The organism is Streptomyces sp. NPDC038213 (assembly GCF_055600495.1).
Genome location: NZ_JBVJYM010000010.1, coordinates 1 through 55,176, shown reverse-complemented (window position 1 = coordinate 55,176; position 55,176 = coordinate 1). Strand labels below are relative to the sequence as shown.

The following is a 55,176-nucleotide window of genomic DNA, read 5'->3' as shown; positions in this document are numbered from 1 at the left end:
TCGGGGATGCGGAAGGGCTTCATACAGCCTCCGCACACGATCGGGGCCTGCGCCAGGACCGAGGGGACCACGCGCACGTTGCGCCCGCAGTCGCAGACGGCCTTGACGCGGACGCCGCCGCCCGAGGAGCCGTGCCGGGCGGCCGGTCCGCGGAAGGTGCGCTTGGTGTCGGCGGCGGTCGCGACCGTGTGCGCCTTCAGGGCGCGCTGGAGGCGCTCCATGGTGGGGCGGTAGCGGCGCTTGGCCTCCGGGGTGAGGGCGACCAGCGAGAAGCCGCTGCTGGCGTGCGGCTCGTCGGAGTGGTCGAGGCCCATCTCCTCGGCGATCGCGAGGAATCTGCGGTTGTGGTAGCGGCCGGCGCGGGAGGTGTCCCGGACGCCGCGGGCGGCGGCGATGCCGTGGACTGCCTCGTGCAGCAGCCGTTCGAAGGAGAGCTCCGCGCCACACGCGGACGAGGACTCCCCGATCAATGACTCGGGCGCGGCAAGGTCGGGCAGCTCGGCGTGGTACCGCTGAATGTCGGCCCACGCCTGTGCCAGCTCTGCGGCGAGTACAGGTGGTGTCGTGCTCACGTCGTGACAACGAGCCGGGGGGCCCGGGTGTTCCGATTCCGGGCCATTCCAAATTTTTTGCACGTACCAGTCAGTTCACACTGATGCATGCCGACGAGGGCGCGTGCGCATAACTCCGGAGGAGTCGGTACGTACAGGAGATCCCCCGGACTCCGCCCGGGGGATCTCCTCGCGTCACTTCAGTCGACGGCCGTCACACCGGTCCCGCCGCAGGCGGCCCGTCAGTACGAGCGCGCCACGATGGCCAGGGTGCCGGGGGCGTCGTCCGCCTCGGGCACCGAGCCGTCCTCGGCCACCAGGCAGCGCACGGTCACGGCCTGCTCACCGAGCTTGGCCTCGCCCTCGGGGCCCAGCTTGTCCCAGGCGATCCGCGCCCAGCCGCCGGCGATCGCGGCCTCGGCGGCCTCCTCGATCGTCGCGACGTCGCTGGTGCGGGACTCGCGGCGCTCGCGGGACTCGCGCAGCAGCTGCGCCTGGTCCTCGTCGAGCACCTTGGGCAGCAGGTCGGCCAGGGAGTCGATCTGCACCGGCTCCTTGCCGCCCGGGATCCGGCGGGCCAGCATCGCGGTGCCGGCCTCCAGGTCGCGGGGGCCGATCTCGATGCGGACCGGAACGCCCTTGAGCTCCCAGTCCACGGCGCGGCGGCCGAAGGGGGTGTCCACGCGGTCGTCCACGTGCACGCGGATCCCGGCCGCCTTCAGGCGGTCGCCCAGCTCGCGGACCTTCGCCACGGCCTCGTCGCCCTTGATCGCCATGACGACGACCTGGACGTGGGCCAGGCGCGGCGGGACGCGCAGGCCGTTGTCGTCGCCGTGGGACATGATCAGGCCGCCGACCATGCGGGTGGAGACGCCCCAGGAGGTCTGCCAGACCATCTCCTGCCTGCCCTCCTTGGACAGGTAGGAGGTGTTGAAGGCCTTGGCGAAATTGGTGCCGAGCTCGTGGCTCGTGCCCATCTGCAGGGCCTTGCCGTCGCCCATCATGCCCTCGAGGGTGAGGGTGTTGATGGCCCCGGCGAAGCGCTCCTTGGCGGTCTTGCGGCCGAGCACGACGTCGATGCCGAGCACGTTGGTCATGAAGTCGCCGTAGACGTGCCGGTGGATGTGCGCGGCGTAGTCGCGGGCGTCCTCGTACGTGGCGTGGGCCGTGTGGCCCTCCTGCCAGAGGAACTCGCTCGTACGGAGGAACACGCGCGGGCGCATCTCCCAGCGGACCACGTTGGCCCACTGGTTGATGAGGAGGGGCAGGTCCCGGTAGCTCTGCACCCACTTCGAGAAGTAGTCGTTGATGATCGTCTCGGAGGTGGGGCGGACGACGACGGGCTCTTCGAGCTCCTTGCCGCCGCCGTGCGTGACGACGGCGAGCTCGGGGGCGAAGCCCTCGACGTGCTCGGCCTCCCTCGTCAGGTACGACTGCGGGATGAACAGCGGGAAGTACGCGTTCTGGGCGCCCGCGTCCTTGATGCGCGCGTCCATCTCCTGCTGCATCCGCTCCCACAGGCCGTAGCCGTACGGTCGGATGACCATCGTGCCGCGCACCGGGCCGTTGTCGGCCAGCTCGGCCTTGTTGATCAGATCCTGGTACCAGCGGGGGAAGTCCTCCGCCTGGGGGGTGAGAACGGGAGCCTTTGCCATGGCGCGAATGGTACGGCGCCGGGCGGGCCGAGCGTGAATCGGGTCCGGCGCTCCTCTGGACGCGGGGCCCGATCGGCAGTTCTCTGGCAACGGGGGCAAGGAGGACAGGAGCGCTTTTCCATGATGACGACGCTCGCCGCCCGGGACTGGGCGGAGATCCAGGAGCGGATGCTCGTACCGCTGTACGAGGCGGTGTACGACCGCCTCGGCGTGGGCCCCGGCACGCGGCTGCTGGGGCTGGACTGCGGGGCCGGGCTGGCCCTGCTGCTGGGGGCGGCGCGGGGTGCGCGGGTCGAGGGGGCCGAGGCGGATCCGGGGCGGCTGGCCCTGGCCCGCGAGCGGCTGCTCGACGTGGCCCTGGCACCGCCGGGACCGGGAGGTCCCCCGTACGACGTACTGGCCGCCTTCTCTCCGGACGCGCCTCCGGACGCGGGCGCGCTCGGGCGGCTGCTGCCGCTGGTGCGGCGGGGCGGGGCGGTGGTGCTGACGGGCTGGGGGCCGCCGGAGCGCTGCGCGACGCTGACGGCGCTCGGGCCGGAGTGGCGGCCGCCGCCGCACTGCTCCCCGTCCGGGCTGGAGGACCTGGCGGCCTCGGCGGGGCTGCGCCCGGACGGCTCGGGGCGGGTGTTCTGCCCGTTCGGGTACGCCGGGATGGACAGCGCGGTGCGCGGACTGCTGTCGACGGGGCGTTACGCGGCGGCCGGGCCGGACGCGTTCGGGCCGTGCCCGGCCGAGTCGGGGCAGGCGCAGCAGGCCGAGAAGGAGCTGACGGAGGCGCTGCTGCCGTACGAGCGGGAGGACGGCACGGTGTGGCTGCCGAACGTCTTCCGGTACGTCGTCGGCCGCGTGCCGTAGGCCGTCCCTCCCGGATCCCGGCGGGCCCGGGAACGGCGGAGGGCCCCCGCCGGGGCGGGGGCCCTCCTTCCGGTGCGGACTGCAGCCTGTCGGCTACTTCATGAACTTCTTGAACTCGTCCGGCAGCTCGAAGTCGTCGCCGGGAGCACCGCCCGGCAGCCCGAAGGCGCCGCCGGGGGGCAGGGCCGGGGCGCCGCCCTGCTCCTTGCGGGCGGCGGCCGCGGCCTCGTCCGCCTTGCGCTTCATCGGGTTGCCGCTCTTGCGCTTGCCCTTGGCCTGCTTGATCTGCTTCTTCTGCCGGCCGGGGCCGCCGCCCATGCCCGGGATGCCGGGCATACCGGGCATCCCGCCGCCCTGGGCCATGCGGGACATCATCTTGCGGGCCTCGAAGAACCGCTCGACCAGGCTCTTGACGGCGCTGACCTCGACGCCGGAGCCCTTGGCGATGCGGGCGCGGCGGGAGCCGTTGATGATCGTGGGGTCCTGGCGCTCGGCCGGGGTCATCGACTTGATGATGGCGGCGGTGCGGTCGACGTCCCGCTCGTCGATGTTGTTGATCTGGTCCTTGATCTGGCCCATGCCCGGCAGCATGCCGAGCAGCTTGGAGATGGAGCCCATCTTGCGGACCTGCTCCATCTGGGCCAGGAAGTCGTCGAGCGTGAACTCCTTGGGGCCCTTGGCGAGCTTGGCCGCCATCTTCTCGGCCTCGGCCTGCGAGAAGGTCTTCTCGGCCTGCTCGATCAGGGTGAGCATGTCGCCCATGTCGAGGATCCGGCCGGCCATGCGGTCCGGGTGGAAGGCGTCGAACTCGTCGAGCTTCTCGCCGTTCGAGGCGAACATGATCTGCTTGCCGGTGACGTGCGCGATGGAGAGCGCGGCGCCGCCGCGGGCGTCGCCGTCGAGCTTGGAGAGCACGACGCCGTCGAAGCCGACGCCGTCGCGGAAGGCCTCGGCGGTGTTGACCGCGTCCTGGCCGATCATGGCGTCGACGACGAAGAGGATCTCGTCGGGGCTGACGGCGTCGCGGATGTCCGCGGCCTGCTGCATCAGCTCGGCGTCGATGCCGAGGCGGCCGGCGGTGTCGACGATGACGATGTCGTACTGCTTCGTACGGGCGTACTCGACGGAGTCCTTGGCGACCTGGACCGGGTCGCCGACCCCGTTGCCCGGCTGGGGGGCGTACACGCCGACGCCCGCGCGCTCGGCGACGACCGAGAGCTGGTTGACGGCGTTGGGGCGCTGGAGGTCGCAGGCGACCAGCAGCGGGGCGTGGCCCTGGCCCTTGAGCCAGAGGCCGAGCTTTCCGGCGAGGGTGGTCTTACCGGCGCCCTGGAGGCCGGCGAGCATGATGACGGTCGGCGCGGTCTTGGCGAAGCGCAGGCGCCGGGTCTCGCCGCCGAGGATGCCGACGAGCTCGTCGTTGACGATCTTGAGGACCTGCTGGCCCGGGTTGAGGGCCTTGGAGACCTCCGCCCCCAGGGCGCGCTCCTTGACGTTCTTGATGAACGCGCGGACCACGGGGAGGGCGACATCGGCTTCGAGGAGCGCGATACGGATTTCCCGCGCGGCCGCGTCGATGTCGGCCTCGCTCAGGCGGCCCTTGCCGCGCAGGCTCTTGAAAGTCGAGGCAAGGCGGTCGGAAAGCGTATCGAACACGATGGTCGCGGTTCCTCAGGTCGGGGGCGTGTGGTCGCCCTCCAGGGTATCCGGCCCGGCCGACGGATAGGGCCCGGCCGCCCCATGGAGCGGCCGGGCCCCGCGCCGGTGCTCAGCCGAGGGCCCGCGCCACCGCCGCGGCCAGGTCCGCGGCGGTGTCCGGGGCGAGGGCCTTGCCGTCGGTGTCGGTGACGTAGAGGGAGTCGACGGCGTTGGCGCCGAGGGTGGAGACGTGGGCGCTGCGGACGCGTACGCCGGCGTCCTCCAGGGCCCGGCCGATGCGGTGCAGGAGGCCGACGGCGTCGGGGGCGCGCACCTCCAGGACGGTGGCCAGGGAGGAGACGTCGGGGACCACGGACACCCGGGGCGGCGGCGGGACCACCCCGCGCCGGCGGGGGTAGGCCGCCTCGCGCGCGGCCAGTTTCGCCGGTACGTCGAGGGAACCGTCCAGGGCCCGGACCAGGTCCGCGCGGAGCCGGGCGGCCTGGGGCAGCGAGCCGTACTCGGCGGCGACCCGCCAGCGCAGGACCAGCACCTCGCCCAGCGGGCCGGGGAGTTCGAGGGTGCGCAGGTCGGCGGCGCGGACGGTGAGCCGGTGCAGGGCGAGCACCCCGGCGGCGGCGGGCAGCACGCCGGGCTGGTCGGGTACGGCGACGATCAGCTCGACGCCGACCTCCCCGGCGCCGTCCTCCCCGCCGTCGGACCCGGTCCCGGACTCGGTCCCGGACTCGGTGCGGGCGTGCAGGGACAGGACGGGTTCGCCGGTGCGCAGGGCCTCGACGGCGAGCCGCTCCTGTTCGGCGGAGGGGGCGGGCGGGGCCTGCGGGGGTGCCGGGGCCCCGCCGAGGAGGGCGGCGGCCCGCCGGACCAGGTCGGCGACGAGGGAGCCGCGCCAGGCGCTCCACGCGGCGGGCCCGGTGGCGAGGGCGTCGGCCTCGGTGAGGGCGTGCAGGAGCTCCAGGGTGCCGGTGGAGCCCACGGCGTCGGCGACCGTGCGGACGGTGGCGGGGTCGTCGAGGTCGCGGCGGGTGGCGGTGTCGATGAGCAGGAGGTGGTGGCGCACGAGGGTGGCGAGGACGGCCGTGTCGGCGGGCTCGAAGCCCATCCGGGCGGCCGTGTCGCGGGCGATGGTCTCCCCGGCGACGGAGTGGTCGCCGGGCCAGCCCTTGCCGATGTCGTGGAGCAGGGCGGCGGTCAGGAGCAGGTCGGGGCGGCCGACGCGGCGGGTGAGGGCGGCGGCGCGGACGGCGGTCTCGACGAGGTGGCGGTCGACGGTCCAGGTGTGGACGGGGTTGCGCTGGGGGCGGCAGCGGACCCGCTCCCAGTCGGGCAGGAGGCGGGTGATGAGGCCCTCGGCCTCCATGGCCTCCCAGACGGCGACGGTGGGTTCGCCGGCGCCGAGCAGGGTGACGAGCTGTTCGCGGGCCTCGGCGGGCCAGGGCACGGGCAGCGGCCCGCCCTGGGCGGCGAGCCGGCGCACGGCGTGGGGGGAGACGGGCAGTCCGGCCTGGGCCGCGGCGGCGGCGAGGCGCAGCGGGAGGACGGGGTCGCGTTCGGGCCGGGCGGCCAGCGCGAGGACGGCCTCGCCGTCCTGTTCGACCACGCCCTCGGCGAGCGGGGCGCGTTCGGCGGGCACGGCCCGGGTGCCGAGCAGTCCGCGCAGCCGGGGGCGGGCCGAGCGGGCCCGCAGGACCCGGCCGACCTCGCGCCAGGTGACGTCCCCGGCGTACGCGACCACGCGGGCGGCCTCGTAGACCTGCCGCAGCAGGGCGTCGGCGTCGGGCAGGTCGAGGCCCTCGGCGACCTGGGCCTGCTCCTGGAGGGAGAGGCGGTCGCCGGCCCGGCCGGTGACGAGGTGGAGGGTGTCGCGGGTGTCGAGGAGGCGCCGGCGGGCCTGGGCGAGGCCTTCGCGGGGGGCGTCGGCGAGCCAGGAGGCGGCGACGGCGCGCAGGGCGGTGACGTCGCGCAGGCCGCCGCGGGCCTCCTTGAGGTCGGGTTCGAGGAGGAAGCGGAGCTCGCCCGCGCGCTCGGCGCGCTCGCGGCACATCGCGTGCAGTTCGGGGAGCCGGCGGGGGGCCTGGTTGCGCCAGTCGGCGAGGACGGAGGTGCGCAGTCCGGCGACCATGCCGCGGTCTCCGGCGACGGCGCGGGCGTCGAGGAGCCCGAGGTGGACCTTGAGGTCCTCGCCGGCGGTGCGGCGGGCTTCGGCGGGGGTGCGTACGGAGTGGTCGAGGGCGAGGCCCAGGTCCCAGACCGGGTACCAGAGGCGGTCGGCGAGCGCGGAGAGCGCGGCCGGGGCGGCCTTGCCGTCGTGGAGCAGCAGCAGGTCGAGGTCGCTGCGGGGGGAGAGTTCTGCGCGGCCGTAGCCGCCGGTGGCGACGAGGGCCGCGCCCCGTACGCCGGTCTCCCGGGCTGCGGCCGCGAACAGGGCGGCCAGCCAGCCGTCGGTGAGGGCGGCGAGGGCGGAACGCCGCGCGGGCCCGGACTGCGGCTCCTCCTGGAGGAGCCGCAGCCGGGCCGCGGCGTAGCCGCCGGGTGCCGGGCCGCTCGTGCCGGTGGTGTCTTCGACGCTCGTCACCCGGGGCTCCCGTGTCTCAGAGGGCTTCCGCGCCGCGTTCGCCGGTGCGGACGCGGACGACGGTGTCGACGGATACGCTCCACACCTTGCCGTCGCCGATCTTGCCGGTCTTGGCGGTCTTGACGATGACGTCCATGACGTCGGCGGCGTCCTCGTCGTCGGCCAGGACCTCGATGCGGATCTTGGGGACGAGGTCGACGGTGTACTCGGCGCCCCGGTAGACCTCGGTGTGGCCGCGCTGGCGCCCGTACCCGCTGGCCTCGGTGACCGTGAGCCCCTGGACCCCGAAGGCCTGGAGGGCCTCCTTGATCTCGTCCAGCTTGTGGGGCTTCACGATCGCGGTGATGAGCTTCATGCGTCCACCTTCTTGGCGTCCTTGGTCTGCGCGGCGGGGGCGTGGACGGCGCTGCTCCGGGTGGGGGCGCCGCCGCCGGCTCCGCTGAAGTCGTAGGCGGTCTCGGCGTGTTCGACCTGGTCGATGCCGGAGACCTCCTCGTCCTCGGAGACCCGCATCCCGATCGTCTTGTCGAGGAGGAGGGCGAGCACCGCGGACGCGATCAGAGAGTAGGCGAGGACGGCGAAGACGCCGACGGCCTGCTTGCCGAGCTGTTCGAGGCCGCCTCCGTAGAAGAGGCCCTTGGCCTCGGACTGGACGCCTCCGGTGGCGAAGAAGCCGACGAGGAGGGAGCCGAGGATGCCGCCGACGAGGTGGACGCCGACCACGTCGAGGGAGTCGTCGTAGCCGAACTTGTACTTCAGGCCCACGGCCATGGCGCAGACCACGCCCGCGACGGCGCCGATGGCGATGGCCCCGAGCGGGGAGCAGGAGCCGCCTGCGGGGGTGATGGCGACGAGTCCGGCGACGGCGCCGGAGGCCGCGCCGAGGGTGGTGCAGGCGCCGTGGCGGATCTTCTCGTACGCGAGCCAGGCGAGCATGGCGGCCGCGGTGGCGACCTGGGTGTTGACGAACATGACGGCGCCGACGCCGTCGTCGTTGCCGAGCCAGGAGCCGGCGTTGAAGCCGAACCAGCCGAACCACAGCAGGCCCGCGCCGAGCATGACCAGCGGCAGGCTGTGCGGGCGCATCGGGTCCTTCTTGAAGCCGACGCGCTTGCCGATGACGAGGATGACGCCGAGGGCGGCGGCGCCCGCGTTGATGTGGACGGCGGTGCCGCCCGCGAAGTCGATGACGCCCATCTCGAAGAGCCAGCCGCCGGCGCCCCAGACCCAGTGGGCGACGGGGAAGTAGACGAGGGTGGCCCACAGGGCGACGAACAGGGCCCAGGCGGTGAACTTGACCCGGTCGGCGAGGGCGCCGCTGATCAGGGCGGGGGTGATGACCGCGAACATCAGCTGGAAGACGGCGAAGACGTAGACGGGGATGGTGTAGCCGTCCCACAGCTCGGTCAGGCCGATCCCGCTGAGGCCGACGTACTCGGAGGACCAGCCGATGAGGGAGCCGGAGTCGGTTCCGAAGGCGAGGCTGAAGCCGTAGAGCACCCACAGGACCGTGACGATCCCGAGGCTGATGAAGCTCATCATGAGCATGTTGAGGCTGCTCTTGACGCGGACCATCCCGCCGTAGAAGAAGGCGAGGCCCGGGGTCATCAGCATGACCAGGGCGGAGCAGATGAGCATGAACCCGGTGTTGGCGGCAGACAGCTCGGGGGCGTCTGCGGCCAGGGTCGTGATGGCTGGTGCCATCGGCGTCTCCTCGTCGTCGGTACGTTCGCGTGCGGGCGATCGTGGGAAACCTGAGCGGCGCAAGGCGTACGGCGCGTACGGCGCTGGGGCTGCTACGGCCTGGCGGATCGGCCGTCCGGCGGGCTGGCCGGTTATGAGCCATGAGATTCGCGCAGGCCGGTTTCCGGCGGTGCCGCACGATGTTTCGCGGCGGTGACGAAGAGGTCGGGCGTGTTACGCGCCCATGAACGCGCACAAGAGCCGGCCGCGGCAGCACCCGGGTGACTGACAAGGGGGAGCCGAGTCCGGTCTCCGGTGGGTGGCTGCCGCGGCCGGGGTCCCTGCCCGGTCCGGTCGGGGGGCCTCAGACGGCCTCGGCGGACTCGGGGAGCTGGGCGGCGATCCGGTCGGTGAGCCGGACCACCTCGGCTACGTCGCCGAACTCGCGGGCGGCGGTGTCCACGGTCTTGCGGAGCCGGGTGTTCACCCGCTCGGAGCGCACCTTCCTGGCCACGGGCAGGGCCCGCTCCGCGAAGGCGGTGGCCTGCTCGGGCTCGCGGCGGAGCAGGTGGACCGTGGCCATCCCGATGAGGTTGAGGGCGTACGAGCGCTGGTGCTCCTCGTCCTTGGCGAAGAGGTCGACGGCCTTCTGCATGACGGGCTCGGCGAGGGCCGCGTACGTGGGGCTGCGGCCGGCGACGTAGGCGAGGTCGCGGAAGGAGTGGCTGTTCTCGCCGTTCAGCTCGGCCTCGGAGAAGAAGCGGATCCAGTCGGGCTCCGGCTCGCCGCCGAGGGCCGCGTCCGCGAAGGTGTCCTCGGCCATGCGCACGGCCCGCTTGCAGCGGCTGGGCTGGCCCATGTTGGCGTAGGCGCGGGCCTCCATCGCATACAGCATCGCCTGCGTGCGCGGCCCGGCGCAGTCGCGGCTGCCGTACTGGGCCAGGTGGATGAGCTCCAGGGCGTCCTCGGGGCGGCCGAGGTGGATCATCTGGCGGCTCATGTTGGAGAGGATGTACGAGCCCAGGGGCTTGTCCCCGGCCTCCTTGGAGGCGTGGAGGGCGAGGACGAAGTACTTCTGGGCGGTGGGGTGCAGCCCGATGTCGTAGCTCATCCACCCGGCCAGTTCGGCCAGTTCGGCGGCGACCTTGAAGAGGCGCTTCATCGTGGGGCCCGGGTGCGGCTCCTGGAGCAGGTCGGTGACCTCGTGGAGCTGCCCGACGACGGCCTTGCGGCGCAGTCCGCCGCCGCACTGGGCGTCCCACTGGCGGAACATGGCCGTGGTCGCCTCGAGGAGGTCGAGCTCGGGCCCGGAGAGCCGGGGGCGGCGGCCGGGGGCCCGGAGGTCGGGGCCGGGCTCGGTGGCGGGGACGGGCACGAGCCAGCGCTGCATGGGCTCGATGAGGGCCGGGCCGGCGGAGAGGGCGAGCGAGGTGCCGAGGAAGCCGCGGCGGGCGAGCATCAGGTCGCTGCGGGAGAACTCGCTGAGGAGCGAGACCGTCTGCGGGGCCGCCCAGGGCAGGTCCACGCCGGACACGGAGGGCGACTGGTGCGCCGTGCGCAGGCCGAGGTCCTCGATGGCGACGACGGAGCCGAAGCGCTCGGAGAACAGCTCGGAGAGGATCCGCGGGATGGGCTCGCGGGGCTGCTCGCCGCCGAGCCAGCGCCGCACCCGGGAGGTGTCGGTGCTGATGTGGTGGGCGCCGAGCTGGCGGGCCCGGCGGTTCACCTGGCGGGCGAGCTCGCCCTTCGACCAGCCGCTGCGCACGAACCACGAGGTGAGCTGTTCGTTCGGGCTCTGCTCGCCCGCGGGCCCGCGGGCCGCGCTCTCCTCGCTCGCACCGATTGGGCCACTGCCGCTCACTGGAAACGCCCCCATCCATTCAGCCTCGGAACACCCTCGCGTCGGCAGGGAGTCGCCATACGCCTTGCCTCCGGCATACCCAAGGATGCGTCTTCCGCCAGGATTCGTGTACCGAAAGTAATCCTACGATCACCCCTGCCGCGAGGTCGATTCCAGAAACGCCACCATTCGCCACCCCTTTGAATGAACTCCCCACCCGCCGGGCGCGATTCACTTGACACCGGAAGACAGCAGTGGATGGACCGGTGTGCGCCGGGGCGCGCACGGCGATGGAGTGCGCCGTGCTGCCGCCCGTCTCCGTCGTCGTAACCACCGGCGAGTCGGACCCGTTGGAGGGGGCATGGGCTTCACGATCGGCGGCAGCCGGGGGACGAAGGAGTTCCGGGCCGGCTCTCGGCGCCGCGGACGGATGTCGGAGTGCACGGCGGTGGCGGAGTTCACCGGCCTGTGGGGCTGGGACGTGGTCCCCGGGGCGCGTGCCGCGGCCGGGTCCCGGGCCTGCTCCTGCGGCGATCCGCAGTGCGCCGCGCCGGGTGCGCACCCGCTGGCCTTCGGCGCCGGGGTGCCGGCGGGGGCCACGCTGGACGAGGTGACCGAGGCCTGGGGCGAGTTCCCCGGGGCCGCCGTGCTGCTGCCGGCGGGCCGGTCCTTCGACGTCATCGAGGTGGCGGAGGAGGCCGGGCGGCGGGCGCTGGTGCGGATGGAGCGGATGGGGCTGCCGCTGGGGCCGGTGACGGTCACTCCGGCCGGGCGGGCCCAGTTCTTCGTGGCCCCGGGGGCGGCGGCCGAACTGCCGCAGCTGCTCTACCGGATGGGCTGGGACGACGCCGACCTCGACCTGCGGGCGCTGGGCGCGGGCGCGTTCGTGACCGCACCGCCGTCGGACCTGGGCGGGCTGGGGCCGGTGCAGTGGCTGCGCCCGCCGGCCCTGGAGGCGGCGGGCGGGCCGCCGCAGGCGCGACTGCTCCTCGGCACCCTGGCGTACATCTGCCACCGCTTCCAGCTGTAGGGCGCGTACAGCACCGCGGCCATGCGGGAGGGGCCCGGCGACCGGTGTCGCCGGGCCCCTCCCGTACGGATTGCGGGGGCGGAAGTCAGTCCCGCGTATCAGTCGCCGATGAGCGCGTCGACGAAGGCGCCCGGCTCGAAGGGCGCGAGGTCGTCCGCGCCCTCGCCGAGGCCGACGAGCTTGACGGGGACGCCGAGCTCGCGCTGGACGGCGATGACGATGCCGCCCTTGGCGGTGCCGTCGAGCTTGGTGAGGACGATGCCGGTGATGTCCACGACCTCGGCGAAGACCCGGGCCTGGACCAGGCCGTTCTGGCCGGTGGTGGCGTCGAGGACGAGCAGGACCTCGTCGAGCGGGCCGTGCTTCTCCACGACGCGCTTGACCTTGCCGAGCTCGTCCATGAGGCCGGTCTTGGTGTGCAGCCGCCCGGCGGTGTCGATGAGGACCACGTCGGCCCCCTCGGCGATGCCCTCCTTGACGGCGTCGTACGCGATCGAGGCCGGGTCCCCGCCCTCGGGTCCGCGGACGGTACGGGCGCCCACCCGCTCGCCCCAGGTCTGCAGCTGGTCGGCGGCGGCGGCGCGGAAGGTGTCGGCGGCGCCGAGGACCACGCTGCGGCCGTCCGCGACGAGGACGCGGGCGAGCTTGCCGGTGGTGGTGGTCTTGCCGGTGCCGTTGACGCCGACGACCATGACGACGCCCGGGGTCTCGGCGCCGCCCTCGGTCTTGACCTCGCGGTCCGTGTCGGGGCCGATGAGGGCGACGAGCTCCTCGCGGAGCAGGGCCCGCAGGTCCTCGGGGGTGCGGGTGCCGAGCACCTTCACGCGCTCGCGGAGGCGGTCGACCAGCTCCTGGGTGGGGGCGACGCCGACGTCCGCGGTCAGCAGCGTCTCCTCGATCTCCTCCCAGGTGTCCTCGTCCAGGTGCTCGCGGGAGAGCAGCGTGAGCAGGCCCTTCCCGAGGGAGTTCTGGGAGCGGGCGAGGCGGGCGCGCAGCCGCACGAGGCGGCCGGCGGTGGGCTCGGGCACCTCGATCTCGGGGGCGGCGGGGGCTGCGCCCTCGATGCTCCCGGCGGGGGCCTCGGCGGCGGGCGCGCCCGCCTCCGCCTCGGGGAGGCCGACCTCCTCGATCGTGCGGCGGGGCTCTTCCGCCGTCGGTGCGGCGTCCTCCCCCACACGCGGTTCGGCGGGCGGGGCAGTGATGGTCGGCGTGCTCGACGGCGCCGTGGGCGGCAGCTGCTTCTTCTTGCGGCCGCTGATCACGAGCCCGCTGATCGCGCCGACCGCGACCAGGGCGATGACTACAGCAAGGATGAGGATTTCCATAACGCGTCCAGTATCGGCCACGGCTGCCGCGGAGCCGGGACCTTGGACGTTCCCACGAGGACTCAAGCCTCTATTTGTGGTTTTATCGGCAAACCTACGATGATGGGCGATTGCTGCGTTTCCTGCCCTTGTCGCAGGCCCCGCCCCCACCCCCTCCCCCACGGAGTCCTGCATGTCAGCCGAGCCCGCCGACGGCGCGATAGAGACCCGCGGCCTGGAGCCCGTCCCCGACGGGGAGCGCACCGGCCGCGTCCGCGACCTCGTCCCGACCTGGGTCGCCGCCAACATCAGCGTGCTGCTGCTGACCATGGGCGCCGGACTGGTGATCTTCAACAAGCTCAACATCTGGCAGGTGCTGGTCGTCGCGGCCGTCGCCCCCCTGCTCTCGTACGGGATCGTGGGCCTGATCTCGATCGCGGGGAAGCGCGGGGGCGCGCCGGGCATGGCCCTGTCCCGGGCGGTCTTCGGGCAGCGGGGCAACCTCTTCCCCGGGGCGCTGATCTGGGTGGCCCGCTGGGGCTGGGAGACGATCAACGCGGTCAGCGGCGCGTACGCCCTCCTGACCGTGCTCGACCTGCTCTTCGGGATCGGGAGCAGCACCCCGCTGATCGTGGTGACGCTGCTGCTGTTCGTCGGGTGCACCTTCCTGGTCTCCGGGCTCGGGATCAACGCCCTGCGCGTGTGCAGCACCTGGTCGACGTACCTCTTCGGCGCCTTCAGTGTGCTCGTGCTCGGCTACCTGGTCGCCACCACCGACTGGTCCGCCGTCTTCGGCAAGCCCGCCGGCTCCACGGCGATGATGATCGCGGGAATCGGCACCATCGCCGCCGGCGGCATCAGCTGGGTGCCCTCCGGCCCGGACTTCACCCGCTACCTGCCGCGCGCCGCCTCCTCGAAGGGCCTGGTCGGCGCGACGGTCGGCGGGGCGGGGGTGGTCGTGCTCCCGATGGTGCTGATGGGTGCGGTGATGGCGGTCGGGACCCCCGACCTGGCGACCGCGCAGGACCCGGTGTCCTTCATCGGCGAACTGCTGCCGACCTGGATCGCGGTGCCGTACCTGCTGATCGCCCTGATCGGGATGCTGCTGATCAACTCGATGTCGATGTACTCGGCCGGGTTCACGGCCCAGACGCTCGGGATCAGGGTGCCGCGGGCCTGGGCGGTCAGCGTGAACGCCGTGATCAGCCTGGTCTTCGGCTTCCTGCTGATGGTGGTCGCGACCAGCTTCTTCGGCTCCTTCATCTCCTTCCTGACGCTGCTCGCGGTGGCGTTCGCGGCCTGGATCGGCGTGTTCGGCGTGGACATGCTGCGTGGGCGCACGTACGACGCCCGGGCCCTGATGGACACGACGCGCACCAGCGCGTACTGGTACCGCGGCGGTTTCGCCTGGCAGGCGATGACGGCCTGGGGCCTGGCGCTGGTGACGGGGCTGCTCTTCACCGGTACGGACTGGTTCACCGGCCCGCTGGCGGGCAGCTGGATCGGCGAGAACGGGCTCGGCTGGCTGGTCGGCATCCTCACCTCGGGCCTGCTGTACGCCGTACTGCCGCGGACCCCCGCGGCCGCCTCCCCGGCGCCGCCGGAGGTGCCCGCGGCCCGGGGCCGGGAGGCCGCGGATTCCGGCCACGGGGCGGGGAGCGAGCCCGCCGGATCCCTGTCCAACTGACGCCACGTCAGCTAACGTCCCCCTTCGCCCGGCCCGTCCACCAAGGCGAAGGGGGAATGCTCCATGCCCATCACCGTGGCCAGGTTCAATCTCGTCGACCCGCACGGGACTCCGGAGACCCTCGCCGCCCGCTACCGGGCCGCCCTGGAGATGGCGGCGTACGCCGACGACCGCGGGATCGACACGGTCCAGACCGAGGAGCACCACGGCACCGACAACAACTGGCTGCCCTCGCCCTTCGCCTTCGCCGGAGCGGTCTTCGGCGCCACCCGCCGGATCGCCGTCACCGTCTCCGCGATCATCGGCCCGCTCTACGACCCGCTGCGCACCGCCGAGGACATCGCGGTCCTCGACCTGCTGAGCGGCGGCCGGCTGGTGACGGTCGCGGGCATCGGCTACCGGCCGGAGGAGTACGAGCAGCAGGGCGTGGAGTGGGGCCGGCGCGGCCGCCTCCAGGACGAGCTGCTGGAGACCCTGCTCAAGGCCTGGACGGGCGAGCCCTTCACCTACCGGGGCCGGACCGTCCGGGTGACCCCGCGGCCCTTCACCCGGCCGCACCCGATGCTGCTGGTGGGCGGCAGCTCGCAGGCGGCGGCCCGGCGGGCGGCCCGGCTGGGCCTGCCGTTCTTCCCGAGCGCGCACCTGCCGGAGCTGGAGGCGTACTACCACGCGCAGCTGGCGGAGTTCGGGACGGAGGGCTTCTGCATGATGCCCGCCGCGCAGACCCCGCTGCTGCACATCGCGGAGGACCCGGACCGGGTCTGGGCCGAGCACGGGGAGCGCTTCCTGCACGAGGCCGGGATGTACGCCTCCTGGCAGTCGAAGGACATCAGGTCGGCGGTCCGCTCGGCCGCGCGGACGGTCGCGGAGCTGCGCACCGAGGGCGTCTACCGGGTGCTGACCCCGGACCAGGCGGTGGCGTACGCGCGGGAGGCCGGGGAGGCGGGCAACCTCGTCCTGCACCCGCTGTGCGGCGGGATGCCGGTGGACGAGGGCTGGCGCAGCCTGCACCTGCTGTGCGAACAGGTGCTGCCCCGGCTCGGGGCCCCGGCGGGTGCCGGGGGCTGAGCCGGGGCAGCGCCCGCGTGCGAGGAGCGGGCGGGGCGGGGGTGGTCAGCCCATCTCCTCCAGCGCCTTGCCCTTGGTCTCCGGCACCCACTTGAGGATGAAGGGGATCGAGAGCAGGGCGAAGACCGTGTAGATCACGTACGCGCCGGACAGGTTCCAGTCGGACAGGGTCGGGAACGTCACCGTGATCACCCAGTTGGCGACCCACTGGGCCGCGGCGGCCACGCCGAGGGCCGCGGCCCGGATGCGGTTGGGGAACATCTCGCCGAGCAGCACCCAGACGACCACGCCCCAGGAGAGGGCGAAGAAGAGGACGAAGGAGTGGGCGGCGATCAGGGCCACGGTGCCCTGGGCCTCGGGCATCGAGATGTCGCCCGCCGTGTCGCTCTTGTACGAGAAGGCCCAGGCGGCCAGGCCCAGCGAGGCGGCCATGCCGGCCGAGCCGATGAGGGCGAGCGGCTTGCGGCCGATCCGGTCGACGAAGACCATCGCGATCACGGTGCCGATGATGTTGATGATCGACGTGGTGAACGAGTAGAAGAACGAACTGCTCGGGTCGATGCCGACGGACTGCCACAGCGAGGAGCTGTAGTAGAAGATCACGTTGATGCCGACGAGCTGCTGGAAGACCGACAGGCCGATGCCGACCCAGACGATGGGCAGCAGGCCGAAGCTGCCGCCGCGCAGGTCCCGGAAGGTGGACTTCTGCTCGGAGTGCATGGCGGTCTCGATCTCGCGCACGCGCGCGTCGAGGTCCGTCCCGGCGCCCTCGACCTCGGCGAGCACCTCCTTCGCCTGCTCGGTGCGGCCGACGGAGATCAGGAAGCGCGGGGACTCGGGGATCGCGAAGGACAGCAGCCCGTAGAGCACCGCCGGGACGACCATGACGCCCAGCATCCACTGCCAGGCCTCCAGGCCGCCGATCTCGCCGCGCTGGTCCCCGTCGGCGAGGTTGAGGATGCCCCAGTTGACCAGCTGCGAGATGGCGATGCCGATGACGATCGCGGCCTGCTGGAAGGAGGCCAGCCGGCCGCGGTAGGCGGGCGGCGAGACCTCGGCGATGTACGCGGGGCCGATCACGGACGCCATGCCGATGCCGAAGCCGCCGATGACCCGCCACACCGCCAGGTCCCACAGGGCGAAGGGCAGGGCGGAGCCGACGGCGCTGGCGGTGAAGAGGACGGCGGCGATCTGCATGCAGCGGATGCGGCCGATCCGGTCGGCGAGGCGGCCGGCGGTCGCGGCGCCGAGGGCGCAGCCGATCAGGGCGGCCGCGATCACCTGGGCGAGGGCCTCGGATCCGATGTCGAAGCGGTCCCGGATGGCCACGACGGCGCCGTTGATCACGGAGCTGTCGTAGCCGAAGAGGAACCCGCCCATCGCGGCGGCCGCGGTGATGAAGATGACGTGGCCTAGGTGCTCCGGCTGCGGGCCGCGCCCGCCGCCGGCGGCGGACTCCTGCGCTGTGCTGGTCAAGGTGTGCTCCGTGGGGTCTCTTGTCCGTTCTCCTAGTGGGGCACAGGTCAAGATCGGGCACCACCGGAGGCCGGGGACAGCGGAGCGAGCCTATGTGTTCATTTCCCGAAGTCAAGACCGGGTGAGATGTTGAGCCTGCCCGGCATTCACCAGACAGCCCCCGGTTCCTGCATTCAAGACTTGAACATCAGCGCAGACGTTGACTGATCACCTTCGACACCCCGTCGCCCTGCATGGAGACCCCGTACAGCGCATCGGCGACCTCCATCGTCCGCTTCTGGTGGGTGATGACGATCAGCTGCGAGCTCTCCTGGAGCTCCTCCATGATCCGGATCAGCCGCTGCAGGTTGGTGTCGTCGAGGGCCGCCTCGACCTCGTCCATCACGTAGAACGGGCTCGGCCGGGCCTTGAAGATGGACACCAGCAGCGCCACCGCCGTCAGCGAGCGCTCCCCGCCGGACAGCAGCGAGAGGCGCTTGACCTTCTTGCCGGGCGGCCGGGCCTCCACGTCCACGCCCGTGGTGAGCATGTTGTCGGGATCGGTCAGTACGAGCCGGCCCTCGCCCCCGGGGAACAGCCGCGAGAAGACCCCTTCGAACTCCCGGGCCGTGTCCCGGTACGCCTCGGTGAACACCCGCTCCACCCGCTCGTCCACCTCCCTGACCACCTGGAGCAGGTCCGCCCGGGTCCGGCGGAGGTCGTCGAGCTGCTCGCTGAGGAATTTGTGCCGTTCCTCCAGGGCGGCGAACTCCTCCAGCGCCAGCGGATTGACCTTGCCGAGCTGCTGGTAGGCACGCTCGGCGGCCTTGAGGCGCTTCTCCTGTGCGGCGCGGACGAAGGGACCGGGCCGGTTGCGGGGGTGCTCCGGGTCCTCCGGGAGCTCCTCCCCGTCGGCGGGCGGCGCGGGCGGTACGGGCTGCTCGGGCCCGTACTCGGCCACCAGCGCGGCGGGCTCCACGCCGAGCTCCTCCAGCGACCTGGCCTCCAACTGCTCGATGCGCAGCCGCTTCTCCGCTCCGAGCACCTCACCGCGGTGCACGGAGTCGGTGAGCTTGTCGAGCTCGTGCTTCAGGTCGCGGCCGCGGGTGCGCTCGGCGCCGAGCGCCTGCTCGCGCCCGGCCCTGGCCTCCTCGGCGGCGGTCCGCTCCTGCGCGGCCCGTGCGAGGGAGACCTCGATGTGGGCGAGCAGCTGGCGGGCGCCGTCCGCGACGGCGGCGGCCACCTCCGCCTCGTGGCGCCGCCGGGCCCGGCGGCGCTCGGCCCGGGCCCGGGACTCCCGTTCGGCGCGGGCCCCGCGGTCCAGGGAGTCGGCCCGTCCGGCCAGGCCCCTGACCCGCTCCTCGTGGGTGCGCAGCTGGAGCCGGGCCTCCATCTCGGTCTGCCGGGCGTTGGCCCCGTCGGCGGCGAGGCGGTCCCGGACGGAGGTGTCGGGCTCGTCCTCCACCGGCAGCTCCTCGGCGGCCACCAGGCGTCCGGCCAGTTCGTCGACCTCTCCGAGCGCGCGCTCCAGGGCCTCTTCGGCGCGGGCCGCGGCGGCGGCGCTGCGCTCGGCCTCGCCCGCGGCCCCGCGGGCCTGCCCGGCGAGCCGGCCCAGCTGCTGGGAGACCCCGGCCCGCTCCTTCTCGCCGGCCCGGCGGCGCTCGCCGAGCTCCTCGGCGAGGGCCGCGGCAGCGGTCCGCCGGTCGGCGGCGGCACGCTGGGCGGCGGCGAGCTCCGCGCACCTCAGGTCCAGGCGGGCCAGCTCGGCGGCGGCCTCGTCCACGGCCGCCTGCACCTCGATCAGGCTCGGCGCCCCGGCGGCGCCGCCGTGCGCGAGGTGCGCGGCGAGCAGATCGCCCTCGGCGGTGACGGCCACGGCACCGGGCCGCTCCCGCACCAGCGCCTCGGCCTCGTCGAGCCCGGCCACGGCGTAGTGCTCCCGCAGCACCGGCGCCAGCGCCCTCAGCACCCCGCCGTCACCCCCGACCAGCGCCACCACGGGCACGGCCCGCCCGACCACGCCTGCCGGTACGTCGACCTGCGCCCGTACGCACGCCTGCCCCGCCGCGCCCGCCTGCCCGGCCGCTGCCTGTCCCGGTGCCGGGACGGCCGCCGCCCCGGCGGGCACGTCGGCAGCCCCGCCCGCCGGGCCGCCCTCCCCGGCACCCGTCCCGGGCCCGGGAGCCTGCCCGGGCAGTGCGGCCGGCCCCGCACCGGACCGGGGTCCGGGAGCCGCGGCTGCGGAACCCGCACGGCCGGGATCCGCAGCAGCCGTGGCCGCGCAGCCAGGACCCGCATGGCCGGGGACCTCGGAAGCAGGGGACGCGGAAACAGGGGACGCGGGAGCAGGCACCGAAGGGGCGGCGGCCCGGTCGGAGCGCCCCTCTTCCCGCGGGGCCACCAGGAAGGTCGCGCGGCCCGCGTCCTCGCGGCGGAGGTGGCGGATGGCGTCGGCGGCCGCCGAAGCCGAGTCGACCGCGAGGGCGTCGGCGGCGGAGCCCAGGGCAGCGGCGACGGCGGCCTCGTACCCGGGCGTGACCGAGATCCGTTCCGCCGCCGGGCCGAGCAGCCCGGCCAGCCGGTCCCGGGCGGCCAGCAGCGCGCCCGTACCGTCCTTGCGGCGCAGCCCCAGCGCGAGCGCGTCGTGCCGGGCGGACACCGCGGCGCGCGAGCGCTCGGCGGCGGTCGCGGCCTCCCGCGCCGCCGAGGCCCCGGCCTCGGCGGCGGCCAGGGCCGCCTTCGCCTCCCCGTGCGCCGCGGCCAGCCCCGCACCGTCCTCGTCGAGCCCTTCGACCTCGGCGGCGAGCTGCTCGTACTCCTCCTGCGCGGCCGCCGCCCGCTCCGCCGCGGCCTCCCGCGCCTGGGCGAGGCGGTCGATCTCGGCCTGCGCGGACCCGGCCCGCGACCGGGCCGCCCCGACCTGGCCCGCGAGCCGGGCCAGTCCCTCGCGCCGGTCGGCAATGGCCCGGGCCGCGTCGCGCAGCCGGCGCTCCTCCTCGGCCAGGGAGCGCTCCAGGGCGGACCGGTGCTCGACCGTGTCCTCCAGGGCCCGTTCGGCCGCCTCCAGCGCCGCTTCGAGCTCGGCCTCCTGCTCGCGGATCCGGGCCGCCTCGCGCTCCATGTCCTCGGGGTCGCGGCCGCGCCGCTCCTCCTCCGGGGCGGCCGTCGCGCTCTTGACCCGGGCCTGCGCCAGCGACACCGTGCCGCGGACCCGTTCGGCCAGCTGGGAGAGCTCGTACCAGCTGCTCTGGGCCTGCCGCAGCCGCGGCGCGAGCTCGGCGACGGCCGCCTCCAGCCGGGACTCCCGGGCCAGCGCCTCCCTGAGCTGGGCCTCCGCCGTCTCCTTGCGCTCCTTGAGGGCGGCCTCGTCGGCGAGCTCCGCGTCCAGCGCGGTGCGCAGGGCGACGAGGTCGTCGGCGAGCAGCCGCAGCCGCGCGTCGCGCAGGTCGGCCTGGATGACGGCGGCCCGCCGGGCCACGGCGGCCTGCCGGCCCAGGGGTTTGAGCTGGCGCCGCAGCTCCTCGGTGAGGTCCTGGACGCGGGCCAGATTGGCCTGCATCGCGTCCAGTTTCCGCAGCGCCTTCTCCTTGCGCCTGCGGTGCTTGAGGACGCCGGCCGCCTCCTCGATGAAGGCGCGGCGGCCCGTGGGGTCGGCGTGCAGGACCGAGTCGAGCTGGCCCTGCCCGACGATCACGTGCATCTCGCGGCCGATGCCGGAGTCGGAGAGGAGCTCCTGGATGTCGAGGAGCCGGCAGGTGTCCCCGTTGATCTGGTACTCGCTGCCGCCGTTGCGGAACATGATCCGCGTGATCGTGACCTCGGCGTACTCGATGGGCAGGGCGCCGTCGGAGTTGTCGATGGTGAGGGAGACCTCGGCGCGGCCCAGCGGGGGCCGGCCGGTGGTCCCGGCGAAGATGACGTCCTCCATCTTCCCGCCGCGCAGGGACTTCGCCCCCTGCTCCCCCATGACCCACGACAGGGCGTCGACCACGTTGGACTTCCCGGAGCCGTTCGGGCCCACGACACAGGTGATGCCGGGCTCGAAGCGCAGGGTGGTGGCGGAAGCGAAGGATTTGAAGCCGCGGAGGGTCAGGGCCTTGAGGTGCACGCCGCCGGACTCTACCTCCAGCTTCCGGTTTCACCCATGAAGGTGCAGGGCACGAAAGACCTTAAATAAAAACGGCCCTCGTCCGGGCGAAAGAAAGAAGGGACGCCGGAGCGTCCCTTGCAGATCCTGCTGGACTGGTGATGCGGTCAAGCGGCGATCAGGTGAGCGCGGCCTGGGGTACGTCGATGTCGATGCTGTCCAGCAGCGACTCGCCGTGCTGAGCGGCGGCCGTCAGCGCGTCGTTCTCGGACTGGATCCGTACGAGCTCGGACTCCAGGTCCTGGACGCGCTGCTGAAGCCGTCGCATCTCGGCGAGGAGTCGCGGATCGGAACCGCCGACGTAACCGAGAAGCGCCTTTGCCATGATGGATGGTCCTCCACACTGAGTGACCGACCGAAGCGGTGTGGGTCGTGAGGGATTCGCACCCGCGGTGCCAGGCAGTGTCTGTGTGTGGCGGCGGTTCTTTGCCGACACTGCCAAACAACTGGGGTGCGCGGGGCTTCCAGCGTCTCACCAAAAAGTTTGACGGTCAACACGATCACGCCCCGCATCGCCGGGCAAAGCGGCCCGCGCGGGCTCCGGCGGGAGTCTGCGCAGACCGGTCCCGGTCCGGGCCTTCCACGCCGTGACCGGCGCGGCAACGCCGCACGGGGACCGGGTGAACTCCTGGGACGGCAGGGTCGCCGTGCGGCGCTGCGGGGTGACTTTCCGTCAATCATTCCGGGCGCGCCGCGCGCGTCAGCGGATGGCGAAGCCGTCGTAGCCGCCGCGCGGCTCTCCCCATATTTCCGTCACGCCGTCCACGCGCCCGGGCGTGCCGGAGGAGCGGAGCCAGTCGAGCAGCCGGTGGCAATTCTCACGTTGACCTTCGGCGACCACCTGCACCCGGCCGTCGTCGAGGTTGGAGGCGAATCCGGCGAGGCCTCCGATGGTCATGGCGTTCTCCCTGGTGAACCAGCGGAAGCCCACTCCTTGCACATGACCGCGCACCCAGGCCGTCATGCGTACGTCTTCGCTCATGTGTGAACGCTAACGGTTCACCCTGTGCAGGATCACTTCGCCCCCGGCCTCCATGGCGTACAGTCGCGCCACGATGAGCTCACCCATTTGGGTGAGTAAAGGTTGATCTTGTACGTCCGGGAGGGCACCGCCGATGGGACGCCACCGAAGCACCGTGCCGCGCCGCGGCAAGCGCAGCGCACCCGTGCGCACCGGCCTGCTCGGCGTCACGGCCGCGGCCGCCCTCGGCGTCGCGGCGGTCGTCTCCGGGCTGGTCCCCGTGCCGGGCGGCGACACCCTCGTCCTGGGCGGCAGCAGCAGCCCCGGGGACGGGGCCGGGGCGAAGCCCGCGGCGGAGTCCTCGCCGAGCGCGCAGCAGCGGCAGCTCGGCGGACTGAAGAGCCTGACGGACAGCAGCACGGAGGGCGGCAGCAGGGACAGCGGTACGGGGACGGCTTCCCGCAAGCCGTCTACCCCGGCCCCGAAGCCCCCCAAGGCCTCGAAGCCCCCGGTGGCCCCGTCCGCCACTCCCGCCGCTTCCGCCTCCCCGGCGCCGGCCGCCACGAAGACCCGTACGGCCCCGAAGCCCACGCCGCCCCAGCCGACGAAGGCGGCCCCGAAGCCCCCGGCCGGCGACGGCGACTCGGCGGCCGAGGCCGCGGTGCTCGCCCTGGTCAACCAGGAGCGGGCCGCCGCCGGCTGCCGCCCCGTCCGCCACAACCCCCCGCTGGCCGCCCTCGCGGACGCCTTCAGCAAGGACATGGCGGAGCGGAAGTTCTTCGACCACACCGACCCGGACGGCGACACCCCCTGGGACCGCGCCTCCCAGGCCGGCCTGTCGGGTCTCGGCGGCGAGAACATCGCCCGCGGCCAGGCCGACGCCGAAGCGGTCATGGCCTCCTGGATGGACAGCCCCGGCCACCGCGCGAACATCCTCAACTGCGAGTTCCGCACCCTGGGCGTCGGCACGCACACCGCCCCCGGCGGCCCCTGGTGGACCCAGGACTTCGGCTACTGAGCCGTCCCCACCGGACGGGAAGGCCTGCCGCGCCCGGCTCAGGCCGCCAGGGCGGCGCGGCCGGCGGTGAAGATGCGGGCGGTCTCGGCCACGCGGCGGCCGAGGTGCTCGGCGGTGGCGATGTCGGCCTTGTGGACGGCCTCCGGGCCCTCGTCGGAGTTGGTCTGGGCCGCGGCGCCGGAGAAGAAGCCGAGGCGGTTGAGGTCGTTCTCGGAGCCGGTGGAGGAGTTCCAGCCCGGCTTGAGGCCCAGGTTGACCCAGCTCATGCCGTGCTGCGCGGCCAGCGTCTGGAAGTACTGCAGGGTGTGCAGCTTGTCGCCGCTCTTGGATCCCGAGTTGGAGAAGCCCGCGGCCAGCTTGTCCTGCCACACGTCCCCGAACCAGCGCTTCGAGGTGGCCTCGGCGAAGACGTGGAAGGCGCCCGAGGCGGTGCCCATGTACGTGGGCGAGCCGAAGATGATCGCGTCGGACGCGTCGAGCAGCGCCCACTGCGCCTCGTCGATCTCGTCGACCTTGATCAGGTGGACCGTGGCCCCCGCGTCCTGGGCACCGTCGCGCACGGCCTGGGCGACGACGGCGGTGTGGCCGTAGCCCGAGTGGTAGGCGATGGAGACGACAGGGGTGTGGGAGGCATGGGGGGCGTGCGTGGTCATGGGGGCTCTCCTCAGGGGTGTGCCGCAGGGCGGGGCTCCGCACCGCGATGACAAAAGGAAAGCACTAACTTTTAGAAAGCGCAATCCTCTGGTCAGCGCTTACCCTCCGAGGGTGAACCGGAGTACGCTCGTACGCATGGACAACGCCACCGCACCCAGCCAGGACCTGGCGTTCGACGTGTTCGCCCGCACCTGCCCCTCCCGCGAGACCCTCGGGCACGTCACCGGCCGCTGGGGCAGCCTGACGGTCAGCGCCCTGTACGACGGCGCGTGCCGGTTCAACGAGCTGCGCCGGCGCGTCGACGGGGTCAGCGAGAAGATGCTCTCGCAGACCCTGCACGCGCTGGAGCGCGACGGCATCGTCCACCGCGAGGCGCAGCCCACCAACCCGCCCCGGGTGGACTACGAGCTCACGCCCCTCGGGCGCGGGGTAGCCGAGCGGCTGCTGACGCTGATCCACTTCCTGGAGGCGGGGATGCCGGAGGTCATCGGCTCCCGCGAGCGCTACGACGAGGCGCGCGGCGGCCTCTGACAGCGGGGGCAGAAGTAGCTGGACCGGTTCATCCACGGCCGCCGCCGGATCGCCGTACCGCAGCGGCGGCAGGGCTCGTCCTCCCGGCCGTACGCGTCGAGCGAGCGGTCGAAGTAGCCCGACTCGCCGTTGACGTTGACGTACAGGCTGTCGAAGCTGGTCCCGCCGACGGACAGGGCCGCGTTCATCACGTCCCGCACATGGCCGAGGAGTTCCGCGCTCCGGGGGCGCGTGAGGGTGCCGGTGGGGAGCTCGTAGTGCAGCCGGGCCCGCCACAGGGCCTCGTCGGCGTAGATGTTCCCGACCCCGCTGATCAGCGACTGGTCGAGCAGGGACCGCTTCACCGTCGAGCGCTTCGCCCGCAGGGCCAGGTGGTACGCCGTCTCGTCGAACTCCGGGTCCAGCGGGTCCCGCGCGATGTGCGCGATGACGTCGGGCAGCCCGTCCGCGCTGCCCGCCGCGGTCTCGTGCAGGGACAGCCCGCCGAAGGTCCGCTGGTCCACGAAGCGCAGCTCCGTGCCCTGCCCGTCCTCGAACCGCACCCGGATCCGCAGGTGCTTCTCGTCGGGGGCGCCCTCGGGCTGCACCAGCAGCTGCCCGCTCATCCCGAGGTGGCCGAGCACCGACAGGTCGCGGCCCTCCAGGGGCAGCCACAGGTACTTGCCGCGCCGGCGCGGGACCGCGAAGGTGCCGCCCGTCAGCCGGGCCGCGAAATCGGCCCCGCCCGCCGGGTGCCTGCGCACCGCCCGCGGGTGCAGGACCTCCACCGCACCGACCGTGCGGCCGGCCACCCAGCGCTCCAGCCCACGGCGGACGACTTCGACCTCGGGCAGTTCGGGCACGGCGTCTCCTCGGGATCCGGTCGGGTCTCCCCGCACCCTACGCCGCGCCCGGACCCGCCCCGCCCGCGGTCTCCCCGAAGGCGTCCGGGCACGCAGAAGTCCGCCCCGCCGCCTCCGGAGAGGCCGCGGGGCGGACGTCGACTGCCGGAAGGAACCGGTCAGGTGCCGGGCGCGACACCGGCGGCGGGGGTCGGCGTCCCGCCGTCTGCGTCACCGGCCGCGTCGGCGGCAGCGGCCTGGGCCGCGATCCGCTCGTCGGCGGCCGCGCGGATGGCGCGCCAGGCGGACTCCGCCGCCTGCTGCTCCGCTTCCTTCTTGCTGCGGCCGGTACCGGTGCCGTACGAGACACCACCGACGCGGGCCGCAGCGGTAAAGGTCTTCTCGTGGTCAGGGCCGGTCTCGGTCACCAGGTACTCCGGGACACCGAGACCCTCTGCCGCGGTGAGCTCCTGGAGGCTGGTCTTCCAGTCCAGTCCGGCACCGAGGTTCGAGGACTTCTCGATCAGCGGGTCGAAGAGCCGGTGCACCAGCTCCGAGGCCGCGTCGAGACCCTGGTCGAGGTAGACCGCGCCGATCACCGCTTCGAGGGTGTCGGCGAGGATGGAGGCCTTGTCCCGGCCGCCCGTGCCCTCTTCGCCCCGGCCGAGCCGGATGAAGGAGCCGAGTTCGAGGCCGCGCCCGACCTCCGCCAGCGCACGCGAGTTGACCACCGCGGCCCGCAGTTTGGCCAGCTGGCCTTCGGGCAGGTCGGGGTGGGTGCGGTACAGCGTGTCCGTGACCACCAGACCGAGCACGGAGTCCCCGAGGAACTCCAGCCGCTCGTTGGTGGGCAGGCCGCCGTTCTCGTACGCGTACGAGCGGTGGGTGAGCGCACGCACCAGAAGGGCGGTCTCGAGCTGATACCCGAGCCGCCCTTCCAGAAGGGTGTGGGACGAGGCCGCGTTGCTGTAATCTGCCTGCTTCTTCTCGCCGGCAAGTTCAGACATTGCGCCTCTCACCAGCCGCTCAGACCGCGAGGACCTGGCGCTTGTTGTAGGTGCCGCAGCTCGGGCACGCGATGTGCTGCTGCTTCGGCTCCTGGCAACGCTCACACGAAACCAGGGGGGTGACCGCAGCCTTCCACTGCGACCGGCGGTGGCGCGTGTTGCTGCGCGACATCTTCCGCTTCGGAACAGCCACGGCTACTTCTCCTGCTTCTCGGCGGCGCGTGCAGATCCAGGCCCGTCGCCGCTCATGTTGTCCTTCTCGTCATCCTGATCGGCGACGAGTCCCTGCAGTGCCGCCCAACGGATGTCGACGGCGTCGTGGTGGTGCTCCGGGTCGTCGTTCAGAACGGCTCCGCACTGGGAGCACAGTCCGAGACAGTCGTCACGGCACACCGGCTGCGACGGCAGTGCGAGCACCACCGCATCCCGCAGCAGGGGTTCGAGGTCGAACAGGTCGTCCTCGAGGAAGTACCTGTCCTCGTCTTCCTCGGCGTCGTCGCCCGGCTCCGCCAAGGGGCGGCCCCGGCCGTCGGCGTCAGGGTACGAGAACAGTTCCTGGAAGCGCGCGTTGAGCTCCAGCTCAAGCGGCTCCAGACACCTTACGCACTCCCCCACGGCCGATGCACGGGAGATGCCTGTGACAAGCACCCCTTCCATGACCGACTCGAGGCGGAGCCCGATCTGCACCGGGGTGCCTTCCGGCACTCCGAGTACACCGGCGATTCCGAGGTCCGACGGGGCGTCGACCGTGCGGGACACCTTCTGCATCGCACCAGGACGCCGACCCAGCTCGTGCGTATCGAACACGAGGGGGTTGCGGTGGTCGAGGCGGCGGTTCAGGGCTGTTCCTGCTTTCGGATTCGCTGGGTGGGCTGCCGGGCTCCCCGTCTCCGGGGTGCCTGCGGGCAGCAGGGATCGCAGCGGATACGCGCGACCGAAGAGCCAGGATACCCGCCCGTTCGCCCAGGGCCCAATCCGGGTGGCCCGGATTGGGCGGTCCGCGGCGCGGAGGGTGCTAACGGCCCTGCTCGTACGCGCGCACGCGGTCCAGGTCGATCATGCCGGTGTCGAAGAAGCTGGTCTCGTCCAGGGCGGCGGGCCGGGCCGCGTGCGCCTGCGGCTGGGCCGCGTAGGGGTCTGCGTGGCCGGTGGTGCCGGGGTGGCCGCCCTGCCCGCTGTAGTCCGGGTAGCCGTCCGCGGTCCCCGGGTAGCCCGCGGAGGCCGCGTACGGGTCCTGCTGGGCGGGGTAGCCGTACGGGTCCTGCGGGGCGGTCTGCGGGTATCCGTACGGGTCCTGGTAGCCGTACCCGCCGTCGGAGGCGCCCGCGGGCTGCGGGGAGGCCTGGGGGTACGCCGGGAAGTCCGCGTACGGGTCGCCCGGAGCCGGGTACCCGGCGGGGGCGGGCTCCGCATGGGACTGGGCGGGGATGGCGGGGGCCGGCTCCGCGAGGCCGGCCAGGAAGTCCGCGTCGCTGGTGGCGGTGCGCGGCCCGTCCGTGGCGTCCTGCGCGGCCATGTGGGCGCCGAGGTCGTCGGCGGGCAGCCGGCCCAGGAGCTTCTGGCGGCCCCGGCCGACGGCCTCCAGGGTCTTGCCGAGCACGGCCTCGAAGGCGCCGAGTTTGGCGGAGATGTACTCGTCGGCGGAGCCGTGGCCCCCGCCGTCGAAGTCCGGTTCGTGGCGCAGCAGCTTCTCGCGGCCGCGCTCGACAGAGCCGAGGGTCTTGGTGAGGACGACCTCGAAGTTCGCGAGCTTGCTGTCCACGTAGTCGTCGGCCTCGGCCCGGACCTCGGCGGCCTCGCGGCGGGCCTCGTCGAGGATCCGCTCGGCCTCGGCCCGGGAGCGGCGGGCCACCTCGGTGTCGGAGACGAGGCTGCCGCGGTGGGCGTGCGCGGACTCGATGATCCGCTCCGCCTCGCGGCGGGCCTCGTCGACCATGCGGTCGCGGCCGCCGATCAGTTCCTCGGCGTGGGCGAGGGAGCCGGGCAGGGCCTGGCGCACCTCGTCGAGGAGGGCGAGCAGCTCGGCGCGGTTGACCACGCACGAGGCGGACATGGGCATGGACCGGGCGCTGCCGACGGCCTCGACGATCTCGTCGAGCTTCTTCTGCACGTCCACGTGTGCTCGCACTCTCTCGGCCTCGGCTTGCCCCGAGACGGACGGGACGATGCTACGGCCGGGGCGGGCCGGCCGGGACCGGCCCGCGGAAGGTCAGCGGCCGGCGAGGCGTTCGGTCAGGGCCCGGTGGACCGGGGGGGGCAGCAGGTGGGCCACGTCCCCGCCCCAGGTCGCGACTTCCTTGACCAGGGAGGAGGACAGGAAGCTGTAGGTGGGGTTGGTGGGGACGAAGAGGGTCTCCACGCCCGAGAGGCCGTTGTTCATCTGGGCCATCTGGAGCTCGTAGTCGAAATCGCTGACGGCGCGCAGCCCCTTGACGATGGCCGGGATGTCGCGCTGCTTGCAGAAGTCGACCAGGAGGCCGTGGAAGGACTCGACGACGACGTTGCCGTAGTCGGCGGTGACCTCGCGGATCAGCTCGATCCGCTCCTCGACCGTGAACAGCCCCTTCTTGGACTGGTTGATCATCACGGCCACGTGCACGACGTCGTACAGCTTCGAGGCACGTCCGATGATGTCGAGATGTCCGTTGGTGACGGGGTCGAAGGACCCCGGACAGACGGCGCGGCGCACTCGTACTCCCTCGTTCTGCGGTGCGTTCATGATGCGTGGTGGCCGGTCGGGGCGGTGCGTCCGTACCAGAAGGTGCCTTCGCCGTAGCGCCGCGACCGCAGCGGCTCGAAGCCGTCGGGCCACGGGAACTCCCCGCTCCTCGTGCTGCGCTCCACGGTGACGAGCGCATCGGCGCTGAGCCAGCCCCCGGTGCGGAGTGTGAGGAGGATCTCGCCGAGATCACCGCTGGTGACGGCATAGGGCGGGTCCAGGAAGACCAGGTCGTACGGGGCCCCGGGGGCGGGGGCGGCAACGATCTGCTCGGCCTTCCCGGCGCGGAACTCCGCCCCGGGCAGGCCCAGGCTGCGGATGTTGTCGCGGATGGCCTTGGCGGCCTTCGGGTCGGCCTCGACCAGCAGGGTGTGGGCCGCGCCGCGGGAGAGGGCCTCCAGGCCCACGGCCCCGGAGCCGCCGTACAGGTCGAGGACGCGGGCGCCCGCGAGCCCGTGCAGCGACTCCCAGGTCGAGAACAGGCCCTCGCGCGCCCGGTCCGAGGTGGGACGGGTGCCGGTGCCGGGCGGTACGGCCAGCCGGCGGCCGCCGGCCGTGCCGGCGATCACGCGGGTCATCCGGGTTTCCTTCTTCGCTGCGGGTGCCCCCGCGGGTACGGGGAACTCCACGATAGGTCTTCCCGCGCGGACGGCACGCGGGGGGCCGACCGGGCCGGTCAGCCCTTTTCGAGGTACTGCTCGCGCTCCTCGTCGAGGAGGGCGTCGAGGGCCGTGCGCAGTCCGGGGAGCCCGGCGAGCCCGGGGTCGGCGGCGACGGTGCGGGTGGCCTCCTCGCGGGCCTGGGCGATGACCTCCTCGTCCTCGATGACGGCGAGCATCCGCAGCGAGGAGCGGACCCCGGACTGGGCCTGGCCGAGCACGTCGCCCTCGCGGCGCTGCTCCAGGTCGATGCGGGAGAGCTCGAACCCGTCGAGGGTGGCGGCGACGGCGGCGAGGCGGGCGCGGGCGGGGCTGGCCTCGGGCATCTCGCTGACGAGCAGGCACAGCCCGGGGGCGGAGCCGCGGCCGACGCGGCCGCGGAGCTGGTGGAGCTGGGAGACGCCGAAGCGGTCCGCGTCCATGATCACCATCACGGTGGAGTTGGGGACGTTGACCCCGACCTCGATGACGGTGGTGGCGACGAGCACGTGGACCTCGCCCGCGGCGAAGCGGCGCATCACGTCGTCCTTGTCGGCGGGGTCCATCCGGCCGTGCAGGACCTCCACGGACAGCCCGGCCAGGGGGCCCTCCGCGAGCTCGGCGGCGGTGTCCAGCACGGCGAGCGGGGGGCGCTTGTCCTCGTCCGCCGCGGCAGCCGCGGCGGCCTTCTTCTTCGGCTCGTCCTCGCCGTCGCCGATCCGGGGGCAGACCACGTACGCCTGGTGGCCGTTCTCCACCTCCTCGCGGACGCGTTCCCAGGCGCGGGCGAGGAAGTGCGGTTTGTCCTTGGCGGGGACGACGTGGGTGGCGATCGGGGAGCGCCCGGCCGGCAGCTGGTCGAGCACGGAGGTCTCCAGGTCCCCGAAGACCGTCATCGCGACCGTGCGCGGGATCGGGGTGGCCGTCATGACCAGCAGGTGCGGCGGCTGTTTGCCCTTCGAGCGCAGGGCGTCGCGCTGCTCCACGCCGAAGCGGTGCTGCTCGTCGACGACGACGAGCCCGAGGTCGTGGAACTGCACCTTGTCCTCGATCAGCGCGTGCGTGCCGATCACGATCCCGGCCTCGCCGGTGACGAGGTCGAGCAGGGCCTGCCGGCGGGCGGGCATCCCCATCGAGCCCGTGAGCAGCACGACCTTGGTGCCCTGGTCCGACCCGCCGAGCATCCCGCCCTCGGCGAGTGCGCCCATCATCTCGGTGACCGACCGGTGGTGCTGCTGGGCGAGGACCTCGGTGGGGGCGAGCAGGGCGGCCTGCCCCCCGGAGTCCACCACGGCGAGCATGGCCCGCAGGGCCACCATGGTCTTCCCGGATCCGACCTCGCCCTGGAGGAGGCGGTGCATGGGGTGTTCGGTGGCGAGGTCCTCGAAGATCTCGCGGGAGACGGTCTGCTGGCCCTCGGTGAGGGTGAAGGGGAGCTTCGCGTCGAAGGAGTCCAGGATTCCGCCGGGGGCGGGGCGGCGGGCGACGGCGGGGAGCTGGGTGTCGGCGAAGCGGCGGCGGGCCAGGGCGACCTGGAGGACGAAGGCCTCGTCCCACTTGAGCCGCTCGCGGGCCGCGTCGATGTCGGCCCTGGTCCGCGGACGGTGGATCTTCAGCAGGGCCTCGGGGAGGGTGAGCAGCCCGCGGCCCTCGCGCAGCGCGGGCGGGAGCGGGTCCACGGCCTCCTGCGCGCTCGGCAGTACGGCGTCCACGGCCTTGGAGATCTTCCAGGTCTCCAGCTTGGCGCAGGCGGGGTAGATGGGGATGCGCTGGTTGGCGAAGGCCGCGGCGGCGTCGCGGTCCGCCTCCGGCGAGTCCTGGGGGCCGTCCGCGCCGAGCAGCTCGTACGCGGGGTGGGCGAGCTGCAGGCGGCGGTTGAAGACGCCCACCTTGCCCGCGAACATCGCGCGGGTGCCGGGCAGCAGCTCCTTGTGGGGCTTGTGCACGCCGGAGCCGAAGAAGACGAGCTGGAGGCGGCCGCTGCCGTCCGTGATGGTGACTTCGAGGCGTCTGCCGCGGCCGCCGTTGAAGGTCAGCACCCGGGCGTCGGCGACCTGTGCGACCACCGTCACGTGCTCGTCGAGCTGGTCGGCGAGCTCGGACAGCGGGGTCAGCTCCCCGCGCTCGGCGTACCGGCGGGGGTAGTGGTGGAGGAGGTCGCCGACCGTGTGCAGGCCGAGGTTCTCGGCGAGCACCTTGGCGGTGGCGGGGCCGAGCGTCTTCTTGAGCGGTTCGTCGAGGGCGGGCACGTGCTCCATTGCACACCATGCCGGTGACAGCGCCGCTACTCGACGCCGATCAGCAGCGGGGCCGAGTGCCGTCCGCCGCGGTAGGTCACGGTGTCCACGGCGAGGTGGGCCTCGCGCACGTACGCCTCCAGCCGCTCGGCGAGGGCGTCGGGGACCCCGGGGCCGAGGACGAGGGTGACCAGTTCCCCGCCGGAGCCGAGCATCCGGGCGAGGACCGCCTCGGCGGTTTCGGGGAGCCCGGCGCCGATGACGGCCACGTCCCCGTCGATCAGGCCGAGCACGTCCCCGGCCTGGCAGATGCCCGCGGAGGTGAACGACTGCCGCTCGGCCACGGCCAGTTCGCCGTACCGGGTGGCGCCGGCGGCCGCGGTCATGGCGACCACGTCCTCGTCGAAGCTGCCGTCGGGGTCGTGGACGGCGAGGGCGGCCAGCCCCTGGACCGGGGAGCGGGTGGGGATGAGGGCGACGCGCACGCCTTCGGCGCGGGCCTGTTCGGCGGCTTCGGCCGCGGTGCGGCGCAGATCGGCGTCGTTGGGCAGGAGGACGACCTCGCGGGCGTGCGCCCGGTGGACCGCGTCGAGGAGCTCCGCGGCGGCGGTCGGCTCCCCGGGGCGGGCGAGGACGGCGGTGGCCCCGGCTTCCGCGCACAGGGAGGCGAGCCCCTCGCCCGGTACGACGGCCACGACGGCGCGCTGCACCCGCTCGCCGCGGGCCCGCAGCCGCTCCCCGCCGAAGTGGGTGATGCGGATCCGGTGGGGCCGGCCGGCCTCGATCCCGGCCTCCACGGCGGCCCCGGGGTCGTCCACGTGCACATGGACGCTCCACAGGCCCTCGCCGCCGACCACCACGAGCGAGTCGCCGAGCGGGTCGAGCGCGGCGCGCAGCCGCGCGACCTCCCGGTCCCCCGCGTCGAGCAGGTAGACGACCTCGTACGCGGGCCCGCCCCCGGCCTCCCCGGCGCAGGCCTCGGCCGGCAGCGCGGCGGGGTCGGCGGCGGGCCTGCCCAGCGCGGGCCCCGGCTCGGGCTCCTGCCCGGACAGGGCCTGCCACAGGGCGCCGAGTACGGCGACGACCCCGCAGCCGCCCGCGTCGACGACCCCGGCCCGGCCGAGTACGCCGAGCTGGCCGGGGGTGCGGTCGAGGGCGTCGCGGGCGCCCTCGTACGCGGCGCGGGCCACCTCGGCGGCGGCCCGGCCCGCGGTCTCGGCGGCGGCCGCGGCCTGCGCGGCGCAGGCGGCGACGGTCAGCATGGTGCCCTCGACGGGGTGGGCGACGGCGCCGTACGCGGAGGACGCGGCCCGCTCCAGGGCGGCGGCGAGCTGCCGCGCGGTCCCGCCCCCGGCCGCCCCGGCCTCCCCTGCGCCCGCTGCGGGTACGGGGGTCAGGACCCCGTCGGGAAGGGCCGCGAAGACCTCCGCCATCCCGCGCAGCAGCTGGGCCAGGATCGTGCCGGAGTTCCCGCGGGCGCCTATGAGGGCGCCGTGCGCGTAGGCGCGGGCGGCGTCGGCGAGGGTGGGCTGCGCCGGGCCGCCGTCCGGGGCGGCGAAGGCCTCGGTGACGGCGCGGGCGCCGGATTCGGCGGTCAGGAAGAGGTTGGTGCCGGTGTCCCCGTCCGCGACCGGGTAGACGTTGATCGCGTCGATGTCCTCGCGGGCCCGGCCGAGCGCGGCGGCGGCCAGCGAGCTCCACGTGCGCACCGCAGCGGCGTCGAGGGTGTGCGGCGCGTGCACCTGGCGTGCCTCCTTCGGCGGGCGGTCTCTGCCTCCGCAGGGTAACGAAGCGGTGGCCCCGGCCGGGGACCGGGCGGGGTGGGGTCCGCGGGACCGTGGTAGTTTTCTCGGACGGGCGGAGTCGTTGTATGCTGCTCCGGTTGCCTGATGAGAATCAGGCCATCCCCCCGGCAAACCACTTCAGATCTCTGATTCCGGTGCGCCGGATTTCACTGTAAGTGCATCTGAAGTCTTTGGAGTGACCTGTGGCTGCCAACTGCGACGTTTGCGGCAAGGGGCCGGGCTTCGGCAACAACATCTCGCACTCGCACCGCCGTACGCCCCGTCGCTGGAACCCGAACATCCAGCGCGTCCGTGCCGTGGTCAGTGGGACGCCGAAGCGCCTCAACGCCTGCACCTCGTGCATCAAGGCCGGCAAGGTCTCGCGCTGACGCTCCCGTCGTAGCGCAGCCCTTCCGGTTGCCGAGAAGGCCGGTTCACCCAGGTGAACCGGCCTTTTTGCCATTCCCGGACCTGGTGCGCCCCCCGACCAGGGTGCCCCCGGGCGCCGACCGGCGCCCGGGAACCCGTACCGTTCGCCGGTCAGTGCCCCGCCGCGCGCCAGCGCCAGGCGTGGTCCACCGGCCCGATGCCCCCGCCGAGCGCGAAGCCGGCGGCGATGGCCCCGGTCACGTACTCCTTGGCGGCGGTGACGGCCGCGGGTACCGCGAGCCCCCGGGCCAGTCCGGCGGCTATCGCGCTGGCGAGGGTGCAGCCCGTGCCGTGGGTGTGTCGGTTGGGGTGCCGGGGGGCCCGCAGCCACAGCTCCTCGGCCCCGTCCGTGAGCAGGTCCACGGCCTCGTGCCCGGCGGCCAGGTGGCCGCCCTTGATGAGCGCCCAGCGCGGCCCGAAGGCGAGCACGGCGTCGGCCGCGCGGCGCAGGTCGTCCTCGGTGCGGCACACGAGGCCCGTGAGCTGCGCCACCTCGTCCAGGTTGGGCGTGGCCACCGTCGCGGCCGGCAGCAGCAGGGTGCGTACGGCGTCCAGCGCGGAGGCGGCGAGGAGCGGGTCCCCGTGCTTGGAGACCCCGACGGGGTCCACGACCGCGGGGGCGTCCGTACCGTCGACCAGGGCCGCCACGGTCTCGACCAGGGCGGCGGAGGACAGCATCCCGGTCTTGACCGCCTGGACCCCGATATCGTCGGCCACGGCCCGGTACTGGGCCGTGACGGCCTCTGCGGGCAGGTCCCAGACCCCGCGCACGCCCAGGGAGTTCTGGGCGGTGACGGCGGTCAGCACGCTCATCCCGTGGACCCCGAGGGCCAGCATGGTCTTCAGGTCGGCCTGGATGCCCGCGCCGCCGCCGGAGTCGGATCCGGCGACGGTCAGGCACAGCGGCGGCCGACCGCTCCCAGCCGGGACCGCGCCGGGGAGGGCCTCCGGGGCGCCTCCCGGGACGGCCGCGGGCGTGGCGTCCGTCACGGCCGCCCGTCCTCGATGTCGCCGAAGTGGTCCCAGCCGCCGGTGCTCGTCCACGGGGCGCCGTCGACGGTCACCTGGGGCTGCGCCGAGGGGTGCAGCACCTCTCCGATGACCTTCCAGCGGGCGGGCAGCTTCACGTCGGGCGGGAAGGTGGCCACGATCGCGTGGTCCTCCCCCCCGGTCAGCACCCACTGCAGCGGGTCCACGCCGACGGCCTGGCCGATGTCGTTCATCTGCGTGGGCACGTCGATGGCCGCCGAGCGCAGGTCGATGCGGACCTTGCTGGACTCGGCGATGTGCCCGAGGTCGGCGACGAGCCCGTCGCTGACGTCCGTCATGGCGGTGGCGCCGAGTCCGGCCGCCGCGGGGCCCGCGTGGTACGGGGGTTCGGGCCGCCGGTGCGCCTCGACGAAGGCCCGCGGGGAGCGGAAGCCGCGCGAGAGGACGGCGAACCCGGCGGCGGACCAGCCCAGCCAGCCGGTGACGGCCACGACGTCGCCCGGCTGGGCCCCGGCCCGGGTGACCGGCTCGTGGTTGCGCAGGTCGCCGAGGGCGGTGATGGCCACGGTGATGGTGTCCCCGCGCACGACGTCCCCGCCGACCACGGCGGCCCCCGCGACCTGGCACTCGTCGCGCAGGCCGTCCATCAGCTCGGTCGGCCAGGTGACCGGCAGGTCCGCGGGGACCACGAGCCCGAGCAGCAGGGCCGTGGGCACGGCCCCCATCGCGGCGATGTCCGCCAGGTTCTGGGCGGCGGCCTTGCGGCCGACGTCGTAGGCCGTGGACCAGTCGCGGCGGAAGTGGCGGCCCTCCAGGAGGATGTCCGTGCTCGCCACCACCCGCCGGTCCGGGGCGGAGACGACGGCGGCGTCGTCCCCGGGCCCGAGTCGTACCGCCGGCGTGGTCGTGAGCCGGGAGGTGAGCTCTCGGATGAGCCCGAACTCCCCCAGCTCGCCCACAGTGCCCTTCATCGCTGTGCTCCTTCTGGCCCAGTGGGCTTGCGGTCGCGAGCCTTCACTGCTGTAGGTACCGTCAACAGATAGGTCAACTGCTGCATTTCGTGTGCCCCGCCCGCTCGGCGCCGGGAAGCCGGGAGTCCGGCACGCCGGGGGTTAGCCCGGCGGCACGTGGGGGAAGGGTCTCCCCGCGGCACTCGGCGACGCGGTACCGTGGCGTCCCTTCTTCCCCGGGGCCTTCCCGGGGGTCTTCCCTGGGACCACCCCGCCGTGTCAGGGGCGGGGCCGTTCCCCACCGAAGGTTAGGGGAGACGATCCCCGTGGCCGCCCTGGAGGTTCCGTGGTACAGGCGTACATCCTCATCCAGACCGAGGTGGGCAAGGCGTCGGTGGTCGCCGAGTCCATCGCGAAGATCGCGGGGGTGATCCAGGCGGAGGACGTGACCGGCCCGTACGACGTGATCGTGCGCGCCCAGGCCGACACGGTCGACGAGCTCGGCCGCATGGTGGTCGCCAAGGTCCAGCAGGTGGAAGGCATCACCCGCACCCTGACCTGCCCGGTCGTCCATCTGTAGCCCCCGTCTAGTCTTGGCCGGTGACGTCATCCCGCCGCCGGCCCCTCCGCCTGCCCGCCCTGGTCTGCGCCGCCGCGCTGCTCTCCCTCGCGGGCTGCTCCCCCGGGGAGGCGCGTGCGCAGGTGGAGCCGCCCGCGGCCCCGCCCGCGGACGTCGCGAAGTACTGTGCGGCACTGCACCGGGAGCTCCCCGCGGAGCTGGCCGGCCTGGAGCGGCGCGATCCCGAGCCGGACTCCGAGCTGACCGCCGCGTGGGGCGGCGCAGCGATCGTACTGCGCTGCGGGGTTCCTAAACCCTTCGACCAGATATTGGACCGGCGCACGGGCGAGGTCACGGTCGACGGGGTGGGCTGGATGATCGAGAAGAAGCGCGCGGACGGCTCGTTCCGCTTCTTCTCCGCGGCCCGCCTGGCGTACGTGGAGGTCGTCGTGGACGCCGCGCACGCCACCGACGCCGGAATGCTGGTGCCCCTGGCGCCCGCCGTGGCGAAGACGGTCCCCGAGGGGCTGTCCTCGTACTAGGGGCTAGGGGTACGGGCCGCCGGGGGTACGGGCCCGCACACGGGGCCGCCCGCCGGGGAGCACCCGGCGGGCGGCCTCGCGCGTACCGGCGGCCGGATCCGCTAGCGCAGCCCGGTCGAGCGGTTCATCGCCGCCTGGATGAGGCGGTCCACCAGCTCGGCGTACGAGACGCCCGACTCCTGCCACATGCGCGGGTACATGGAGATCGGGGTGAACCCGGGCATGGTGTTGATCTCGTTGATGACGAACTCGCCGTCCTCGGTGAGGAAGAAGTCGGCGCGGACCAGACCCTCGCACGAGGCCGCCTCGAAGGCCTCGACGGCCAGCCGGCGGACCTCGTCGGTCTGCCCGGGGGTCAGCGGGGCCGGGACGATCCCGGAGGCCGAGTCGATGTACTTGGCCTCGAAGTCGTAGAACTCGTGGCTGGAGACCGGCGGGATCTCGGCCGGCACGCTGGCGCGCGGACCGTCCTCGAACTCCAGCACCCCGCACTCGATCTCGCGGCCGCGCAGCAGCGACTCGACGATGATCTTCGGGTCGTGGCGCTGGGCCTCGGCGACGGCCTCGTCCAGGCCGGACAGGTCGTCGACCTTGGTGATGCCGATGGAGGAGCCGGCGCGGGCCGGCTTCACGAACAGCGGCCAGCCGTGCTCGCCGGCGAAGTCCACGATCCGCTTGCGGGCCGCGGCGGCGTCCCGCTCCCACTCGCGCGGGCGGATGGCGATGTACGGGCCGACGCGGAGGCCGAAGCTGGTGAACACCCGCTTCATGTACTCCTTGTCCTGGCCGACGGCCGAGGCGAGCACGCCCGAGCCCACGTACGGGACGCCGGAGAGCTCCAGCAGGCCCTGGAGGGTGCCGTCCTCGCCGTACGGGCCGTGCAGCATCGGGAAGACCACGTCCACGTCGCCGAGGGCCTTGGGGACGGCGCCGGGCTCGGTGTAGACCACCTCGCGGTTGGCGGGGTCGACGGACAGCACGACGCCGCCCTCCTCGGACTCCGCGAGCTCGGCGACGTCCGGGAGCCTGCGGTCGGTGATGGCCATCCGCTCGGGGTCGTCGGCCGTCAGCGCCCAGCGGCCGTCCTGGGTGATGCCGATGGGCAGCACCTCGTACTTCGTACGGTCGATCGAGCGCAGCACGGCGCCCGCGGTGACGACCGAGATGGCGTGCTCGGAGCTGCGCCCGCCGAACACGACGGCGACGCGGGGCCTGCGGCCCTGCTGCTCAGGGGTCTGGGGGAGGTTCTCGCTGCTCATATCGCCACGAGAGTACCCGCTCAGACGTCCGGAAAGGAGTCAGCGGCGTTCCGGTTTGGCGCTGCGGGCCATCAGCTCCTTGAGCGCGACCAGCGGGGGTTTGCCGTTGTGCACGATGTCGACCACGGTGTCCGTGATGGGCATGTCGACCCCGTGTCGGCGGGCCAGATCGGCCACCGACTCGCAGGACTTGACCCCCTCGGCGGTCTGCTTGGTGACCGCGATGGTCTCCTCCAGGGTCATCCCGCGGCCCAGGTTGGTGCCGAAGGTGTGGTTCCGGGAGAGCGGCGAGGAGCAGGTGGCGACCAGGTCGCCGAGGCCGGCGAGGCCGGAGAAGGTCAGCGGGTCGGCGCCCATCGCCAGTCCCAGCCGGGTGGTTTCGGCGAGGCCGCGGGTGATCAGGGAGCCCTTGGTGTTGTCGCCCAGGCCCATGCCGTCCGCGATGCCGACGGCGAGGCCGATCACGTTCTTGACGGCGCCGCCGAGCTCGCAGCCGACCACGTCGGTGTTGGTGTACGGGCGGAAGTACGGGGTGTGGCAGGCGGCCTGGAGCCGCTGGGCCACGGCCTCGTCCACGCAGGCCACCACGGAGGCGGCGGGCTGGCGGGCGGCGATCTCGCGGGCGAGGTTGGGGCCGGTGACCACGGCGACCCGCTCGGCGGGGACCTTGGCGACCTCCTCGATCACCTCGCTCATCCGCTTGGCGCTGCCGAGTTCGATGCCCTTCATGAGGGAGACGAGCACGGTCTCGGGGGCCAGCAGCGGGGCCCATGCGGCCAGGTTGCCGCGCAGGGTCTGGGAGGGGACGGCGAGGACGGTGAAGTCGGCGCCCCGGGCGGCCTCCGCCGGGTCGGTGGTGGCGCGCAGGTTCTCCGGCAGCGCGGTGCCCGGCAGGTAGTCGGGGTTGGCGCGGTCGGTGTTGACCGCCGCGGCCAGCTCCGGGCGGCGGGCCCACAGGGTCACCTCGCAGCCGGCGTCGGCGAGCACCATGCCGAAGGCGGTTCCCCAGGAACCGGTGCCGAAGACCGCGGCCTTCACGGGACGTGTCACTTCTTGCCCTCCCCCGCGGCCCTGCGCCGCTGTTCCGCACGCGCCGTGCGGTGGTCGTACGGCTGCGCGGGAGCGGGCTCGCCGCGCAGCTCCTCCAGCAGCTCCGTGATGGCCGCCATGATCTCCTCGGTGGCCTCCTTGAGGACCTCCGGGGTGGGTTCGCGGTCGTAGTACGCGGACAGGTCGACCGGCGGACCGGCCAGTACCTGCAGGGTCTTGCGGGGGAACAGCCGGAGCTTGTTCTCCTTCGCGTACGGCGGCATCGCGAGGTGCGCGCCCCACTGCGCCACCGGGATGACGGGCGCCCGGGTCATGAGGGCGACGCGGGCGGCCCCGGTCTTCCCGGCCATGGGCCACAGGTCGGGGTCCCGGGTGAGGGTGCCCTCCGGGTAAAAGGCCACGCATTCCCCGCGCTCGATGGCGTCCACGGCGGCCCGGAATGCGTCCAGGGCGTTGGTGGTCTCGCGGTAGACGGGGATCTGGCCGGTGCCGCGCAGGATCGTGCCGACGAAAGGCGCCTTGAAGAGGCCGGCCTTCGCGAGCAGTCGGGGCACGCGCCCGGTGTTGTACTGGAAGTGGGCGTACGAGAGCGGGTCCAGATACGAGTTGTGATTCACGGCGGTGAGGAATCCGCCCGCCGCCGGAATGTGTTCCATTCCCCGCCAGTCCCGCTTGAACAGCACTACCAGCGGCGGTTTTGCGATGACCGCCGCCAGGCGGTACCAGAAGCCGATTCTGCGGCGGGACACTCGGACACCTTCCTCTAGGACCGGGGCAGGGCTCGGGCACCCGGCCGGCCGGACAAGTGTCGCCCCGGGTCCGGCCTCTGTCGAGAACACCGTACGCCCCGGCCGTGCGACCGTACCCCCGGGCGGGCGGCAGGGGGTGACAATGGGGCCCACTTCGCACGTCTGAACGCTTTCGAGGACGGGGGCCCGCCACGGACACCGCCTGGACCCTGGTCGTGCCGCTGAAGCCCCTGGCACTGGCCAAGAGCCGCCTCGCCCCGGCGGCCGGCGCGGACCGGCCGGCGCTGGCCCTGGCGTTCGCGATGGACACCGTCGCGGGTGCGCTGGCCTGCGCCGCGGTCCGGAGTGTGGTGGTCGTCACGGACGATCCCCGGGCCGCGTCGGAACTGTCCGCGCTGGGTGCGCGGATCCTCCCGGACTCCCCCGCGGCCGGGCTCAACGCGGCCCTGGCGCACGGGGCGCGGACCGTGCGCGGCCGCCGGCCCGGGGCCGCGGTGGCCGCGCTGAACGCGGACCTGCCCGCCCTCCGGCCGGGGGAATTGCAACGCGTGCTCGATACCGCGGCCGCATTTCCCCGGGCATTTCTGGCGGATGCGGCAGGAATCGGAACAACTTTGCTTTCCGCTGCTCCGGACGTGGAATTGGACCCCTCGTTCGGAGGCCCTTCCCGGCTGCGGCATTCGGCTTCTGGGGCGGCGGAAATCCTGCTCCCCGGGGTGGAAACGGTCCGCCGGGACGTGGACACCGGGGCGGATCTGCGCGCGGCGGCCCTGCTGGGCCTGGGCCGCTACACGTCGGCCCGCTGGACGGCACCGGACGGGGCCCGCCGCCGCTAAAATCCGGGCATGCAGGCGACCGCGTACACGTACGATTCCGAGACCCGCAGCGGCAGTGTGCTGCTGGACGACGGCACTCCGGTGCCCTTCGACACCTCCGCGTTCGACGCGGGCGGACTGCGGCTGCTGCGCCCGGGGCAGCGGGTGCGGATCGAGACCGAGGGGGCCGCGGGGGCGGGCGGCGGGCTGAGGATCACGCTGATCACCCTGCAGACCCTCTGACTAGCCACCCCGCTGACCTGCGGATACGGCGCGGGCCGGTATCCCCTGGGGGGACACCGGCCCGACGCGTGGAAGGGGCAGCCGCCGTTACTTCTTGCGGGCGGCGGTCTTCTTGGCGGTGGTCTTGCGCGCCGTCGTCTTCTTGGCGGGCGCCTTCTTCGCGACGGCCTTCTTGGCCGGCGCGGTCTTCTTGGCGGTGGCCGTCTTCTTGGCCGCGGTCTTCGCCGGGGCGGCCTTCTTCGCCGCGGCCGTGGTCTTCTTCACCGCGGTGGTGGTCTTCTTGGCCGCGGTGGTGGTCTTCTTCACGGCGGCCTTCTTGGTGGCGGCCGTGGTCTTCTTGGCGGCCGGGGCGGCCTTCTTCGCCGCGGCCTTCTTGGCGGTGGCGGTCTTCTTGGCCGCGGCCTTCTTGACCGTGGCGGAGGCGGCGCCGCCGGTGAGGCTGCCCTTGGGGGCCTTCTTGACGGCCACCTCGTCGCCCTTGGGGAGCTTCTTCGTGCCGCTCACCAGGTCCTTGAAGCCCTGACCTGCGCGGAAGCGGGGGACCGAGGTCTTCTTGACCCGGACGCGCTCACCCGTCTGCGGGTTGCGGGCGTACCGGGCCGGACGCTCGACCTTCTCGAACGAGCCGAAGCCCGTGACCGAGACCCGGTCGCCCGCGACGACCGCGCGGACCATCGCGTCGAGGACCGCGTCGACAGCGTCCGCGGCCTGCTGGCGGCCACCGAGCTTGTCGGCAATCGCTTCTACGAGCTGCGCCTTGTTCACGTCTTCCCCTTCGGAGACATTGCCAGAACGATTGTGTTCAAGCTTTTTCGCACGTTAGGCGGATATATACCGCAAATCAAACACGAAACGGGCTAATCACCCTAGTGCCGCAACGATGTAGACCGCTGCGGAGTTCCTTCGCATCAGTCGCCTTCAGGGAATCGACCCTCGTCGAGGTCCTTCATCAACCTGTCCAGGCGCCTTGCCGCATCGGCGAGATCGTGCTTCGCCGCGGCCGAGACGACCAACAGCTTCCGGGTCAGCGCCATCCTTACGCCCTCCGGGACTTGCAGTGAGCGCACCCTTGTGTGCGCTTCTTTCAGCCGGTCCGCGACGAGTTCCCAGAGCTGGAGTTGACTGTCGCGTTCCATGCACAGATTGTGCCATCTGGGGCGAGTTGTCGCCTCACGGGGCCTCAACATACGACTGCACCCCCTGCCGGAAGGCAGGGGGTGCAGTGTTCGCTCAGCGATCGCCCGATGGCGAATAAGTGCTGATCAGGCCCGAATCAGGCCTGAATCGTACGCGGCTTGAAGCCCGGACGAACGCTTTCGTAGGTGGCGATGTCGGCTTCGTTCTGAAGGGTGAGCGAGATGTCGTCCAGCCCCTCCAGCAGCCGCCAGCGGGCGTTCTCGTCGAGTTCGAACTCCGCCTCGATTCCCGCCGCGCGGACCTGCCGGGCGACGAGGTCCACGGTGATTTCCGCGGTCGGGTCGGACTCGGTCAGCTCCCAGAGCCGGTCCACGTCCTCCTGCGGGAGGACCACCGTGAGCAGCCCGTTCTTCAGGGAGTTGCCCCGGAAGATATCGGCGAAGCGCGCGGAGATCACGGTTTTGAACCCGTAGTTCTGCAGGGCCCAGACCGCGTGCTCGCGGGAGGAGCCGGTACCGAAGTCGGGGCCGGCGACCAGCACGGTCGCGCCCTGGCGCTCCGGGCGGTTCAGCACGAACTCCCCGTCCTTGCGCCATGCCTCGAAGAGCCCGTCCTCGAAACCGTCGCGGGTGATCTTCTTGAGCCAGTGCGCCGGGATGATCTGGTCGGTGTCGACGTTGCTGCGGCGCAGCGGAACGGCCCGGCCGGTGTGCGTGGTGAAGGCTTCCATGACTCTCAGACTCCTGCGGGGGCGGGGACTTCGGTGGCGCCGGCCAGGTCGGCGGGCGAGGCCAGGCGGCCCAGCACCGCGGTGGCTCCGGCGACCTGCGGGGAGACCAGGTGGGTGCGGCCGCCCTTGCCCTGGCGCCCCTCGAAGTTGCGGTTGGACGTGGACGCGGAGCGCTCGCCGGGGGCGAGTTGGTCGGGGTTCATGCCCAGGCACATCGAACACCCGGCGTGCCGCCATTCGGCGCCCGCCTCCTTGAAGACCTTGTCCAGGCCCTCCTCCACCGCCTGCAGGGCCACCCGGACGGAGCCCGGGACCACCAGCATGCGTACGCCGTCGGCGACTTTGCGGCCCTCGACGACCGCGGCCACGGCCCGCAGGTCCTCGATGCGGCCGTTGGTGCAGGAACCTACGAAGACGGTGTCCACCTTGATGTCCCGCAGCGGCTGTCCCGCGGTCAACCCCATGTACTCCAGGGCCTTTTCGGCGGCGAGGCGCTCCGAAGGGTCCTCGTACGAAGCCGGGTCGGGGACCGACTCGGACAGCGGGGCGCCCTGGCCGGGGTTGGTGCCCCAGGTGACGAACGGGGTCAGCGCGGACCCGTCGATGACCACCTCGGCGTCGAAGACCGCGTCCTCGTCGGTGTGCAGGGTCTTCCAGTAGGCGACGGCCTCGTCCCAGTCCGCGCCGACCGGGGCGTGGTCGCGGCCCCGGAGGTAGTCGAAGGTGGTCTGGTCGGGGGCGATCATGCCCGCCCGGGCCCCGGCCTCGATCGACATGTTGCAGATGGTCATGCGGGCTTCCATGGAGAGCCGCTCGACGGCCTCGCCGCGGTACTCCAGGACGTAGCCCTGGCCGCCGCCGGTGCCGATCCGGGCGATGATCGCCAGGATCAGGTCCTTGGCGGTGACCCCTTCGCCCAGCTCGCCGGTGACGGTGATGGCCATGGTCTTCGGGCGGGCCAGCGGGAGCGTCTGGGTGGCCAGCACGTGCTCGACCTGGCTGGTGCCGATGCCGAAGGCCAGCGCGCCGAAGGCGCCGTGCGTGGAGGTGTGCGAGTCGCCGCAGACCACGGTGGTGCCGGGCTGCGTCAGCCCCAGCTGCGGTCCCACCACGTGGACGACTCCCTGCTCCACGTCGCCCAGCGAGTGCAGCCGCACCCCGAACTCGGCGCAGTTGCGGCGCAGCGTCTCCAGCTGGGCCCGGGAGACCGGGTCCGCGATCGGCTTGTCGATGTCGAGGGTGGGGGTGTTGTGGTCCTCGGTGGCGATGGTGAGGTCGAGGCGCCGGACCTTGCGGCCGTTCTGCCGCAGGCCCTCGAAGGCCTGGGGGCTGGTCACCTCGTGCAGCAGGTGCAGATCGATGTAGAGCAGGTCGGGCTCGCCCTCGGCGCGCCGGACGACGTGGTCGTCCCAGACCTTCTCCGCGAGTGTCCTACCCATCGCTTTCCCTCCGGCCGGCTGGTTCCTCTGCCGGCTCTCCTAGAGATCCCGAACCCAGTGGTTCGTGGGCCCGCACATACAGACTGTCGGGTTCTTGGAAAAATTGAACTTGCGTTTCACAGTGTGAGACGTGAATATCGTTGCATGGACAACTCTAGCGGCGTCGGCGTTCTCGACAAGGCAGCTCTGGTATTGAGCGCACTGGAGTCCGGTCCGGCCACCCTCGCCGGGCTGGTCGCGGCGACAGGGCTCGCACGACCCACGGCACATCGGCTGGCCGTGGCACTGGAACACCACCGGATGGTGGCGAGGGACATGCAGGGCCGGTTCATCCTCGGCCCGCGGCTGGCGGAGCTCGCCGCCGCGGCGGGCGAGGACCGGCTGCTGGCCACGGCGGGACCGGTACTCACCCACCTGCGCGATGTCACCGGCGAGAGCGCCCAGCTCTACCGCCGGCAGGGCGACATGCGCATCTGCGTGGCGGCCGCGGAGCGGCTGTCCGGCCTTCGGGACACCGTCCCGGTCGGCTCCACGCTCCCGATGAAGGCCGGTTCGGCCGCACAGATCCTGATGGCCTGGGAGGAGCCCGAGCGGCTGCACCGCGGCCTCCAGGGCGCGCGGTTCACGGCCACCGCCCTGTCCGGCGTACGGCGCCGCGGCTGGGCCCAGTCGATCGGCGAGCGGGAGCCCGGAGTGGCCTCCGTCTCGGCTCCGGTCCGCGGGCCCTCGAACCGCGTGGTGGCCTCCGTGTCGGTCTCCGGTCCGATCGAGCGGCTGACCCGCCACCCGGGCCGGATGCACGCGCAGGCCGTCATCGACGCGGCCGCACGGCTCACGGAGGCCCTGCGCCGCGCGGGCTGACCCGCACCCTCCCTTTCCCCTCCCCCTGCTCCCTCGGGGCCGGGGGGCGCCCGCGACGCCGCACACGTCCGGTCGGGCGCCCCGCGGCCCCGTTCGCCGTCCGGGGCCCCGGCCCCGGTCGTGCCGCCCTACGCGGAGCGCTTCCGCGGTCCGGTCCGGCCGCCCAGCCCGGCCCGGCCGCCGGGCGCACCGCCCTCCAGCCGGTCGGCGGCCCGCTCCCCGCGCAGTCCGACGGGCAGCACCGAGGTGGCCGCGCCCAGGCCGAACGCGGGCATGTTCACGTACACGTTCTCGTAGCTCCCGGCCGGGACGAGGTACGTCTCGTGCCAGAAGCCGACGCCCCTGCCGCGGCCCGCGCGGACCCGGTGGTTGAAGGCCGCCCAGGCCGGCCGGTGGAGGTGCTGGGGGTCGTCGGCGTAGGACAGCAGCTTCTCCGCCGAGGACCAGTACTGGACGACGTAGACGAGCCGCGGGCCGCCGAGCAGCAGCCGGTAGCCGAGCATGCCGCTGTCCTCGTCCTCGGACAGCTCCTTGAGCATCCGGGGCATCGCCCGGAAGACCGGCCACCAGCTTCGCGGCGACCTGAAGCGGTTGATGCGCATGCCGATCAGGAAGACGATCACGTCACCTTCGGCGGCAGCGGTGGTGCGCCCGTGGAACAGCTTGGTCTCCATGGGTCCATTAGCCGTCCCCGGGACCGCCCCGCGCAGCAGGAAGGACCAACTCGGCCCCCGTATTCACCGCAAGCGAAAGGCCCCCCGCGCGAACGCGGGGGGCCTTCCTGTGCGTACCCCCGACCGGATTCGAACCGGCGCTACCGCCTTGAGAGGGCGGCGTGCTAGGCCGCTACACAACGGGGGCTTGCTGGGCGCGCCCCGAAGGGCACTGCAGTTCACCTGCTCAACTGCGCTGGGCTACCAGGACTCGAACCTAGACTAAATGAACCAGAATCACTCGTGCTGCCAATTACACCATAGCCCATGGTGGTTTAGACCAGTACCCCCGACCGGATTCGAACCGGCGCTACCGCCTTGAGAGGGCGGCGTGCTAGGCCGCTACACAACGGGGGCCCTAGCGATCCTGCATCGAGACGTCTGGGAGCTACCCAAGAGACCTCGCGGGAAGGATCTGTACCCCCGACCGGATTCGAACCGGCGCTACCGCCTTGAGAGGGCGGCGTGCTAGGCCGCTACACAACGGGGGCTAAGCACTGCTACATGCACTGCGCTGGGCTACCAGGACTCGAACCTAGACTAACTGAACCAGAATCAGTCGTGCTGCCAATTACACCATAGCCCACCAAAATTCAACCCCCTGCCGGGGGGTTTCATTCGGGTGGCGCCCCCTTCCGGCCTTTCGGCCCGCTCGGCGGCGCAGAAAGAACATTACCGGATGCCTGACCGTGCTCCAAAACGGGTATCCCCGGCCAGCACCTCCGGCAGGGCCTCCAGGTCCCGGATCCGGTGCACGCCCGCGGGTCCGGGGCCCCGGGTGCCGTCGCGGTCCAGCCAGACGGCCGTCAGCCCGGCGTCCCGGGCCCCGCGGGCGTCGATCTCGGGCTGGTCGCCCACGTAGGCCACCTCGGCGGGCGGCAGGGCCAGGGCCTCGCAGGCGGCGAGAAAGGCCTCCGGCTCCGGTTTGCTCACGCCGAGCTCGGCGGCGCACAGCAGGACCTCGAAGCGGTCCCGCAGGCCCAGGGAGCGCAGCTTGGGGTCCTGGTTGGCGAGGGTGGAGTTCGACAGCACGCCGTGCCGGTAGCGGGGGGCGAGCAGGTCGAGGACCGGCACCACGTCCGGGAAGAGCTCCCACGCGGCCTGGAAGTACGCGATGTAGCGCCCGGTCCACTCGTCGGCGGCCGCGTCGTCCATGCCGGGCGCCCCGAGGAACTCGCGGACCCGCTCGCGCCGCTGGTCCTGGAAGGAGATCCCGCCGGCGGCGAAGCGGGCCCAGTGCGCCTCGGTGATCTTGCGCCACAGGGCGAGCGTCTCGGCCTCGTCCCCGAACCTCCCGGCCAGCCCCTCGGCCTCCAGGTGCCGCGCCAGCCCGGTCCGGTCGGCCCCCGTGTAGTCGAAGAGGGTGTCGTCGATGTCCCACAGCACGGCGCGGATCGGCATGCGGCCGACCCTACGCCGCCCGGGGCGCCCGCGGGGCGGAACGGGCGAATCCGCACCACACCGCAGGGGGCGGCCCCCGGCCGTGGACCGGGGGCCGCCCCCTGCGGGGACGGTCGGGCGGGCCCGGAGGCCCGGGGCATCAGGCGGAGAGCTTCGCCAGAGCCGCGTCGATGCGGGCGAGGGTCTTCTCCCGGCCCAGGATCTCCAGGGACTCGAAGAGCGGCAGGCCGACCGTGCGGCCGGTGACCGCGACGCGGACCGGGGCCTGGGCCTTGCCGAGCTTGAGGCCGTGGGCCTCGCCGGCGGCCAGGACGGCCTCCTTCAGCGATTCGGCGCTGCTCCAGTCCGCCGCGGCGAGCTTCTCGCGGGCGGTGGTGAGCAGGGCCGCCGGCTCGCCCTTCATGGCCTTGTCCCACGAGGCCTGGTCCGAGACGGGCTCGGCCAGGAAGAGGAAGTCCACGTTGGCGGTGATGTCCGACAGGACGGTCAGGCGGGTCTGGGCGTGCGGCGCGACGGCCTCCCAGGCGGCCTGGTCGAACTGCTCCGGCGCCCAGGGGGCGTGCGGGGCCTGCAGCCAGGGGGTGCAGGCCTCGGCGAAGGCCTTCGGGTCGAGGCGCCGGATGTGCTCGGCGTTGATCGACTCGCACTTCTTGAGGTCGAAGCGGGCCGGGTTGGCGTTGACGTCGGCGATGTCGAACTTCGCCACCATCTCCTCGATCGAGAAGAGGTCCTGGTCGGCGGAGAAGGACCAGCCGAGGAGGGAGAGGTAGTTCAGCAGGCCCTCGGGCAGGAAGCCGCGCTCGCGGTAGAGGTTGAGCGAGGACTCCGGGTCGCGCTTGGAGAGCTTCTTGTTGCCCTCGCCCATGACGTACGGCAGGTGGCCGAAGGAGGGGATGTCCTTGGCGATGCCCAGCTCGATCAGCGCCTTGTACAGGGCGATCTGGCGGGGGGTGGAGGAGAGCAGGTCCTCGCCGCGCAGGACGTGCGTGATCTCCATCAGCGCGTCGTCGACCGGGTTGACCAGGGTGTACAGCGGGGCGCCGTTGGCCCGGACGATGCCGTAGTCGGGCACGTTCTCCGGGGTGAAGGTCAGCTCGCCGCGGACCAGGTCCGTGAAGGTGATGGGCTCGTCGGGCATCCGGAAGCGGATGATCGCGGTGCGACCCTCGGCCTCGTACGCGGTCTTCTGCTCCGCGGTGAGGGTGCGGCACCGGCCGTCGTAGCCGGAGGGGCGGCCCTCGCGGCGGGCCAGGTCGCGGCGCTCGTCGAGCTCCTCGGCCGTGCAGTAGCAGGGGTAGGCGTAGCCGCCCGCGACGAGCTTCTGCGCGACGTCGGCGTAGAGGTCCATCCGCTGGGACTGGCGGTACGGGGCGTGGGGGCCGCCGATCTCGGGGCCCTCGTCCCAGGTGAAGCCGAGCCACTTGAGGGAGTCGAGGAGCTGCGCGTACGACTCCTCGGAGTCGCGGGCCGCGTCGGTGTCCTCGATGCGGAAGACGAAAGTGCCGCCGTTGTGCCGGGCGAAGGCCCAGTTGAACAGGGCGGTGCGGACCAGGCCCACGTGGGGGTTGCCGGTCGGCGAGGGACAGAAACGTACGCGGACGGGGGTCGCGTTAGCCACGCTTGATCACCTTGTTGGTGAGAGTGCCGATGCCTTCGATGGTGACGGCGACCTCGTCGCCGACGTTGAGGGGGCCGACCCCAGCCGGGGTGCCCGTGAGGATGACGTCCCCGGGGAGGAGGGTCATGGCCTCGGTGATGTGCACGATCAGGTCCTCGACGGAGCGGACCATCTCGCTGGTGCTGCCCAGCTGCCGCTGCTCGCCGTTGACGGTGCACTGCACGGCCAGGCCCTCGGAGACGCGGGCCGGGTCGATGCCGGTCTCGATCCAGGGGCCGAGGGGGCAGGAGCTGTCGAAGCCCTTGGCGCGGGCCCACTGCTTCTCGCGCTGCTGGACGTCGCGCGCGGTGACGTCGTTGGCGCAGGTGTAGCCGAGGACCACGTCCTTGACGCGCTCGCGGGGGACCTCGCGGCACATGCGGCCGATGACCACGGCCAGCTCGGCCTCGTGGTGCAGGTCCTGCGAGAAGGAGGGGTAGACGATCGGGTCGCCCGGGCCGACCACGGAGGTGGAGGGCTTGAAGAAGGTGATGGGGGTCTCGGGGACCTCGTTGCCGAGCTCCGCCGCGTGCTCCGCGTAGTTGCGGCCGATGGCCACGACCTTGTTGGGGAGCACGGGCGGCAGCAGGCGGACCTTGCTCAGCGGGACCTTCGTGCCGGAGAGCTCGAAGTCCGCGAACGGGATGCCCTTGATGATGTCGAGGACGAGCGAGCCCTCGTCGCCGGGGGCGGCGTCGCCCTCCACGGCGCCGAAGGCCACATTGCCGTCGATCGAGAACCTGGCGATGCGCACGTGTTGCGTCTGCCCCTCTGTATTGCCGCTGCTGGAGTCTGCGCTCCAGGCTAACGCGGCGGGGCGGGGCGCCTCGCGACCTGTGCGGGCCCTTTACTCCGCGGCGGCGGCGACCGGGGCCTTCATGAGGATGGTGCGGCGCGGGTTGGCGGTCTGGTTCGGCAGCTCGACGGCGTGCTCCGGCACCGCTACGCCCTGCAGCTCCTCGGCGCCCTTCAGGTGCGCGAGGGTGGTGCGGCGCGGGTTGGCTATGTTGCGGAACATCATCGTCGTCTTCATCGCTGTCTCGGAACCCTGTCGGTCGCGGGCACCCGCGGGCGCCGGTTGTCGGTTGCGTGATGCATGTAAAGAGCAAGGCTAAACATCGGATTCCCCGCGGATCCAAGGAAGTAATGGCTCCGGGCATGTGAGTTTGCTCACCAGCTGACCGGCATTACCGACATTACGGACAGTCAATTGACCCCGAAGAAACGGACATTGTGCCACTGAATGCTCCATTCCGCTCCTGATCATCTCGACTGGGACACCGTGTGTGCGTAAGTGATTCATAAGAGAAAGTCCGATTTCTCCGGGATCCGCTTCCACATCGCGTAGCCCGGCAGTCACACACCGTCGCCGATCAAGAGGGGGTGCGCTCGCACCTTGTTGGAGATCCGGCACTGTGCTGGAATTCCGGGGACCGCCGCGGGATTCAGCCGGCGCGCAGAGGGCGCAACGCAGCGCCGGGCGGCGGTCGATCTGGAAGGGGAGAAGCGCCGGTCACCCACGACCACCACGGAGCCCGCCAGGGCCCCACGACTCGACACCGTCCCACCGCTCGCCGGCGGGACGCCTGGTCCAGAGGTTGCGACGCTAGTGCAGGGACGATTCAAGAGGGATGGCAGCGGTGCGGCGGAGCAGGAGCCGCGCGGCGGGAACGACCGTGGCTCCTCGCCCCAGCACGCCCCGAACCACGGGCCTGCCGCCGGCGTCCCGGGTGCCGCTTCCGTGACCGAGCCGGGAGCCCCGGCCGCCGCCAAGGGCAAGGGCAGGGCCGCGAAGGCCGCCGCCAAGGCCGGCAAGAACGGCAAGGCGGGCAAGAACGGCACGGGCGCCCCCGGCGCGGACGGCCGGGACCAGAGCGCGGACCAGGCGATACCCGCCGCCGCGGCTCCCCCCGGCCCCGGCTCCCGCTTGGCCCTGCAGAACTGGCGCATCAGCACGCGGCTCGTGTCGCTGCTCGCCCTCCCCGTCGTCGCCGCGACCTCGCTCGGCGGCCTGCGCATCAACGAGTCCCTCAACGACATCCAGCAGCTCGAGCACATGCAGCTGCTGACCACGATGACGAAGCAGGCGACGGCCCTGGCCTCCGCGCTCCAGGTGGAGCGCGACAAGTCCGCCGGCCCCCTCACGAACGCCAAGGACGGCGCGAAGCCGAGCAGCCTCGTCACCGGTGTCCGCGACGACACCAACGACGCCGCGACGGCGTTCCTGGACGCCACGCAGGACGTGGACGACCAGCAGGGCCACGACGACACCCTGCAGTCGATCCGCTCCAACGTCCTCCAGATCAGCCAGCAGCTGGTCACGATCGAGGACATCCGCAAGAACGCGTACAAGAACTCCTCGCAGCAGACCATCGCCGAGTACAACCAGCTCATCGAGTCGCTGCTGAGCCTCTCGCAGGACATGGCCCAGGCCACGTCCAGCCCCGAGATGATCAAGCGCACGCGCGCGCTGGCCGCGTTCTCCTCCGCCAAGGAGTACTTCTCGATCCAGCGCGGCGTCATCGCCGGCGCGCTGCCGGACTCCAACCGGAAGCCGGGCTCGCTCAAGGAGAACGACCGGCTCTACGCCCTCGCCGCCCTCAAGAGCGAGGGCCAGGCCCGCAAGACCTTCGACCTGATCTACCAGGGCAAGGCCGAGGAGCTCACGGAGACGCTGAACGACGGCCACGCCGACATCTCCAGCGCCGAGCACTACTCGCGCCGCATCCTCGGCACCCAGGGCCAGTTCGTGAAGGAGCGCAACCGCTCCTGGATGGACTGGTACGACCAGGCCGACGTCAAGATCACCGCGATGAAGAAGATCGAGCTCTCCCTCCTGGAGGACATGGAGGAGGAGGCGCGCAACCTCAAGAACGAGGCCCAGCGCGACGCGCTCATCAACGGTGCCCTGATCCTCCTCGTCCTCGGCGTCTCGCTCGTCGGCGCCTTCGTGGTGGCCCGGTCCATGATCCGCTCGCTGAAGCGGCTCCAGGACACCGCCACCCGGGTCGCCCAGGACCGGCTGCCGGAGCTCGTCAAGCAGCTGTCCGAGTCCGACCCGCAGGACGTGGACACCTCCGTGGAGTCCGTCGGCCTGCACACCCGCGACGAGATCGGCCAGGTGGCCGCGGCCTTCGACGACGTGCACCGCGAGGCCGTCCGCCTCGCCGCCGAGCAGGCCCTCCTCCGGGGCAACGTCAACGCGATGTTCACCAACCTCTCGCGGCGTTCCCAGGGCCTCATCCAGCGCCAGCTCTCGCTCATCTCCGAGCTGGAGTCCCGCGAGGCCGACCCGGACCAGCTGTCCTCCCTCTTCAAGCTCGACCACCTCGCGACCCGCATGCGCCGCAACGGCGAGAACCTCCTCGTCCTCGCGGGCGAGGAGCCGGGCCGCCGGTGGACCCGCCCGGTCCCGCTGGTCGACGTGCTCCGCGCCGCCGCCTCCGAGGTGGAGCAGTACGAGCGCATCGAGCTGGCGTCGGTGCCCGGCACCGAGGTCGCCGGCCGCGTCGTCAACGACCTCGTGCACCTCCTCGCCGAGCTGCTGGAGAACGCCACCTCGTTCTCCTCCCCGCAGACCAAGGTCAAGGTCACCGGCCACGCCCTGCCCGACGGGCGCGTGCTGGTCGAGATCCACGACACCGGCATCGGCCTCTCCCCCGAGGACCTCGCCGCGATCAACGAGCGGCTGGCCTCGCCGCCCACCGTGGACGTCTCCGTCTCCCGCCGCATGGGCCTGTTCGTGGTCGGCCGCCTGTCCCTGCGACACGGCATCCGCATCCAGCTGCGCCCCTCCGACTCGGGCGGTACGACGGCCCTCGTCATGCTCCCCGTCGACGTGGCCCAGGGCGGCAAGAAGCCGGGTCCCGTGCCCGGCGCCCCGGGTGCCCAGCAGGGCCCCGGCCAGCCCCAGGGCGGCCGGCCGAACGCCGGCGGCGCCATGGGTGCGATGGCGCAGGGCGCCGCCGCCGGCCGGCTCGCCGCCGGTCCGCAGCGCGGCCAGGTCACGGGCGGCGCCCCGCGCAACGCCCTGCCCGGCCGCGACGGCGCAGGCCAGCGCGGTCCGCAGCAGGGCGGCCGGCCGCAGGGTCCGGGCCAGGGCGGCCAGGTCCCCGGCCAGCAGCCCGCCAACGCCTTCGGCGCGGGTGCCCCGATGGGCGCCCGCGGTCCGCAGGGCGGCCAGCAGCCCGGCCAGCAGGGCCGCCCGGCTCCCGGTCAGCAGCCCCAGGGCATGGCTCCGCAGCACGGCCAGCAGTCCGGTCCGCCGGTCCGCCAGGACGTCTTCGGCCAGCCCGGCGCGCCCGCCAACAGCGGCTTCGAGCGTCCGGCGCAGACCCCGGTGCGTGCCGACGCGGGCGAGCTGCCCGGCGCGGCCCGCCCGCAGCTGCCCCCGCGCGGCGGTGCGCGCCCCGAGCCGGCCGGCTCCGCTCCGGCGGGCGGCTGGGGCGGTCCGGCCGGCGGCGGCCAGGAGGTCCCCCGCGGCCACGACGAGCTCCAGGGCCCCGGCTCCACCGCCGAGTTCGCCCGTCCCGACTTCAACGGCCCGCCGCCGCAGGGCGGCAGCACCACCGGCCAGTTCGAACGGCCCGACGTGCGCGGTCCGGCGGACCCCTCGACGACCGGCCAGTTCGCCCGCCCGGAGCTGCCGCAGCAGCCCGGTTCGACGACCGGCCAGTTCGATCGGCCGCAGTTCCCCGCGGTGCAGGCGCCCCAGGACCCCTCGGCGACGGGCCAGTTCGCCCGCCCCGGCTTCCCGGGTGCGCCGGGCGTCCCCGCCCTGCAGGACCCCTCGGTGACCGGGCAGTTCGAGCGCCCGCAGTTCCCCCCGGCCCCGGCGTCCCCGGACCCGGCGTCGACCTCGCAGTTCGAGCGGCCCGACTTCCAGGCCCCGCGCCCGGGCGGTCCCGGGGTCGGCGGCTACGGACGCCCGCAGGACCAGGCGTACCCGCAGCCGCAGCAGCCCCAGCAGCCGCTCCCGGCCCGGCCGCCGCACCAGACCGGGTCCTTCCCGGCGGTGCCGGCCGCGCGCCCCGAGGCGCCGCGGCTGCCCCAGGCCCACCAGCCGGAGGCGCTGCCCCCGGCCCCGGGCCCGGTGGACGGCCGTACGCCGCTCTTCGACAACCTCGAGTCGAACTGGTACGCAGGCAACGGCGCGGCCCCCGCCCCGCAGGGTCCGGGCGTGCCGCAGCAGCCGCAGCAGTACCAGCCGCACCCGTCGGGTCCGGTTCCGTCGAACCCGCCGGTACCCGCCGCGCCCCAGCAGCCCCTGCCGCAGCGCGCCCAGGAGCGCGCCGGCGGTGACGCGCTGACGGCCACGGGCGCCACCCCGACGGTCAGCTGGCGCAGCTCGCCCAACGACGAGCTGATGAAGCAGGCCGAGCGGGTGCGCCAGCCGGCCGCCGGCGGGGTCACCACCTCGGGCCTGCCGCGCCGGGTCCCGCGGGCCAACCTGGTCGCGGGCACGGCCCAGCAGCAGAACGACACGCAGTCGGGACCGCAGGTCTCCCGCGCACCGGACGACGTGCGCGGCCGGCTCACCAACCTCCGCCGGGGTATCCAGCAGGGTCGCCAGGCGGGCAGCAACGGCCCGGCCACCGGCACTTACCGCACCGGCCCCACTCACCAGCAGGAGCGTTAGTTGAGTTCCATGAGCCAGGCGGCACAGAACCTGAACTGGCTGATCACCAATTTCGTGGACAACACCCCCGGGGTGTCGCACACGGTGGTGGTCTCCGCCGACGGCCTCCTTCTGGCGATGTCGGAAGGCTTCCCC

General features: G+C 72.9%; 50 protein-coding genes and 5 tRNA genes (1 of these 55 only partly in view). 14 read left to right on the top strand and 41 right to left on the bottom strand.

Going from position 1 to position 55,176, the window contains the following annotated elements:
- Nucleotides 1-572, bottom strand: the 5' portion of a protein-coding gene (locus ACZ7JZ_RS16935) for a hypothetical protein (protein WP_470939330.1). Its footprint begins 28 nt before the window's first position; 572 of the gene's 600 nt are visible here — the first part of the coding sequence; its start codon is at nt 570-572; its stop codon lies off the left edge, out of view.
- 221 nt (nt 573-793) lie between these two features.
- Nucleotides 794-2,206: a proline--tRNA ligase gene (gene proS, locus ACZ7JZ_RS16930; protein WP_470939327.1), complete on the bottom strand. Its 1,413-nt coding sequence runs from the start codon at nt 2,204-2,206 to the stop codon at nt 794-796.
- Nucleotides 2,207-2,326: 120 nt separating this feature from the next.
- On the opposite strand from proS, the gene ACZ7JZ_RS16925 reads away from it, so the two are divergent.
- The gene (locus ACZ7JZ_RS16925; RefSeq protein WP_470939324.1) at nt 2,327-3,061 is read left to right on the top strand and encodes a methyltransferase type 11; all 735 of its coding nucleotides are present in this window, start codon (nt 2,327-2,329) and stop codon (nt 3,059-3,061) included.
- Between the two features lie 93 nt (nt 3,062-3,154).
- Here ACZ7JZ_RS16925 and ffh read toward each other — a convergent pair whose 3' ends face one another.
- The 5 genes from ffh to nsdA all read right to left on the bottom strand — a co-directional run bounded on the left by ffh (nt 3,155) and on the right by nsdA (nt 10,839).
- Nucleotides 3,155-4,717 carry a signal recognition particle protein gene (gene ffh / locus ACZ7JZ_RS16920; RefSeq protein ID WP_470939321.1) on the bottom strand — a complete coding sequence of 521 codons (1,563 nt, stop codon included), beginning with the start codon at nt 4,715-4,717 and terminating at the stop codon, nt 3,155-3,157.
- Nucleotides 4,718-4,829: 112 nt separating this feature from the next.
- Entirely contained in the window at nt 4,830-7,295 is a 2,466-nt protein-coding gene (locus ACZ7JZ_RS16915; protein WP_470939319.1) for a [protein-PII] uridylyltransferase, read from the bottom strand.
- Between the two features lie 16 nt (nt 7,296-7,311).
- Nucleotides 7,312-7,650 carry a P-II family nitrogen regulator gene (locus ACZ7JZ_RS16910; RefSeq protein WP_470939316.1) on the bottom strand — a complete coding sequence of 113 codons (339 nt, stop codon included), beginning with the start codon at nt 7,648-7,650 and terminating at the stop codon, nt 7,312-7,314.
- Nucleotides 7,647-8,999, bottom strand: a complete 1,353-nt coding sequence (locus ACZ7JZ_RS16905) for an ammonium transporter (RefSeq protein WP_470939313.1) — start codon at nt 8,997-8,999, stop codon at nt 7,647-7,649. The genes ACZ7JZ_RS16910 and ACZ7JZ_RS16905 overlap by 4 nt, the downstream gene beginning before the upstream one ends.
- A gap of 343 nt (nt 9,000-9,342) precedes the next feature.
- Entirely contained in the window at nt 9,343-10,839 is a 1,497-nt protein-coding gene (gene nsdA, locus ACZ7JZ_RS16900) for a transcriptional repressor NsdA (RefSeq protein ID WP_470939310.1), read from the bottom strand.
- A 340-nt stretch (nt 10,840-11,179) separates the two neighbouring features.
- Between nsdA and ACZ7JZ_RS16895 the strand changes: the two genes are divergently transcribed.
- On the top strand, nt 11,180-11,848 hold the full coding sequence (locus ACZ7JZ_RS16895) for a bifunctional DNA primase/polymerase (protein ID WP_470939307.1): 669 nt from the start codon (nt 11,180-11,182) through the stop codon (nt 11,846-11,848).
- 98 nt (nt 11,849-11,946) lie between these two features.
- Here the strand turns inward: ACZ7JZ_RS16895 and ftsY are convergent, their stop codons facing one another.
- Nucleotides 11,947-13,173: a signal recognition particle-docking protein FtsY gene (gene ftsY / locus ACZ7JZ_RS16890; RefSeq protein WP_470939304.1), complete on the bottom strand. Its 1,227-nt coding sequence runs from the start codon at nt 13,171-13,173 to the stop codon at nt 11,947-11,949.
- A 172-nt stretch (nt 13,174-13,345) separates the two neighbouring features.
- Between ftsY and ACZ7JZ_RS16885 the strand changes: the two genes are divergently transcribed.
- Both ACZ7JZ_RS16885 and ACZ7JZ_RS16880 read left to right on the top strand, forming a co-directional pair.
- Nucleotides 13,346-14,839, top strand: a complete 1,494-nt coding sequence (locus ACZ7JZ_RS16885; RefSeq protein ID WP_470939301.1) for a cytosine permease — start codon at nt 13,346-13,348, stop codon at nt 14,837-14,839.
- A 63-nt stretch (nt 14,840-14,902) separates the two neighbouring features.
- Nucleotides 14,903-15,907 (top strand): LLM class flavin-dependent oxidoreductase, encoded by a 1,005-nt coding sequence (locus ACZ7JZ_RS16880; protein WP_470939298.1) that lies wholly within the window; start codon nt 14,903-14,905, stop codon nt 15,905-15,907.
- A 45-nt stretch (nt 15,908-15,952) separates the two neighbouring features.
- Here ACZ7JZ_RS16880 and ACZ7JZ_RS16875 read toward each other — a convergent pair whose 3' ends face one another.
- The 4 genes from ACZ7JZ_RS16875 to ACZ7JZ_RS16860 form a co-directional block, all read right to left on the bottom strand.
- Complete coding sequence (locus tag ACZ7JZ_RS16875) at nt 15,953-17,383, bottom strand: sugar porter family MFS transporter (RefSeq protein ID WP_470939295.1); 1,431 nt, start codon at nt 17,381-17,383, stop codon at nt 15,953-15,955.
- A gap of 187 nt (nt 17,384-17,570) precedes the next feature.
- Nucleotides 17,571-21,470, bottom strand: coding sequence for an AAA family ATPase (locus ACZ7JZ_RS16870; RefSeq protein WP_470939292.1), 3,900 nt, complete (start codon nt 21,468-21,470; stop codon nt 17,571-17,573).
- 157 nt (nt 21,471-21,627) lie between these two features.
- Nucleotides 21,628-21,834 (bottom strand): hypothetical protein, encoded by a 207-nt coding sequence (locus tag ACZ7JZ_RS16865; RefSeq protein WP_470939289.1) that lies wholly within the window; start codon nt 21,832-21,834, stop codon nt 21,628-21,630.
- 375 nt (nt 21,835-22,209) lie between these two features.
- Nucleotides 22,210-22,491 (bottom strand): acylphosphatase, encoded by a 282-nt coding sequence (locus ACZ7JZ_RS16860; protein ID WP_470939286.1) that lies wholly within the window; start codon nt 22,489-22,491, stop codon nt 22,210-22,212.
- Between the two features lie 133 nt (nt 22,492-22,624).
- Between ACZ7JZ_RS16860 and ACZ7JZ_RS16855 the strand changes: the two genes are divergently transcribed.
- Nucleotides 22,625-23,488 carry a CAP domain-containing protein gene (locus tag ACZ7JZ_RS16855; RefSeq protein ID WP_470939283.1) on the top strand — a complete coding sequence of 288 codons (864 nt, stop codon included), beginning with the start codon at nt 22,625-22,627 and terminating at the stop codon, nt 23,486-23,488.
- Nucleotides 23,489-23,526: 38 nt separating this feature from the next.
- Here the strand turns inward: ACZ7JZ_RS16855 and ACZ7JZ_RS16850 are convergent, their stop codons facing one another.
- Complete coding sequence (locus ACZ7JZ_RS16850; protein WP_470939280.1) at nt 23,527-24,141, bottom strand: flavodoxin family protein; 615 nt, start codon at nt 24,139-24,141, stop codon at nt 23,527-23,529.
- Between the two features lie 136 nt (nt 24,142-24,277).
- Between ACZ7JZ_RS16850 and ACZ7JZ_RS16845 the strand changes: the two genes are divergently transcribed.
- Complete coding sequence (locus ACZ7JZ_RS16845) at nt 24,278-24,673, top strand: winged helix-turn-helix transcriptional regulator (protein WP_470939759.1); 396 nt, start codon at nt 24,278-24,280, stop codon at nt 24,671-24,673.
- Here the strand turns inward: ACZ7JZ_RS16845 and mutM are convergent.
- From mutM to ACZ7JZ_RS16800, 9 genes are all read right to left on the bottom strand, one after another.
- The gene (gene mutM, locus ACZ7JZ_RS16840; protein WP_470939277.1) at nt 24,646-25,515 is read right to left on the bottom strand and encodes a bifunctional DNA-formamidopyrimidine glycosylase/DNA-(apurinic or apyrimidinic site) lyase; all 870 of its coding nucleotides are present in this window, start codon (nt 25,513-25,515) and stop codon (nt 24,646-24,648) included. The genes ACZ7JZ_RS16845 and mutM overlap by 28 nt on opposite strands.
- 158 nt (nt 25,516-25,673) lie before the next feature.
- Nucleotides 25,674-26,501, bottom strand: coding sequence for a ribonuclease III (rnc, locus tag ACZ7JZ_RS16835; protein ID WP_470939274.1), 828 nt, complete (start codon nt 26,499-26,501; stop codon nt 25,674-25,676).
- Nucleotides 26,502-26,520: 19 nt separating this feature from the next.
- Nucleotides 26,521-26,694 carry a 50S ribosomal protein L32 gene (gene rpmF, locus ACZ7JZ_RS16830; RefSeq protein WP_470939271.1) on the bottom strand — a complete coding sequence of 58 codons (174 nt, stop codon included), beginning with the start codon at nt 26,692-26,694 and terminating at the stop codon, nt 26,521-26,523.
- A gap of 2 nt (nt 26,695-26,696) precedes the next feature.
- Nucleotides 26,697-27,341 (bottom strand): YceD family protein, encoded by a 645-nt coding sequence (locus tag ACZ7JZ_RS16825; protein ID WP_470939756.1) that lies wholly within the window; start codon nt 27,339-27,341, stop codon nt 26,697-26,699.
- A 175-nt stretch (nt 27,342-27,516) separates the two neighbouring features.
- Nucleotides 27,517-28,617: a cell division initiation protein gene (locus ACZ7JZ_RS16820; protein ID WP_470939268.1), complete on the bottom strand. Its 1,101-nt coding sequence runs from the start codon at nt 28,615-28,617 to the stop codon at nt 27,517-27,519.
- A 93-nt stretch (nt 28,618-28,710) separates the two neighbouring features.
- Entirely contained in the window at nt 28,711-29,190 is a 480-nt protein-coding gene (gene coaD, locus ACZ7JZ_RS16815; RefSeq protein ID WP_470939265.1) for a pantetheine-phosphate adenylyltransferase, read from the bottom strand.
- A gap of 26 nt (nt 29,191-29,216) precedes the next feature.
- Entirely contained in the window at nt 29,217-29,798 is a 582-nt protein-coding gene (rsmD, locus tag ACZ7JZ_RS16810; RefSeq protein ID WP_470939262.1) for a 16S rRNA (guanine(966)-N(2))-methyltransferase RsmD, read from the bottom strand.
- 98 nt (nt 29,799-29,896) lie between these two features.
- Nucleotides 29,897-32,116: an ATP-dependent DNA helicase RecG gene (recG, locus tag ACZ7JZ_RS16805; protein ID WP_470939259.1), complete on the bottom strand. Its 2,220-nt coding sequence runs from the start codon at nt 32,114-32,116 to the stop codon at nt 29,897-29,899.
- Nucleotides 32,117-32,142: 26 nt separating this feature from the next.
- Nucleotides 32,143-33,837, bottom strand: coding sequence for a DAK2 domain-containing protein (locus ACZ7JZ_RS16800; protein ID WP_470939256.1), 1,695 nt, complete (start codon nt 33,835-33,837; stop codon nt 32,143-32,145).
- Nucleotides 33,838-34,082: 245 nt separating this feature from the next.
- Here ACZ7JZ_RS16800 and rpmB point away from each other — a divergent pair, with 245 nt between their 5' ends.
- Nucleotides 34,083-34,268: a 50S ribosomal protein L28 gene (gene rpmB / locus ACZ7JZ_RS16795; protein ID WP_016642993.1), complete on the top strand. Its 186-nt coding sequence runs from the start codon at nt 34,083-34,085 to the stop codon at nt 34,266-34,268.
- A 151-nt stretch (nt 34,269-34,419) separates the two neighbouring features.
- On the opposite strand, the gene thiD is transcribed toward rpmB, so the two are convergent.
- Nucleotides 34,420-35,211 (bottom strand): bifunctional hydroxymethylpyrimidine kinase/phosphomethylpyrimidine kinase, encoded by a 792-nt coding sequence (gene thiD / locus ACZ7JZ_RS16790; RefSeq protein ID WP_470939753.1) that lies wholly within the window; start codon nt 35,209-35,211, stop codon nt 34,420-34,422.
- Between the two features lie 83 nt (nt 35,212-35,294).
- Nucleotides 35,295-36,269: a thiamine-phosphate kinase gene (locus ACZ7JZ_RS16785; RefSeq protein ID WP_470939253.1), complete on the bottom strand. Its 975-nt coding sequence runs from the start codon at nt 36,267-36,269 to the stop codon at nt 35,295-35,297.
- 325 nt (nt 36,270-36,594) lie between these two features.
- Between ACZ7JZ_RS16785 and ACZ7JZ_RS16780 the strand changes: the two genes are divergently transcribed.
- Nucleotides 36,595-36,828 carry an Lrp/AsnC ligand binding domain-containing protein gene (locus ACZ7JZ_RS16780; protein ID WP_470939251.1) on the top strand — a complete coding sequence of 78 codons (234 nt, stop codon included), beginning with the start codon at nt 36,595-36,597 and terminating at the stop codon, nt 36,826-36,828.
- Nucleotides 36,829-36,848: 20 nt separating this feature from the next.
- Nucleotides 36,849-37,349 carry a DUF3515 domain-containing protein gene (locus tag ACZ7JZ_RS16775; RefSeq protein ID WP_470939248.1) on the top strand — a complete coding sequence of 167 codons (501 nt, stop codon included), beginning with the start codon at nt 36,849-36,851 and terminating at the stop codon, nt 37,347-37,349.
- A 101-nt stretch (nt 37,350-37,450) separates the two neighbouring features.
- Here the strand turns inward: ACZ7JZ_RS16775 and ACZ7JZ_RS16770 are convergent, their stop codons facing one another.
- Genes ACZ7JZ_RS16770 through ACZ7JZ_RS16760 form a run of 3 tightly spaced genes read right to left on the bottom strand, consistent with a single transcriptional unit; the run spans nt 37,451 to nt 40,407 of the window.
- Nucleotides 37,451-38,608 carry a D-alanine--D-alanine ligase family protein gene (locus ACZ7JZ_RS16770; protein ID WP_470939245.1) on the bottom strand — a complete coding sequence of 386 codons (1,158 nt, stop codon included), beginning with the start codon at nt 38,606-38,608 and terminating at the stop codon, nt 37,451-37,453.
- Nucleotides 38,609-38,647: 39 nt separating this feature from the next.
- Complete coding sequence (locus ACZ7JZ_RS16765) at nt 38,648-39,658, bottom strand: NAD(P)H-dependent glycerol-3-phosphate dehydrogenase (RefSeq protein WP_470939242.1); 1,011 nt, start codon at nt 39,656-39,658, stop codon at nt 38,648-38,650.
- Complete coding sequence (locus ACZ7JZ_RS16760) at nt 39,655-40,407, bottom strand: lysophospholipid acyltransferase family protein (RefSeq protein ID WP_470939239.1); 753 nt, start codon at nt 40,405-40,407, stop codon at nt 39,655-39,657. Before ACZ7JZ_RS16760 ends, ACZ7JZ_RS16765 begins: the two co-directional genes overlap by 4 nt.
- Nucleotides 40,408-40,622: 215 nt before the next feature.
- On the opposite strand from ACZ7JZ_RS16760, the gene cofC reads away from it, so the two are divergent.
- Both cofC and ACZ7JZ_RS16750 read left to right on the top strand, forming a co-directional pair.
- Entirely contained in the window at nt 40,623-41,243 is a 621-nt protein-coding gene (gene cofC / locus ACZ7JZ_RS16755) for a 2-phospho-L-lactate guanylyltransferase (protein WP_470939237.1), read from the top strand.
- A 9-nt stretch (nt 41,244-41,252) separates the two neighbouring features.
- A complete protein-coding gene (locus ACZ7JZ_RS16750) occupies nt 41,253-41,465 on the top strand; it encodes a hypothetical protein (protein ID WP_470939234.1) in 213 nt (70 codons plus the stop codon).
- 87 nt (nt 41,466-41,552) lie between these two features.
- On the opposite strand, the gene ACZ7JZ_RS16745 is transcribed toward ACZ7JZ_RS16750, so the two are convergent.
- The 4 genes from ACZ7JZ_RS16745 to leuC form a co-directional block, all read right to left on the bottom strand.
- Nucleotides 41,553-42,230 carry an HU family DNA-binding protein gene (locus tag ACZ7JZ_RS16745; RefSeq protein WP_470939231.1) on the bottom strand — a complete coding sequence of 226 codons (678 nt, stop codon included), beginning with the start codon at nt 42,228-42,230 and terminating at the stop codon, nt 41,553-41,555.
- A 143-nt stretch (nt 42,231-42,373) separates the two neighbouring features.
- A complete protein-coding gene (locus ACZ7JZ_RS16740) occupies nt 42,374-42,601 on the bottom strand; it encodes an SCO5555 family protein (RefSeq protein WP_470939228.1) in 228 nt (75 codons plus the stop codon).
- 137 nt (nt 42,602-42,738) lie between these two features.
- Nucleotides 42,739-43,332: a 3-isopropylmalate dehydratase small subunit gene (gene leuD, locus ACZ7JZ_RS16735; protein ID WP_470939225.1), complete on the bottom strand. Its 594-nt coding sequence runs from the start codon at nt 43,330-43,332 to the stop codon at nt 42,739-42,741.
- A 5-nt stretch (nt 43,333-43,337) separates the two neighbouring features.
- Nucleotides 43,338-44,771 (bottom strand): 3-isopropylmalate dehydratase large subunit, encoded by a 1,434-nt coding sequence (gene leuC, locus ACZ7JZ_RS16730; protein ID WP_470939222.1) that lies wholly within the window; start codon nt 44,769-44,771, stop codon nt 43,338-43,340.
- Nucleotides 44,772-44,915: 144 nt separating this feature from the next.
- On the opposite strand from leuC, the gene ndgR reads away from it, so the two are divergent.
- Nucleotides 44,916-45,632: an IclR family transcriptional regulator NdgR gene (gene ndgR, locus ACZ7JZ_RS16725; protein ID WP_470939219.1), complete on the top strand. Its 717-nt coding sequence runs from the start codon at nt 44,916-44,918 to the stop codon at nt 45,630-45,632.
- 128 nt (nt 45,633-45,760) lie between these two features.
- On the opposite strand, the gene ACZ7JZ_RS16720 is transcribed toward ndgR, so the two are convergent.
- From ACZ7JZ_RS16720 to ACZ7JZ_RS16675, 10 genes are all read right to left on the bottom strand, one after another.
- Nucleotides 45,761-46,306, bottom strand: coding sequence for a DUF4188 domain-containing protein (locus ACZ7JZ_RS16720; RefSeq protein ID WP_470939216.1), 546 nt, complete (start codon nt 46,304-46,306; stop codon nt 45,761-45,763).
- A 114-nt stretch (nt 46,307-46,420) separates the two neighbouring features.
- Nucleotides 46,421-46,493: transfer RNA gene (locus ACZ7JZ_RS16715), tRNA-Glu, on the bottom strand.
- Nucleotides 46,494-46,541: 48 nt separating this feature from the next.
- Nucleotides 46,542-46,613, bottom strand: a tRNA-Gln gene (locus tag ACZ7JZ_RS16710).
- A 16-nt stretch (nt 46,614-46,629) separates the two neighbouring features.
- Nucleotides 46,630-46,702 (bottom strand) — tRNA-Glu (locus tag ACZ7JZ_RS16705).
- A 61-nt stretch (nt 46,703-46,763) separates the two neighbouring features.
- Nucleotides 46,764-46,836: transfer RNA gene (locus ACZ7JZ_RS16700), tRNA-Glu, on the bottom strand.
- Nucleotides 46,837-46,859: 23 nt separating this feature from the next.
- A tRNA-Gln gene (locus tag ACZ7JZ_RS16695) sits at nt 46,860-46,931 on the bottom strand.
- An 86-nt stretch (nt 46,932-47,017) separates the two neighbouring features.
- On the bottom strand, nt 47,018-47,746 hold the full coding sequence (locus tag ACZ7JZ_RS16690; protein ID WP_470939213.1) for an HAD family hydrolase: 729 nt from the start codon (nt 47,744-47,746) through the stop codon (nt 47,018-47,020).
- A 139-nt stretch (nt 47,747-47,885) separates the two neighbouring features.
- Entirely contained in the window at nt 47,886-49,364 is a 1,479-nt protein-coding gene (gltX, locus tag ACZ7JZ_RS16685; protein WP_470939210.1) for a glutamate--tRNA ligase, read from the bottom strand.
- A complete protein-coding gene (locus ACZ7JZ_RS16680; protein WP_470939207.1) occupies nt 49,357-50,157 on the bottom strand; it encodes a fumarylacetoacetate hydrolase family protein in 801 nt (266 codons plus the stop codon). The genes gltX and ACZ7JZ_RS16680 overlap by 8 nt, the downstream gene beginning before the upstream one ends.
- Nucleotides 50,158-50,250: 93 nt before the next feature.
- A complete protein-coding gene (locus tag ACZ7JZ_RS16675; RefSeq protein ID WP_470939205.1) occupies nt 50,251-50,436 on the bottom strand; it encodes a hypothetical protein in 186 nt (61 codons plus the stop codon).
- A gap of 576 nt (nt 50,437-51,012) precedes the next feature.
- On the opposite strand from ACZ7JZ_RS16675, the gene ACZ7JZ_RS16670 reads away from it, so the two are divergent.
- A complete protein-coding gene (locus ACZ7JZ_RS16670; RefSeq protein WP_470939203.1) occupies nt 51,013-55,041 on the top strand; it encodes a sensor histidine kinase in 4,029 nt (1,342 codons plus the stop codon).
- The coding region (locus tag ACZ7JZ_RS16665; RefSeq protein ID WP_470939750.1) for a roadblock/LC7 domain-containing protein at nt 55,042-55,176 on the top strand (135 nt) is incomplete at its 3' end.

What these genes read in the sequence shown, in the direction of transcription:
- ACZ7JZ_RS16865 (WP_470939289.1), bottom strand. Translation starts at nt 21,834, where the DNA reads ATGGCAAAGGCGCTTCTCGGTTACGTCGGCGGTTCCGATCCGCGACTC.
- proS (WP_470939327.1), bottom strand. Translation starts at nt 2,206, where the DNA reads ATGGCAAAGGCTCCCGTTCTCACCCCCCAGGCGGAGGACTTCCCCCGC.
- ACZ7JZ_RS16750 (WP_470939234.1), top strand. Translation starts at nt 41,253, where the DNA reads ATGCAGGCGACCGCGTACACGTACGATTCCGAGACCCGCAGCGGCAGT.
- ACZ7JZ_RS16675 (WP_470939205.1), bottom strand. Translation starts at nt 50,436, where the DNA reads ATGAAGACGACGATGATGTTCCGCAACATAGCCAACCCGCGCCGCACC.
- ftsY (WP_470939304.1), bottom strand. Translation starts at nt 13,173, where the DNA reads ATGGAAATCCTCATCCTTGCTGTAGTCATCGCCCTGGTCGCGGTCGGC.
- ACZ7JZ_RS16690 (WP_470939213.1), bottom strand. Translation starts at nt 47,746, where the DNA reads ATGCCGATCCGCGCCGTGCTGTGGGACATCGACGACACCCTCTTCGAC.
- ACZ7JZ_RS16770 (WP_470939245.1), bottom strand. Translation starts at nt 38,608, where the DNA reads ATGAGCAGCGAGAACCTCCCCCAGACCCCTGAGCAGCAGGGCCGCAGG.
- ACZ7JZ_RS16885 (WP_470939301.1), top strand. Translation starts at nt 13,346, where the DNA reads ATGTCAGCCGAGCCCGCCGACGGCGCGATAGAGACCCGCGGCCTGGAG.
- ACZ7JZ_RS16850 (WP_470939280.1), bottom strand. Translation starts at nt 24,141, where the DNA reads ATGACCACGCACGCCCCCCATGCCTCCCACACCCCTGTCGTCTCCATC.
- leuD (WP_470939225.1), bottom strand. Translation starts at nt 43,332, where the DNA reads ATGGAAGCCTTCACCACGCACACCGGCCGGGCCGTTCCGCTGCGCCGC.
- ACZ7JZ_RS16880 (WP_470939298.1), top strand. Translation starts at nt 14,903, where the DNA reads ATGCCCATCACCGTGGCCAGGTTCAATCTCGTCGACCCGCACGGGACT.
- ACZ7JZ_RS16720 (WP_470939216.1), bottom strand. Translation starts at nt 46,306, where the DNA reads ATGGAGACCAAGCTGTTCCACGGGCGCACCACCGCTGCCGCCGAAGGT.
- ACZ7JZ_RS16860 (WP_470939286.1), bottom strand. Translation starts at nt 22,491, where the DNA reads ATGAGCGAAGACGTACGCATGACGGCCTGGGTGCGCGGTCATGTGCAA.
- ACZ7JZ_RS16740 (WP_470939228.1), bottom strand. Translation starts at nt 42,601, where the DNA reads ATGGAACGCGACAGTCAACTCCAGCTCTGGGAACTCGTCGCGGACCGG.
- ACZ7JZ_RS16895 (WP_470939307.1), top strand. Translation starts at nt 11,180, where the DNA reads ATGGGCTTCACGATCGGCGGCAGCCGGGGGACGAAGGAGTTCCGGGCC.
- ACZ7JZ_RS16855 (WP_470939283.1), top strand. Translation starts at nt 22,625, where the DNA reads ATGGGACGCCACCGAAGCACCGTGCCGCGCCGCGGCAAGCGCAGCGCA.
- rsmD (WP_470939262.1), bottom strand. Translation starts at nt 29,798, where the DNA reads ATGACCCGCGTGATCGCCGGCACGGCCGGCGGCCGCCGGCTGGCCGTA.
- leuC (WP_470939222.1), bottom strand. Translation starts at nt 44,771, where the DNA reads ATGGGTAGGACACTCGCGGAGAAGGTCTGGGACGACCACGTCGTCCGG.
- recG (WP_470939259.1), bottom strand. Translation starts at nt 32,116, where the DNA reads ATGGAGCACGTGCCCGCCCTCGACGAACCGCTCAAGAAGACGCTCGGC.
- ACZ7JZ_RS16925 (WP_470939324.1), top strand. Translation starts at nt 2,327, where the DNA reads ATGATGACGACGCTCGCCGCCCGGGACTGGGCGGAGATCCAGGAGCGG.
- ndgR (WP_470939219.1), top strand. Translation starts at nt 44,916, where the DNA reads ATGGACAACTCTAGCGGCGTCGGCGTTCTCGACAAGGCAGCTCTGGTA.
- ACZ7JZ_RS16905 (WP_470939313.1), bottom strand. Translation starts at nt 8,999, where the DNA reads ATGGCACCAGCCATCACGACCCTGGCCGCAGACGCCCCCGAGCTGTCT.
- ACZ7JZ_RS16785 (WP_470939253.1), bottom strand. Translation starts at nt 36,269, where the DNA reads ATGAAGGGCACTGTGGGCGAGCTGGGGGAGTTCGGGCTCATCCGAGAG.
- rnc (WP_470939274.1), bottom strand. Translation starts at nt 26,501, where the DNA reads ATGTCTGAACTTGCCGGCGAGAAGAAGCAGGCAGATTACAGCAACGCG.
- ACZ7JZ_RS16845 (WP_470939759.1), top strand. Translation starts at nt 24,278, where the DNA reads ATGGACAACGCCACCGCACCCAGCCAGGACCTGGCGTTCGACGTGTTC.
- ACZ7JZ_RS16910 (WP_470939316.1), bottom strand. Translation starts at nt 7,650, where the DNA reads ATGAAGCTCATCACCGCGATCGTGAAGCCCCACAAGCTGGACGAGATC.